Here is a 56,704-nt window from a genome sequence, read left to right as displayed (position 1 = left end):
GGGGATTGTCCAGGAGTTCGGAAAGCTCGGCGTCGGAAAGCCTGGCGGGGATACCGTGACGGTGTGCCATTTCCAGCGGGATGTCGAGGATCTGAGCTGCTTCACGTCGCGTAACCATCGTTTAACGATACGGGATGCGGAGCAGCTCCACGTTCACGACGGCGGGACAACGGTGCCGGGGCCGGGTCTCCACACGCTGTCAGCCGGCGAGCTTCACCCGGCGAGGGCAATGCCCGCGCCGGCCGCGGCGAGCCCGGCCACGAGGTTGACCGTGATGTTCAGGGCGGCGGCCGCGTACCTCACCTCGCTGACGAGACGGATGGTGGCCGTGGTCCAGGAGCTGAAGGTTGTCAGCCCGCCGGCCAGCCCGGTGGCGATCGCCGCATGCCATTCCGCGCCGAGCCCGAGCCTGCCGGTGACGCCCAGGGAAAGGCCGATGATCAGCGACCCGGAGACATTGACCACCAGCGTAGCCCAGGGCCAGTGCCGGCGGTCGCCCGCGCGGTGCGCGAACCACGTATCGATGGAGAACCTGAGCAGGCCTCCCGCAACGCCGAAGATTCCCACCAGCAGCGCTGTCATGATCCGCCTGTCCGGTCGCTCAGGGCCTTGCCCGCTTTCCAGCCCGCGGCGGCCGCACCGAGCCCCAGAACCAGCGAGAGACCGAGATACGTCAGCCAGGTCAGGTGCTGGCCGTAACGTGCCTGCTGGTCAACGGAAAAGACCACCGCCGAGAAAGTCGTGAACGAGCCCAGCAACCCCGGCCCGATCCCGGCCCGCAGCCAGAATGCTGTCCTGGGGCGTGCGATCCACAGGGTGGTGAGCGCGGCAAGGACAAAGCTTCCGCAGACGTTGATGGCTAAAGTGGTCCAGGGGATGGCACCCGCGGGTTCGGGAAAGAGGACGCCCAGGCCATAGCGGAGTTCCGTCCCCACGAGTGCCCCGAGAGCCACGGCCGTCCAGGCCCGCCAGCCGGCGCTTCCAAGGGCCTTCATTCAGGCGGCACGCATTCAGGCGTCCGCCAGCCGGCACCCGGCGTGGAGTGAATCGCTGTAGACCCACAGCGCTGACGACACCTCATCGGCGAGGTCGAATTCGCGGCCGGCGCCGGCGGTGCCGATCCGGACCACCAGTGCGCCGCCGAACGGCTTCCGGCCGAGCACTTCGATGTCCGCATCGAGGTCGATCTCCTGGGCGGAAAGATAGCGCAGGAGTTCGGGGTTGTCGTCGCTGATCCGGGTGATCCGGCCGGTGTGGCCGTCGTCGAGTTCGCTCATCCGGTGGGCGTGCGGCATGTGTACCGTGCCGTCCGCTGCCGGGATGGGGTCGCCGTGCGGGTCGCGCAGGGGATTGCCGAGCTTGCGGGCCATCCGCTCGATAAAGGTATCCGACACTGCGTGTTCCAGGAGTTCGGCTTCGTCGTGGACTTCATCCCAGCTGTAGCCGAGTTCCTGGACGAGGTAGGTCTCGATCAGGCGGTGCCGCCGGACCATGGAGAGCGCGAGCCGGATTCCGTCCGCCGTGAGCGTGATGGCGCTGTATGGCTTGTGGTCAACCAGGCCCTGGTCCTTGAGTTTGCGGACCATCTCCGAGACCGAGGAGTTGGCGACTCCGAGCCGCTGGGCCAGCTGCGAGGACGTGATGGGCTTGTCCTGCCACTCCGTGAAGGAGTAGATGACCTTGACGTAGTCCTCGATGGAGGAGGAGGGCGCGCTGGTCTTCACGAGTCCAAGCCTACCGCTTTGGCTGCGGCACTCATGCTTTGAACGCCCGCCAGGTCTGGGTGAGGTAGGGGAGTCCGATGGTGTCCGCCGGGGAATGGCCCAGGTGCTCGTGGAGGTACCAGTCCAGGTTGTGGCGGACCTTTGCACGCGTACTCTCGCCGGCTGCGAGGTAGTAGCTGCGGGACTTTGCCAGCTCGACGATGTCTCCGGTGGTCACGGGGTCTTCCCAGCGTGTCAGGTGGCTCTCGAGCCCGGCGAACTCCGGCCCGATCGCTGGGCGGAAGTCCGGCTTGTGCACGTCCCCGGCGTGCATGATCCGGGAGAGGCGGTGGACCCAGGGGACGGACGTGTCCAGCTGGTTCCACACCAGTCCCAGCACCCCGCCGGGGCGGAGGATGCGGGACAGCTCGGTGCTTGCCAGGAGCGGATCGCACCAGTGCCAGGCCTGGGCAACAACGACGACGTCGAACGCCGCGTCGGGGAGTCCGGTTGCCTCCGCTGTTCCCTCTGTCGCCGGAACTCCCGGCAGGACGAGCCGCAGCTGGGCAAGCATGTCCGGTGAAGGATCCACTGCGGAGACTGCCAGGCCGCGCTGCACCAGCAACGCGGTGAACTTGCCCGTCCCGGCGCCGATGTCAGCGGCGTCGGATGCGCCTGCTGTGCCGGCCCCGGCTGCGCCCCCGGCGCTGTGGATCAGCCAGTCCGCTGAGTCGACAGGGTAGCTTGGGCGGACACGGTCATAGTGTTCACCGCCGTCCTGGAAGCTCTGGCCGAGCTCGTAGCGGCGCTGGTGGTGCAGTTTGGGGCCTCCCCGTGCCACGTGCAGTCTCCTTCGGGCAGGCTGGAATTCTTACCCCTCGAATTTACCGCACAGACCGCGGCCCGCAGGGCCCCCGGGCCTTAGTCGTCGGTGCAGGGTGCTGCGCCGGCGGTGCCGGGGGTGTTGGGAGCCCACTCGGGGTAGCTGCGGGTGTCGTTGGCCGGCACCCAGCGGCCGGCGTCCACAACGTAGTCCCAGCCCAGGCCAGTGCGGCGGAGTTCCTCGATGCCCGCGAGCAGGCGCTGGGCGTCCTCCAGCCGGGAGCCGACGCCGAAGCTTGCGCGGAGCGAGCCCGAGGGCAGTCCCAGCCGCTTGAGCAGCGGGTGGGCGCAGAAGCGGCCGTCACGCAGGCCCACGCCGTGTTCGGCGGAGAGGTAGGCCGCAACCAGGCCGGCGTCGTAGCCGGCAACGGAGAAGTTGACCACACCGATGGTGTCATTGGTGTCGCTGAAGATCTGGTGCACGGTGACGCCGTCGATCCTCTGCAGCCCTTCCACCAGGAAGGAGCGGATGGCGGTCTCATGGGCGTGCCACAGCTCCTGGTCCAAAGCGCCAATGACCTGGGTGGCGCGGGCAAGCGTGGCAGCCCCGAGCACGTTGGGGGAACCGCCCTCATGCCGTGCCGGTCCCGTGGCCCAGCTGACGGAATCCAGCCGGGCCTCGCGGACGGCTCCGCCGCCTGCCAGGTGGGGAGTCCCGGCGTCGAGCCAGTCCGGCCGGCCCACGAGAACGCCTGACCCGAAAGGCGCGTACAGCTTGTGACCCGAGAAGGCGAGGTAGTCGACGTCGTCCGCCGCGATATCGATGCGGCGGTGCGGGGCCAGCTGAGCCGCGTCCACCACAATCCGTGCGCCGTATTCGTGCGCCAGTGCGGCCAGTTCGCGGATCGGAAGGATCTCGCCGGTGACGTTGGAGGCACCGGTGACGGCCAGCAGGCTGATGTCGCCCTGCCGGAGTTCAATGCGGAGGCTTTCCAGGGTGGCCTTCAGGGTGGGGGCGGCAACCACGCTGCGGTGCGGCACGCCCTGCCAGGGGAGCAGGTTGGCGTGGTGTTCGATGTCGAGGTAGAGCACCTCACCGGTGTGGCGGCCGTCCGCCACCGGCAGGCAGCCCGCCAGCAGGTTCAGGGAGTCGGTGGTGTTCCTGGTGAAAATGACGGAATCGTCCGGCCTGCCACCGACGAAGCCGCGGACGATGTTCCGTGCATTTTCGTACACGGACGTGCTGATCTGCGAGGCGTAGCCGGCGCCGCGGTGCACGCTGGCGTAGTACGGCAGGATCTCGTTGAGGTACGCCGAGACGACGGACAGTGCCGGTGCTGATGCGCCGTAATCCAGGTTCGCGTAGCGGACATGGCCGCCCTGGATCAATGGAGCCTGGATCTCCGCGCCGGTCACGGCCGAGAGGGGGCGCCGGGCGACGCTGAACCGCTCGTCCAGGCGGGTTGTGGCGGGGGCGGTTCCGGGGTTTGCGGGGAACGTGGCAGTAGTCATGGGGACCTCACTGTAAAGGGACCCCTCACTCCGGGGATCCGCGCTTGCCGGGTCCGTTCCGGACCGGCCTGGTCGTCACCCGGGGCACCCCACCGCGAATGGAGGGTTGCCGGCCAGCAAACCGGGGTTTAGCGCTGGCACTCGTGACCTGTTTCGAGATTAGGACATTGACGGCGCCGCGGGAAAGCTGCGGCAATTATTAAGCGGATTGTTACGTGCGCCGGAAGAAGGGCGATGCGGCCGAATAAACGACGGCGGACGCCCCCTTGGGAGGGCGCCCGCCGTCGTTTATTCGGCACTGCGTTCAATCAGCAGCGCCTTGATCAGCCTCACTCATGGCCGCAGCCCGGGGGTGCCGTGCGTGTTAGAGGAGGTCGTCGATGTCCGGGTTCAGCCGTTTGAGGACCTCGGAGTGGAGGATTGAGTTGGTGGCGAGGGCGTTCCCGCCGAAGGGACCGTCCACTCCCTCCAGCGAAGTGAAGCGGCCGCCGGCTTCCGTGACGATGGGCACCAGGGCGGCCATGTCGTAAAGGTTCAGCTCCGGCTCGCAGGCGATGTCCACGGACCCCTCGGCCACCATGCAGTAGGACCAGAAATCGCCGTAGGCCCGGGTCCGCCAGACGTCCTCCGTGAGGCCCAGGAATTCCTCCAGGTTGCCGCGCTCCTTCCAGCCGCTAAGGCTCGAGTAGGAGAGGGAGGCGTCCGAGAGCCTGGACACGTTCGAAACCTTCAGGCGGGTGGCGGCCGCAAGCGACCGTCCCATATAGGCGCCGGCCCCTTTCGCGGCCCACCAGCGCTTTCCCAGCGCCGGCGCGCTGACCAGGCCGACCACCGGCTCGCCTTCATCCACGAGGGCGATCAGGGTGGCCCACACCGGCACACCGCGGACGAAGTTCTTGGTGCCGTCGATCGGATCAATGATCCACCGCCGGGAACCGTGCCCGGAACTGCCGAACTCTTCGCCGAGGACGGCATCCCGCGGGCGGGAACGGGACAGTTGGCCGCGGATGGACTCTTCAGCTGCCTTGTCAGCATCCGTGACCGGAGTCAGGTCCGGTTTGGTTTCAATCTGAAGGTCCAGCGCCTTGAAGCGGCTCATGGTCTGGGAGTCGACAGAGTCGGCCAGGACATGGGCGAGGCGCAGGTCGTCGTTGTAGCTCGAAGCGGGTTGGGTCATGGTTCCAAACTACCGTCTCTGTGGCCGGCCGGGCGGGATGTCAGGTCACTGGCCCCTCCGCCTGCTAGGAAACGATGCCGAGTTCCTTCGCTTCCTGCGCTTCCATCCGGGGATCGGTACCGAGCAACCGGCGCAGGGACGCGAGCCGCGCCGCGCCGGACGGCCCCGCGTGTCCTTCGGCCACCCAGGCGTCCACTCCGCAGTTGACGGCGGACGCATCATGCTTGCAGCCGCGTTCGCAGGAATCCGTGCCGGGTTCGAGGTCGGGGAACGAACGCAGGATCCGGTCCGGATCGACGTGGGCAAGGCCGAACGACCGGATGCCCGGGGTGTCAATGATCCAGCTTCCGGCCGGCGCGTCACTGATCCGGAGGGCCAGTGCCGACGACGATGTGTGCCGTCCGCGCCCCGTGACGGCGTTGACTCCTCCCGTGGCCCGCTCAGCGCCGGTCAGGGCATTGACCATGGTGGACTTCCCCACGCCCGAATGCCCCAGCATGACGGTGACCTTCCCGTCGAGGTGCGCACGGAGCTGCGAGACGGCGTCGCTGTCGAGGCGCGCGGACAGCCCGTCGTCCGAGCGGGCATCGATGCCGGAGGCGGCGGAGTCGGCGGTCCGGCTGATGATGACCGGGAAATCAAGGTGCCGGTAGTTGGACAGGAGTTCGGTGGGATCCTTGACATCCGCTTTGGTGACCAGCAGCAGCGGCTCGATGCCGGCGTCGTAGGCCGCCACCAGGGCGCGGTCGATGAAACCGGTGCGCGGTTCCGGATTGGCGGCGGCGACCACCACCACGAGCTGGTCCGCATTCGCCACGACTGCCCGCTCAATCGGATCCGTGTCATCGGCGCTCCGCCGCAAAAGGGTGCGCCGGTCCTGGATTTTTACGAGCCGGGCAAGGGTGTCCGGTTCTCCGGAAACGTCACCCACCAGGGACACGAAGTCCCCGGCCACCACCGGCGAACGGCGCAGTTCGCGTGCCCGCGCGGCCACCACGATGCGTTCGTTGCCGCTGTCTTCGCCCACCACGGCCGTGTAGCGCCCGCGGTCCACCGTGATGATCCGGCCGGTCACGGCGTCGTCATGGCTGGGCCGGTCCTTGGTCCGGGGACGGGTACCTTTCTTGTTGGGACGGACCCGGATATCGGATTCGTCCCATGTGCCGGTGCTACGCCCCACTGGCCTGTTCCGTCTGCCGGGCCGGCTGTGGTGTCAGCATGCCTTCCCACAGCTGCGGGAAGTCCGGCATCGTCTTGGACGTGGTGCCGATGTCTTCAACTTCGACGCCGGGAACGGCGAGGCCGAGGATGGCCCCGGCGGTGGCCATCCGGTGGTCGGCGTAGCTGTGCACGATGCCGCCGTGGAGCTTCGCTGGCCTGATTATGAGGCCGTCGGCGGTTTCCTCCGCGTCCCCGCCCAGCCGGTTGATTTCCGTGACGAGCGCGGCAAGCCGGTCGGTCTCATGGCCGCGGAGGTGCGCGATTCCGGTCAGCCGTGACGGGGTTGTTGCCAACGCGCACAGGGCGGCCACGGTCGGTGCCAGTTCGCTGGTGTCGGCGAAGTCCGCGCCCTTGATTTCCGGTCCGCCCGTGACGGTGAGTGTCCCGTCGGCCAGCGTGACGGTGGCGCCCATGGCAGCCAGGATGCTGCGCCAAAGGTCGCCGACCTGTGTGGTGGGCGCGGGCCAGTTGGGAATGCGGACGGTACCGCCGGTTGCCAGGGCTGCTGCGAGGAAGGGGCCCGCGTTGGACAGGTCCTGTTCGATGCGCCGGTCGAAGGCCCGGATCGAGCCCGGTGCCACAACCCAATGGTTGGGGACGGAATCGTCCACTGATACGCCGACTTCCCGCAGCACGGCCACTGTCATGTTGATGTGGTCAAGGCTGGGGACCGGCTTGCCCACGTGCTCCAGGTGCAGGCCCTCGGTGAAACGCGCACCCACAAGGAGCAGGGCCGACACAAACTGCGATGAGGCGCTTGCATCAATCACCAGGTGCCCGCCGCGTACTTCGCCGGTGCCGGCCACCGCGAAGGGGAGCGACGACGGCCGGGTACCGTCAGCGGCCCGGACATCGACGCCGAGGGCGGCCAGCGCCTCAATGATGGTGCCCATCGGCCGCTTGCGGGCGTGCGGATCGCCGTCGAAGACTGTGGCGCCGCTGCGGAGCGCGGCCACCGGGGGGACGAAGCGCATCACGGTACCCGCGAGTCCGCAGTCGATGGCGGCGTCCGCCGCCCCGGCGTCCTGTGCGAGGGGGGTTATTTCAAGGTCGGGCCCGAATGAGCCGTCCCCGGGGACTTCCCGGATTCCGGCCCCCAGTTGGCGGAGTGCCTGGATCATCAAGGCCGAATCGCGCGAGTGCAGGGGTGCCCGGAGGCGGGACGGCCCGTCGGCCAGGGCAGCAAGGACCAGGTACCTGTTGGTGAGGGACTTGGAGCCGGGGACGGTGACCGTGGCGTCGACCGGCGCTTCTGCGAACGGTGCGGGCCAGGTGTTGTCCGCAACCGGGGCGGACGGTACTGGGGCGGGGGCGGTGCCTGTCATTCGTACTTATGCTTTCACGGCGTGGTCCACGGCCTTGCGGACTGCTTTATCGGCCTTTTTGAGATTCTTGCTGGTGGTCTTCCGGGCGTCTGCAGCCAGGTGGCTGGCACCCTTGCGGGCGTCGGCTGCCAGGTGCTCGGCCCGCCAAGCCAGGCTCGGCTTGCCCGCGGTATCCACGGACGCAAGCAGCACGCCGCCGGTGAGCGTGACGTTCTTCAGGAGCTGGGTCCGCCGCGCGTCCCGGCCCTCCTTGGTGGTGATGTCGGCGCTGCGCCACTCGACGAAGGCGTTCAGCGCAGAAATGACGGCCAGTACGGAGGCTGCCAGCCGGGCCGACTTGCCCATGGCGAACAGCACGCCCGCGCCCACCTGGGTGCCTCCGATGACGCGTGCCAGTACCTTTTCGTTCGTGGCGAACGGGAGGGAGTCCGCAGCCCGGCGCAGCAGGGGCGAGAGCTGCGTCGCAGTGTCATCCGCGTTCTTTAGCTTGTCCAGGCCGGCAAGAACGAAACTTGAGGCCAGCATGGGCCGGGCGAGAATACGGACTAACGACATGAATTTCCTCCTGGGTGGACGAGCCGCGGAACATCTGCGGGGGAACCGGTTCTAGTCTTGCACTTTTGCGGAATATTTGCCCGCCGGCCGTGGTTGTGAAAGGCAGGTCCCGATGAGTCACGGGCTGTGCTTGGCCACGGCCTAAGGCGCTTGCGGACGCCCGGAGGCCGGGCGTTGAAAGCGTTCGCACGGGCGCCCCACGACGGGCGCCAACAAAAAGGACACAGAGCGGAGTTGGAGCGTTGACATTGGTTAGGGACAGCGTGGAACTCCTTGCGCCACTGGAGTTCTCCGGACGCGGCGATGCGGCCGGCGGGCAACCGCCGGTGGGCTCGGGGCGCGTCACAGTAGACTTGAAGGCAATGAGCACCATTGATCCGGCCGTTGCGGCCATATACGAGGCTGCCGGTAACGACGCCAAGACCAACAGCGGGCGCCCGGCGGATGCCGGGGCCACTGCGGAAGCTGCAGCCAGCCCGGACGGCTTGGCCAGCACGGGCGGCGCGGCAAGCCCGAACGGCGTACGGGCTGCGGAAGCGGAGGTCGACGTCGTGTCTGAGACCTCCGAGGAACGCAGGCTGCGGTTTGAACGCGATGCCATGCAGTATGTCGACCAGCTCTATTCGGCCGCCATGAGGATGGCACGCAATCCCGCCGATGCCGAGGACCTGGTGCAGGAGGCATACACCAAGGCTTTCTCGGCGTTCCATCAGTACAAGCCCGGAACCAACCTCAAGGCGTGGCTCTACCGGATCCTCACAAACACGTACATCAACCTCTACCGCAAGAGGCAGCGTGAGCCGCTGCAGTCGAACTCCGACACCATTGAGGACTGGCAGCTGGCGCGGGCGGAATCGCACACTTCGTCCGGCCTGCGTTCGGCCGAAGCGGAAGCGCTGGACCACCTCCCGGATTCCGATGTGAAGCGGGCGCTGCAGGCGATTCCGGAGGAATTCCGCCTCGCGGTGTACTTCGCCGACGTGGAAGGGTTCGCGTACAAGGAAATTTCAGACATCATGAACACCCCCATCGGCACTGTGATGTCCCGGCTTCACCGCGGCCGCAAGATGCTGCGCGACATGCTTGCGGACTACGCCGCAGAGCGGGGTTTCAAAGCCGCAACCGATTCCGGTGCCGCGGCCGAAAGCACAACACAGGAGAACAGGAAATGAGCGACTGCCAGGGACTGGGCGATTGCGACGACGCCCGGATGCAACGTATTTACGAATACCTGGACGGTGCGTTGACACACAGCGACATCGCCGAGATCAAGGACCACCTGGACGGTTGCCCGGAGTGCCTTGAAGAGTACGATCTCGAGTGCGTCATCCGCAAGGTGGTCAAACGCTCCTGTACGGAAGCAGCCCCGGAGAACCTGAAGAACGCCATCCTGGACCGGATCCACTCGATCCGTCCTGTCGAAGCTTAGCTTCGCCGGGAGCCCGGCGGGAGGGCAGGTGCTCCCCGAATTCACGGCATTCACGGCGAAGGGCCCCGGAAACCATGTGGTTTCCGGGGCCCTTCGCTTTAATGCTCATGTTCCAAACCGTAGCTTAGGTGTTGGGGCGCTTCCCGTGGTTCGCGCCGCCACGCTTACGGTCACGACGTTTACGTGCACGCTTGCTCATAGCTGGCCTCCTTAATCTTGGTACTCAAAAGAGCTGCCCTCAAGTCTCCCACATCACGCGACGGCCCGCGAACCGGGCCCCGCTCAATGACTGCCGGCGTTCAGGGAGTTGCGGATGGCTATTTCGGCCTGGTCCAGGACCGTCCGGATCGTCTCGAGCGTGACCGCGCTGATGGGTGCGGCGCTGGCCTTTACCCGGAGCTCCACACGGAGGTTGTCCCTGAAGGCCTGCACCAGCATTTCCGCCTCTTTGAGCGTGCGGTCGCCTTCGGGAGTGTGCCGCGTACCGCGGTCAGTGAACCCCGCGGAACGGGCAGACGTGCGCGCGGCTTCGGCAGTGGCGGCAAGGTCGGCCCGGAGCCCGCGCATGTTGACGCGGATATCCTCCCGCAGGTTGTCGGCCAGCCGGCGAACGGAGGCGGAAATGTCATTCTCCACGCCGGCCAGTTCGTCCCTGCGCCGGTTGAGCTCCACCAGGCCGGCAGGGGTGATGCGGTAGTTGGTGCGGCGCCCCTCGGCTTCCGTGGCCACGAGCCCTTCTTCCTCCAGCTTGCCGAGGCGCGGATAGATCGTCCCGGCGCTGGGGGAGTAAGTCCCCCCAAAACGCTCGCTGAGCGCTTTGATCAGTTCGTAGCCGTGTTTGGGGCCCGACTCCAGCAGGGAAAGCAGGTAAAGGCGAAGCGCGCCGTGGGCGAAGACCGGAGGCATCTAGGCGTCCGTTTCGGTGTCCGCGGGCGACAGGCTGTGGATGATGGACGTCTTTCCGGAGACGGAGTTGGTTCGAACAATCATCAACTGCGCGTCCGGGCCGGCGATCGTCTGGACCTTGCCGCCCGGATGGACGTACTTCTGGTCGTCGATGACCACGGTGCCGCCGGCGGATTTGGCCACGACGTCCACGCCGACGTCCTGGGGCAGCCGGAGGGTCAGGTCGCCCGATACCGAATTGGCTCCGAAGTCGTGGGTGAACCCGTGGAGGTCGAAGCTCATGTCGCCGCTGACGGTGTTGGCGCGGATGTTGCTGAACCGGCCGGACGCGGTAACTTCACCGGAAACGCTCTTGGCGGTAAGGACGCCGTCGTGGTTCCGGGCGATTACTTCACCGCTGACCGTGTTGACATGGAGTTCGCCGCGGGTGCCGTCCGCCATGACGGATCCGGAGACAGTGTTGAGCTTGGTGTGGCCGCTGATGCCGGAGACGAGGCCGTCCCCGCTGACGGTGCCGGCCTCCACTTCCACGCCGGCAGGCAACGCGATGCTGATGACCACGGAGTTGGTGCTGCTGTTGTTGACTGTGTCCATCAGGTTCTTGAACCAGCCCTGGGCGCCCTGTAGCTGATGGCGGACCTCAAGCCGGCCGTTGACCAGGGTGACCGTCAGCGGATCCCCGTGAATTTCGGACACCTCGATCCGCGTGACATCCTCGGCGTGGGTGACCACATCGAACCGTCCCCGGATGATTCCGAGTTTGAGTGACCTGACGCCGTCGACGTCGATCGTTTGCGGACCGGTGACGGTCCAGGTGTTCTCGTCCACTGCGCCTCCAAGTTGCGATATATCGTGACTATGATCCGACGTTATATCGCGTCTTGCCCAAAAGCAATACGTCGTGCCCAAAAGCAATGCACGGCGGCCGCTAGCGGTAGATCTTTCCGATGAGCGTCCGGGCAATCGTGGTGGCCGGATCCCGGCCATCCGGCGTCGGGGCCAGATTCGTCCAGACGACTAGGGTGACCTGGGCAGCGGGGTCATGGCCGGCGAAGCTGTTGAAGCCGGGCAGTTCACCGGTGTGCCCGAAGAGCTTCCCGAATTTTGCGATCCCCAGCCCGTAGAGCGCGCCCCCGGGGTCGTCGGCCTTGACGGGCTGTGGACTGTCCAGGCGCTGCTTCTGCAGGGCGGGGTCCAGGACCTTTCCGCCGCCGAGTGCCTCCGCCCACGTTGCCAGGTCTTCCGCGGTCGAGATTCCGGACCCGGCGGCCCAGGCCCACGAGGGGTTCATGGCTGTCTGGTCGGTGGGCTGGAGCGTTCCGTCGGCGGCGGACTTTTGCATGTCCTCGGGGAGGGCCGGGTGGTCGAGGGTCAGCACGTTGTTCCCGTACATGTACCCCTGCGGGTGCGGTTCCGGAATGGCGTTGGATGCCGGCTCCGGAAAGACGGATCCGGTCAGTCCGAGCGGGGTGAACAGCCTGTCGCGGAACGCTGCGGTGAGCGGTTTGCCGTCCAGGGCTTCCGCGATCAGGCCGAGCAGCACCGTGTTGGTGTTGGAATAGTGGAAACCCTCGCCGGGAGCGAAATAGGGCGGGTGGCGGAAGGCAACGGCGAGCAGTTCCTCGGGGTCCACGCCTTAGCGGGATCGGCATCGAGGACCTGGTTCACTTCCAGCGCCTCGGTGTAGTTGTAGAGGCCGCTGCGCATCGTCAGCAACTGTTCGATGGTGATGTTGGCGCCGTTGGGCACGTCCGGACGGTAGTCCGCCACCGCGTCTTGGAGCTTGATCTTCCCTTCCTGGACCAGCTGCAGGATCACAGTGGTGGTCCAGGTCTTTGTGATGGAACCGATCCGGACGTGGTCCGCGGCCGTCACGGGGTCGGTTCCGCCGAAGCTTCTCACACCGTACGTGTAGGTGAGGTTCCCGCCGGGGGTGCGCAGCAGCATCACCGCGCCGGGGACGCGCAGTTCCTGGGCGGCATCCCTAAAGGTCTGCTCCAGCGCCGCCTGGTCGAACTCCTGCAGCGCAGCGTCGGACGAGGCGGCGGGGGAGGAGGCTGCGGGGGACGAAGCTGCCGGGGAGGAGACTGCGGACGAGGGGGAGGAAGCAGACGGGGCAGGCGCCGGGCCCGCACTGCAACCTGCCACGGCAAGCATCAGCGCTGCGGCCAGCGCTGCCGGGGCGGGGGAGCCCGTGGGGATCCCGGGAACGTTCATGGACCCACAACCTTATGTCGACGGCGTTATGGGCCCCATTGGGTCACGTTCGGGCGTGAGGTGTCAAGCACCTCCGGATCTACTCCGGGGCGGCGATACCCAGCCACTGGAACCAGCCGCGGTGCAGCACCAGCCAGGCCATCAGCCCGTAGCCGGCCTGTCCCGGCGTTCCGCCGTTGGCTGCCAGATCCTGCCGCCACTGCTCATGGTTGAGCAACGGGGAGAAGGTGTCCACATACAAGTGCTTGCGCCGCGTGGTGACGTCGGCGAAGGCCGTGTTCAGTTCGCCCAGCCGGCGGTTCTGCGAGGGGTCCAGGGACGGCGGCGGACCCACCACAAAGACCTCGATCTTGTTCTGGGACGCGGAGTCCAGGATATTGGCAAGGTTCAGGCGGCTGCGGGCCGTGGAGAGGCCAAACTCGACGTCGCGTCCGCTCAGGCCGATCACAAGCCGGTTTTCGTGGTTGTTGCCGAAGCGGCGGCCCGCCTCATCGAGCCAGCGCGCGGCCAGGCCCTCGGTGCCTTCCTGCGGACAGGGGAGGGGGTAGCACTCAACGGTGATGCCGTCCTGCGGAGTGCGGGCCAGCACACGGCCCAGCCAGCCGAGTGCGCGGGGATCGCCCAGGCCGGCCAACAGTTCATCTCCAACAGCCGCAATCCGCAGCTTCCTGTCTTCCACGACTACCTCTTTACCTCAATATGCAATTGGTTCAGCGTTCCATGGAAAGGGGCTGCCAGCCAACTCCGCGACCGGCGTCGGGCGACACCTGCGTCGGGCAGCGCCACCCCTTCCATTAAGCAGCGCTGCCCGGCCGGAGACGAAAATGTCGAGTTCCGGCCGGGCAGCGTCCAGGCTACTTCCGGGCAAACGCCTGCTTGAGGAGGGTGTCCTGCTCCGCAGCGTGCCGCTTCATGGAACCGGCAGCCGTGGAGGCCGAAGCCGGACGCGAGACCAGGCGCACCCGGCGGTCCAGGGCGTCGGGCAGGTTCAGGCCCATGAACGGCCACGGGCCCTGGTTGGCAGGTTCGTCCTGTGCCCACACCACGTCGGCGTTGGGGTACTTGGCGAGCTCGGCGGCGATTTCAGCGGCGGGCAGCGGGTAAAGCTGCTCGACGCGGACGATCGCCGTCGTCTTGTCGCCGGTCTTCTGCCGCGTGGACAGCAGATCGTAGTACAGGCGGCCGGACACCAGCAGCACACGCTCGACGGCGTCCGCCTGCAGCTGTTCGTGCTCTCCGATGACGGGCTTGAAGGTGCCGGTGGTGAAGTCCTCCACGGAAGACGCTGCGGCCTTCAGGCGGAGCAGCTGCTTCGGCGTGAAGATGATGAGCGGCTTCCGCGGCCGGCTGTATGCCTGGCGGCGCAGCAGGTGGAAGTGGGAGGCCGACGTCGTGGGGTTGGCCACGATCATGTTTTCTTCGGCGCACATCTGCAGGAACCGCTCGATCCGGGCGGATGAGTGGTCCGGGCCCTGGCCTTCATAGCCGTGGGGCAGCATCAGCACCAGCGAGGAGCGCTGGCCCCATTTCTGCTCGGCCGAAGAGATGAACTCGTCGATGATGGTCTGCGCGCCGTTGACGAAGTCACCGAACTGCGCTTCCCACAGCACCAGGGCGTCAGGGCGTTCGACGGAGTAGCCGTATTCGAAGCCCATGGCAGCGTATTCGGACAGCAGGGAGTCGTAGATCCACAGCTTGGCCTGGTCATCGGAGAGGTTGCCCAGGGGCAGCCACTCATTGCCGTTGGCACGGTCGTGGAACACGGCGTGGCGCTGCACGAAGGTGCCGCGGCGGGAGTCCTGGCCGGCGAGCCGGACCGGAACGCCTTCCATGATGAGGGAGCCGAAGGCCGCGATCTCGCCAAAGCCCCAGTCGATGCCGCCTTCGCGGGACATCTGTTCACGCTTCTCAAGCAGCTGCTTGAGCTTGGCGTGGACCGTGAAGCCCTCGGGAATCTCGATGTGGGCCCTGCCGATGCGCGCCAGGGTCTCCGGGGAGATCGCGGTGGACGCCGGCGCGTTGATGCCGGAGTCGGACTGCTGGGCGCTGGGCCGTTCGATATCGGACACGGCGGCGGAATCCGCGGTGATGATCGGGATCGGGGAGGTCTGCGCGGCGTGGGTCTCCGCGAAGACGCGTTCCAGGCGTTCCTGGTAGTCGCGGAGCAGCTGCTCGGCTTCTTCCTCGGTGATGTCGCCGCGGCCGATCAGCGATTCGGTGTACAGCTTGCGTACGGAGCGCTTGGCTTCGATCAGGTTGTACATCAGCGGCTGGGTCATCGAGGGGTCGTCGCCCTCGTTGTGCCCGCGGCGCCGGTAGCAGACCATGTCGATGACAACGTCCTTGTGGAAGCGCTGGCGGAACTCGTAGGCAAGCTGGCCGATGCGGACCACGGCCTCCGGGTCATCGCCGTTCACGTGGAACACCGGAGCCTGGATCATCTTGGCGACGTCAGTGGAGTAGGTGGAGGAACGCGACGACGAGGGTGCCGTGGTGAAGCCCACCTGGTTGTTGACCACCACATGGATGGTTCCGCCGGTGCGGTAGCCGCGCAGCTGGGAGAGGTTGAGCGTTTCCGCCACCACACCCTGGCCTGCGAAGGCGGCGTCGCCGTGCACCATGATGGGGAGCACGGGGAAGGCCTCGCCCTGGTCCAGACGGTCCTGCTTGGCGCGGACGATGCCTTCGAGGACGGAGTCCACTGCCTCGAGGTGCGAGGGGTTGGCGGCGAGGTAGACCTTCGTCTCCTTGCCGTTGTCCGAGGTGAACGTGCCCTCGGTGCCGAGGTGGTACTTGACGTCGCCGGAGCCCTGCACGGAGCGCGGGTCCTGGGTGCCTTCGAATTCGCGGAAGACCTGGGCGTAGGTCTTGCCGGCGATGTTGGTGAGCACGTTCAGGCGGCCGCGGTGGGCCATGCCGATTGCCACTTCGTCGAGATCGTCGTCGGCCGCATCGGAGATGATGGCGTCCAGCAGCGGGATCAGCGATTCGCCGCCCTCCAGCGAGAACCGCTTCTGGCCCACGAACTTGGTCTGCAGGAAGGTTTCGAAGGCTTCCGCGGCGTTGAGCTTGGAAACGATGCGCAGCTGCTCTTCGCGGCTGGGCTTGGAGTACGGGTGCTCCAGCTGGTCCTGGAACCACTTGCGCTCGGCCGGGTCCTGGATGTGCATGTATTCGATGCCGGTGGTGCGGCAGTAGGCGTCACGGAGCACACCGAGGATGTCGCGGAACGCCAGCATGGGCTTGCCGCCGAAGCCGCCGGTGGGCCACTCGCGGTCGAGGTCCCACAGGGTCAGGCCGTAGGTGAGGACGTCCAGGTCCGGGTGCTTCCGCTGGACGTATTCCAGCGGATCGGTGTCCGCCATAAGGTGGCCGCGGACGCGGTAGGAGTGGATCAGCTGCTGGATCCGGGCGACCTTGTTGATTTCGTCGGCCGGGTCCACCTGCAGGTCCGGGCTCCAGCGCACGGGCTCGTACGGGATGCGCAGGGACTCGAAGATCTCGTCGTAGAAGTTCTGTGCACCGAGCAGGAGCTGGTGCACGAGCTTGAGGAACTCGCCGCTGCCGGCACCCTGGATGACGCGGTGGTCATAGGTGGAGGTCAGCGTGAGGACCTTGCTGATGGCGTTGTGCGCGATGATCTTCTCGCTGGCGCCCTGGAACTCGGCCGGGTAATCCAGTGCGCCGACGCCGATGATGGCAGCCTGGCCCTTGGAGAGGCGGGGCACGGAGTGGACGGTGCCGATGCCGCCTGGATTGGTGAGGGAAACCGTGGTGCCGGAGTGGTCATCGGCGGTCAGCTTGCCGTTGCGGGCACGCTTGATCAGGTCTTCGTAGGTGTGCCAGAACTCGGAGAAGTTGAGGGTCTCCGCCTTCTTGATGTTCGGCACCATGAGCAGGCGCGTGCCGTCCGGCTTGGGCATGTCGATGGCGATGCCGAAGTTCACGTGTGCCGGCTGGACCGCGACGGGCTTGCCGTCCACTTCGTCGTAGTAGACGTTCATGGACGGGAACTGGGACAGTGCGCGGATGACGGCATAGCCGATCAGGTGCGTGAAGGAGACCTTGCCGCCGCGGGCCCGGGCCAGGTTGGAGTTGATGACCACGCGGTTGTCGATCAGCAGCTTCGCGGGAATGGCGCGGACGCTGGTTGCGGTGGGAACTTCCAGGCTGGTGACCATGTTGGAAGCGATCGCCTTGGCCGGTCCGCGGAGAACGGAGACAACGTCCTCTTCGGGAGCCGTGGGAGCCTTGACGTTCTTCGGCAGCTGGGCGGGGATGGGCGGAGTGCCTGCGGATTCGGGCTTCTTTGCGCCGTCACGGGCAACAGTGGCGGGTGCTTTCTTCGCCGGGGCTGCGGGAGCCTGGGCGGAAGCGGCCGGGGCGGCAGCGGCCGGTTTGGCGGCTGCCGGCGACGGTGCCGGTGCGGCCGGAGCGGGAGCTACAACGGGAAGTTCGCGGGTTGAGGGATCTGCGGGCGCCGGTGCACCGGAGGTCCCGTTGGAAGACGAGCTGTCACCGGCGTCGAAGGATTCGAACAGGGGCCACCACTTGGCATCTACCGTGTTCTTGTCCTGCTGGTAACGCTCGTACAGTTCGTCAACGAGCCACTCGTTTCCGCCAAATTCCTCTGGTAGACGGTGGCTAGGCTGCTCTGGCACTTGAAATACGCCTCTTCCATGAGTTTGATTTCCCTCTGGTCGCCTTCGGTGCCTCAGCACAACAATCGAACCAGTCTCTGCGTCCTGTGAACCCAGACCTTTGCCAGTCTAGTGACGATCCTTGGTTAACTGCCAATAAGGGTGACCCAAATCATGTAGCGGCGAAACTATTGCGCGAATAAGCTCCTAGACTCGCACTGAGTATCCCTTTCGACGAGGAGTTGCCGTGCGTTTTTTGAGTGAACCGACCACCGACCTGACGTACTCGGACGCCTTCCTGGTGCCCTCGCGTTCGGACGTCACGTCGCGGCTGGATGTGGACCTTGCGGCCGATGACGGCACCGGGTCCTCCATCCCGCTGGTGGTGGCCAACATGACGGCCGTGACGGGAAAGCGCATGGCCGAGACCATGGCCCGGCGCGGCGGGCTGGCCGTCCTGCCGCAGGACGTTCCGCTTGATGTGCTCCGCGACGTCACGGCCTGGATCAAGTCGCGGCATACCGTTTTTGAAACTCCGGTCAGCCTGCTGGCCTCGGAGACGGTCATCGACGCCCTCCACCTGATGGGCAAACGGCCGCACGGTGCAGTGGCGGTAGTGGACGACGCCGGCAGGGTTGCCGGTGTGGTCCGCGCTGCGGACTGCGAGGGGCAGGACCGTTTTGCCTCCCTCGCGTCGGTCATGCGGCAGGCGCTGGTGCTGGACGCCGGCGCGCTCGGCCCGGGGAGCCAGGCCGCGGGCGGGACGGGCACGGGGATCCTTGACGCTTCCCTGCGGAAGGCCTTCGACGCCATGGACGCCGCAGGCACGGACTTCGCCCCGGTCCACGAGGACGGCTCCCTCGCCGGAGTCCTCACCCGCAAGGGTGCGCTTCGTTCCACTATCTACCGGCCCCTCCTGGACGCGGCGGGAAAGCTGAAGGTGGCCGCCGCCGTCGGAATTAACGGTGATGTGGCGGGCCGGGCGGCGGAACTGCTGGCCGCCGGTGTGGACGTCCTCGTCATCGACACCGCCCACGGCCACCAGCAGAAGATGTTCGACGCGCTGGCGGCTGTCCGCGGACTGGACCCGGCCGTACCCATCGTGGCGGGCAATGTCGTGACAGCGGATGCAACCCGGGAACTGATCGGCGCCGGCGCGAACATCGTCAAGGTCGGCGTCGGTCCGGGGGCCATGTGCACCACGCGCATGATGACGGCCGTGGGCCGTCCCCAGCTCTCCGCCGTGCTGGAGTGCGCCGCGGCGGCACGCGCCGCCGGCGGGCGGATCTGGGCCGACGGCGGCGTGCGGTATCCGCGGGACGTTGCCCTGGCGCTGGCGGCCGGAGCAAGCCAGGTCATGATCGGTTCGTGGTTCGCGGGAACCCACGAAAGTCCGGGGGATCTGCAGTCGGACGCAAACGGCCGCCAATATAAGGAGAGCTTCGGCATGGCCTCGGCCAGGGCGGTGCAGAACCGGAACCAGCGCGAGGGCGCTTTTGAAAAGGACCGGAAGGCGCTTTTCGAAGAGGGCATCTCCACGTCACGCATGTACGTGGACCCCGCCCGGCCCGGCGTAGAAGACCTGGTGGACATGATCACCGCAGGGCTCCGCAGTTCCATGAGCTATGCCGGCGCAGCGGACCTCGCCGGATTCCGCGAGCGTGCCGTGGCAGGAATCCAGTCCGCTGCCGGCTACGAGGAGGGCCGGCCTGTTCCGCAAAGCTGGTGAGGGGTGCTCCTGTAGACTGACATTCTTATGGACAGTAAATCTAGGTGCCGGCCTGGGGGCTGTCAGCGGAGCATGAATACCAGCTCCCCGCAGTCCACCCACAGAGCCGGCAAACCCCGTTCACGCGCCCATCATTCTGCAGCAGTCCACGCCGCAGCCTTCCAGGAAACAGGGTCGGCAACGGCCGACCATCCTCCGCCGGGCGGTTTCCCCGGCAGCGCCTCCCTTTCCCCAGCCGCTCCGTGGCCGGCCTCTTCGCCGGAGGCAAACCGCTGATGGAATGGCTACTCCTTATTGCGGGCATCCTGCTCATCCTTGGCACGGGTTTCTTCGTCGCCGTCGAGTTTTCCCTCGTCGCCCTGGACCAGGCGACGGTCCAGCGGGCCGTTGACAGCGGCGACGCAGCGGCCGTGCCGCTGCTCAAATGCCTCAAATCACTGTCCACCCAATTATCCAGCTGCCAGCTCGGGATCACCATGACCACCCTGCTGACCGGCTACGTCATGGAACCGTCCGTCGGAAAGCTGCTGGAAGGTCCGCTGGCCGCGGCGGGTGTTCCGGAAGCCGCGGCTGCTTCCGTTTCGTTGGTGATGGCCATGACCATCGCCACCCTGGGGTCCATGCTGATCGGCGAGCTGGTGCCCAAGAACATGGCCATTGCACTGTCCCTGCCGATTGGCAAGGCCGTGGCCCGTCCGCAGCTGGTCTTTACCGCCGTCTTCAAGCCTGCCATCATCGTGCTGAACGGCTTCTCCAACAGAGTGCTGAACGTCTTCGGACTCGAAGCCAAGGAGGAGATCTCCGGCGCCCGGACCCCGGCCGAACTGGCATCCCTGGTGCGGCGCTCCGCCGCCATGGGGACACTTGACCCGGGAACGGCCAACTTCATCGCCCGGACGCTGAAGTTCTCCGGCCGGACTGCGGCCGACGTGATGACCCCCAGGATCCGGGTGGAGACAATTGCCGCCGGGCAGCCGGTTTCGGACATTGTGGACGCCGCACGGCGGACCGGGTATTCACGCTTCCCGGTCATTGGTGAGTCCGCCGACGACATCCGCGGCCTGGTCCACGTCAAGAAGGCAATCGCCGTCCCTTCGGACCGGCGCGCCAACCTTGAGGCAGGCGCCATCATGACTGACGTCCTGAGGGTTCCCGAAACCATCCACCTGGATGCCCTGCTTGCCGAACTCCGCGAGGGAAACATGCAGTTGGCCGTCGTGCTTGACGAATATGGCGGCACGGCCGGCATCGCCACCCTCGAGGACCTCGTGGAGGAAATCGTCGGGGAGGTCGCGGATGAACACGACAAGGTACGTCCCGGACTGTTGCAGAGTGCATCGGGGGACTGGTACTTCCCCGGGCTCCTGCGCCCGGATGAACTCTCGGAACAGATTCCCGGACTGACGGTGCCTGACGAATCTGCCTACGAAACAGTGGGCGGCTACGTCATGAGCCAGCTCGGCCGGATCGCCGCAGTGGGGGACAAAGTGGACGTCGGCGGGGGCACGTTGAGTGTGACCCGGATGGACGGACGCCGGATCGACCGGATCTGCTTCAAGCCTTCCCCGGTCCGCGGCGAAGAGCACGCGGCCGGCCAGGGAGGCACGGCATGAGCGACTGGGCAGGAATTCTCTGGCTGGTGGTCCTGCTGTTCGGCAACGCTTTCTTTGTGGCGGCCGAGTTCGCGGTCATGTCCGCCCGGCGGAGCCAGATCGAGCCGCTGGCGGAGGCCGGCTCCTTGCGGGCGCAGACGACGCTGCGGGCCATGGAAAACGTGTCCCTCATGCTCGCGTGTGCCCAGCTGGGCATCACGGTCTGCTCCCTGCTGATCCTGCAGGTGGCAGAACCGGCCATCCACCATCTGATGGCGGTTCCCCTTGAAGCCGTCGGCATGCCGATGGAGCTGGCGGACATCGTGGCGTTCACCGTGGCCCTGCTGGTGGTGACCTTCCTCCATGTGACGTTCGGCGAGATGGTGCCCAAGAACATCTCGGTGTCCGTTGCGGACAAGGCAGCCCTGCTGCTGGCGCCGCCGCTGATGTTCATTGCGCGGCTGGTGAACCCGGTGATTGCGGCCCTCAACTGGTCCGCCAACCACATCCTGCGCCTGATGCGGATTGAGCCCAAGGACGAGGTCAACTCCTCGTTCACGCTGGAGGAGGTCCAGTCGATCGTGCAGGAATCCACCCGGCACGGGCTGGTGGACGACGACGCCGGCCTGATCACCGGTGCGCTTGAATTCTCCGAGCACACGGCGTCGGACATCATGGTCCCGCTCGACAAGCTGGTCATGATGAAGTCGCCCACCACGCCGGTGGAGTTCGAAAAGGCCGTCAGCCGCACCGGATTCTCCCGGTTCCCGATGATGGACGAGGACGGCATGCTTTCGGGCTACCTTCACATCAAGGATGTGCTGTCCATTCCGGAGGCGGGATACGAACACCCGATTGCCGAGAGCCGGATCAGGTCCCTGGCGAACCTGGCCATGGATGACGAGATTGAAAAGGCCATGTCCGTGATGCAGCGCACCGGATCACACCTGGCGCGGGTCATCGGACCGGACGGCAACACCCAGGGCGTGCTGTTCCTTGAAGACGTGATCGAGCAGCTCGTGGGCGAGATCCGTGATGCCACCCAGGCGAAGGGCATCCGCCGGCTCGGCCAGCCGGACGGAGAGTAGCCCCGCGCCGGATGCTGTAGCCCTAAATAGGAATCATTCCTATTTAGGGCTACACTCGTCTTGTTGCTAATGCTCCTGATTCTCATGTGGCAAGTTTTCCGATAACCAGATCCGAGGTCCTTCCGTGCGCCGTTCCGCAGCCCTTTCCGCCACCGCCCTTGCCGGCCTGAGCCTGCTGCTTTCAGCCTGCAGTACGACGTCGGCCGGCCCGCAGGCGGATCCCGGCACCGTCGAGGTGGTCACCTCGACGAACGTGTACGGCGACATCGTCAAGGAAATCGGCGGCGACAAAGTGAACGTCAAGGCACTGATCACCAAGGCGAGCCAGGACCCGCATTCCTACGAAGCCACCACCCAGGACAAGCTGGCGGTTTCGAAGGCCCGCCTGGTGGTGGAAAACGGCGGCGGCTACGACGACTTCATGCACAAGCTGGCCGACGACAGCAACCTGGGCCACGAGAACATCATCAGCGCCGTCGAGGTTTCCGGGCTGGCCCCGGAAGAGGAGCCCTCCGCAGCGTCCACGGCCGAGGCCGACGATCACGGACACTCCCACGACGGAGCATTCAACGAACACGTCTGGTACAGCCTGGATGCCATGACAAAGCTGGCCGACGCCGTCGAAGCCAAACTCGCAGCGCTGGAGCCGGCGTCCGCCCCGACCTTCCAGGCCAACGCCGACTCGTTCAAAAAAGAGATCGCGGCGCTGAATGCCCAGGCCGCCGGACTTGCCACGACGGCGGCCAAGGCGCCCGTCGCCGTTACTGAACCGGTACCGCTCTACCTGCTCGAGGCCGCCGGCCTCGTGAACAAGACCCCTGCCGACTACACGGCCGCCATCGAGGAAGGCTCCGATGTGCCGCCCGCGGTCCTCAAGGAAGCCACGGAACTGGCCGGTTCGAAGGACATCAAGTTCCTGGCCTACAACACACAGACGGAAAGCCCGCAGACCCAGGCCCTCAAGAAAGCAGCCGAGGGTGCCGGCGTCCCGGTGCTGGACTTCAGCGAAACCCTTCCCGAGGGCAAGACCTACGTACAGTGGATGAGCAGCAACGTGGACAACATCAAGCAGGCCCTGGGCAAGTAGCCCCCGGGGCGCATTCCGCCCCGGGAAGCCGTGTGCTGAACCATCCACGGACTGGCAGTCCTAAGATGGTGGGGGCGCTTCGCCCCGTATGAATCGAGGATAAAGAACGTTGAAACCGGTAGTGAGCCTCCGTGGAGCCACCCTGAAGTTCGGCAAACGGACACTGTGGGAGGACCTGGACCTCGATATCAATCCCGGCGAGTTCTTTGCCGTCCTCGGCCCGAACGGCAGCGGCAAAACCACGTTCCTGAAGGTCCTGCTGGGACTGCAGGAACTCCATTCCGGGACAGCGGCGCTGGGCGGCCGTCCGGTGGAACGCGGCAGCAACCTGATCGGCTACATTCCGCAGCAGAAATCCTTTGCCCCGGACACGCCCCTTCGTGCCCGGGACCTGGTGGGGCTGGGCGTTGACGGCCACCGCTGGGGACTGCGGCTCGGTGCAGCAAAGGCCAACCGCAGGATCGATGAACTACTGGACCTGGTGGGCGCCGCGGAGTATGCCAACGTTCCGGTGGGCCAGCTCTCCGGCGGCGAACAGCAGCGGCTGAGGGTTGCCCAGTCGCTGGCCGCCGATCCGCAGATATTGCTCTGTGACGAGCCGTTGCTTTCCCTTGACCTTCAGCACCAGCAGGCCGTCAGCGCGCTCATCAACGAGCAGTGCCGCACGCAGGACAGCGCCGTGGTCTTCGTAACGCACGAGATCAATCCGATCATCGATTACGTGGACCGCGTCCTCTACCTTGCCGGCGGACGTTTCCGCGTGGGCAAGCCGGCAGAAGTGATGACTACCGAAGTGCTCTCCGGGCTTTACGGCAGCCGGGTCGAAGTCATCCGTGCCAACGGCCGGATGATCGTGGTGGGGCTCCCGGAGGGGGCCACGCACCACCACGAGGACGCGCATTCGGTGGCAGGAGAGGTGGGCTAAGTGGATTTGGACAGCATCCTGGGCTCCATCTTCAATTTCGATAACTACGGCGAGCTCCTGGCCCTGGTCCAGAACTCCATCTGGGCAGGAGCGCTGCTCGGACTGCTGGGCGGCCTGGTCGGAACCTTCGTGATGAAACGGGACCTCGCGTTCGCCGTCCACGGAATCTCCGAACTGTCGTTCGCCGGTGCCGCCTTCGCGCTGCTGATCGGAGCCGACATCGTCTTCGGATCCCTCATCGGTTCGGTGCTGGCGGCGCTGCTGCTCGGTGTGATGGGGGTCCGGGCCCGGGACAAGAACTCCATCATCGGCGTCATCATGCCCTTCGGCCTGGGCCTGGGCATCCTGTTTCTTTCCCTTTACGAGGGTCGGGCATCCAACAAGTTCGGCCTCCTGACGGGGCAGATCGTATCCGTGGATACAGTTCAGCTGCAGGTCCTGGCCACGGCCGCCCTCGTGGTGATGCTGGCGCTGGTGGCCATCTGGCGCCCGCTCACGTTTGCCAGCGTGGACCCGGAAGTGGCGGAAGCGCGGGGTGTGCCGGTCCGGACACTCGGCATCGGCTTCATGGTGCTGCTGGGCATCAGCGTGGCGTTGTCCATCCAGGTGGTGGGGGCGCTCCTGGTGCTCGCGTTGCTGATCACTCCGGCCGCCGCGGCGCTTCGCGTGACCTCCTCGCCCCGGCTGGTGGTGATGCTCAGCGTGGCCTTCGCGGTGACGGCTACTGTGGGCGGCATCCTGCTTGCCCTCGGCGGGCGGATCCCCATCAGCCCGTACGTGACCACGCTGTCATTCCTGATCTACGTGGTCTGCCGGATCATCGGCGGCGTCCGGGCCGGCCGCGGCCTCAACGGCCGGGTCCTTCCGGCCGGGGCTGAAGCCTCCTAGGCCGGCAGCTCTCGGGCCGCGGCGGCGCCCCGGCGGCTGCCACGGTGCCCCTTAGCCCGCGGCGGATTTCCGGGCCGTGCAGTCCGGGCACAGGCCGAAGATCTCCACGGTGTGGGCTACCTCGGTGTAACCGTGTTCCGCGGCCGTCCGGGCAGCCCATGTTTCCACGGCGGGCGCCTCCACTTCCACGGCCTTGCCGCAGTTGCGGCAGAGCAGGTGATGGTGATGGCCGGTGACGGCGCACCGCCGGTAGACGGCCTCGCCCTCACCGTTGCGCAGGACGTCCACCAGCCCGTCGTCGGCGAGCGACTGCAGGATCCGGTAGGCAGTGGCCAGTGAAACGGAAGTGCCCTGGTTCTGCAGGATCCGGTAGAGCTCCTGGGTGCTGACGAAGTCGTCCAGCTCGTCCAGGGCGGCGCTCACGGCCACTCGCTGCTTGGTGACACGCTGCTCCCGGCCGCCGGCGGGTGCCGGTGCGGATAGCTTTGTGGCGTCGGCCTTGGCGCCGTGGGCCATGGAATAACTCGCTTCCCTCAGGGGTGGTGCAATGTCCAAGATTACCAGCCGGGACCTGTCGGACGGGTGCGCGGGCGGGTTCGTGGACACTGCCGTGCAGGCCGCCCTAGGCTGGCTCCATGAAGTTGACTAAATACACCCACGCCTGTGTCCGGCTCGAGAAGGACGGGCAGGTGCTGGTGCTCGATCCCGGCACGTTCTCCGAAACCGGCGAGGCCCTCCACGCCGCCGGGGCGGTCCTGGTCACCCATGAACACGGCGACCATATTGACGTTCCTGCCGTGGTCTCAGCCCTGCGGGGCAATGACTCGCTCCTGGTCTTTGCCCCCGGGGGAGTAGCCGCCACGTTGCGGGCCGAGGCGCCGTTTGCCGAGTCCCGGATCCGGGACGTCGAGCCCGGTTCAACGTTCACCGCGGCGGGATTCGACATTCAGACGTTCGGCGGACAGCACGCGCTGATCCACCCCCAGATCCCCGTGGTGGCCAACATCGGATACTTGATTGACTCCAACGTGTACCACCCGGGCGACTCGTTTGTGATTCCGGACGGCATCGGGGTCCGGACCCTCCTCGTCCCGGTCCACGCGCCCTGGAACAAAGTCGGCGAGGTGGTGGATTTCGTCATCGGAGTCCGGGCCGCCAAGGCGTTCCCCATCCACGACGCCCTGCTCAATGAGACCGGACTCGGCCTTATCGAAGGTCACGTGAAGCGCCTGGGAGCCAAGTACGGCACCGAGTACAGCCACCTTTCCAGCGGAGACTCGGTGGAGGTTTAGGCCCGCCAGGTTCCGGTTTCGAAGAATTCCCTGATGACTCCCTGGTGCGGCCTGGGATCCAGCCCGCGGGCCTGCAGCCACTCCTCGTTGTAATAGCTGCCGGCGTACCGGTCCCCGGCGTCACACATCAGCGAGACCACGCTGCCGCGCCGGCCCTCCGCGACCATCCCGGCGATCAGCTGCCACACGCCCCAGAGGTTGGTCCCGGTGGACGGGCCCGCGTGCAGCCCGGCCAGCTCCCACAGGTGCCGCATGGCGGCCACTGACGCCGCATCCGGCACCTGGATCATGTGGTCGATGACGGCGGGAACAAAGCTGGGCTCCATGCGCGGCCGGCCGATGCCCTCGATCCGGGAAGGCATGCCGGTGCTGAAGCCGGCGACGCCGTCCCGCCAGCCCGGGTAGAAGGCTGAGTTCTCAGGGTCCACGACGGCGAGCTCCGTGCCGTGGCGGTGATACCGCAGGTAGCGGCCGATGGTGGCGCTGGTGCCGCCGGTGCCTGCGCCCACCACAATCCACCGGGGGACCGGGTGCTCTTCGAGGGCAAGCTGCTCGAAGATGGATTCGGCGATGTTGTTGTTCCCCCGCCAGTCCGTGGCCCGCTCGGCATAGGTGAACTGGTCCATGTAATGGCCGCGTGTGGTCCGGGCGACTTCCTCGGCAGCGGAGTACACCTCCGAGGCGTGTTCCACCAGGAGGCAGGAGCCGCCGAACTGCTCGATCAGGGCAATCTTTTCGGGGCTGGTGGTGCGGGTCATGACGGCGACGAACGGCAGGCCGAGGAGCTGTGCGAAGTAGGCCTCGGAGACCGCCGTGCTGCCGCTGGAAGCCTCCACGATGGTGGTGCCTTCCCGGATCCAGCCGTTGACCAGGCCGAACAGGAACAGTGAGCGCGCCAGCCGGTGCTTCAGGCTCCCGGAGCGGTGCGTGGATTCGTCCTTCAGGTACAGCTGGACTCCCCAGTGCTCCGGCAACGGGACGGAGTAGAGGTGCGTGTCCGCTGATCTGTTGTTTTCGGCGTTGATCCTGCGGACGGCTTCATCCGCCCACGCCCGGTCCTGCTTGCCCGCACGGTTACCCACTGTGTTCACCGATTCAGCCTACCCGGGACCGGCGGCGTCCACGGCTACAGTGGGAACCGGCTACCCGCCCGCGTCTGCGGACCGGGCCGGACGGCCTGTCATCCGAACCAAAGGAGATTTGATGAACCCCCTGATGGACGTGTCCGCGCTGAACCACCGGATGACCTCCGGCAAGCGCACCGTTCTGCTGGATGTGCGCTGGGCGCTGGGCGACCCCCACGGCCGTGAGCATTACCTTGAGGCGCATATTCCCGGTGCCGTCTACGTGGACCTGCCCTCCAGGCTGGCCGGGCCGGCGGACCCCGCCCAGGGACGGCATCCCCTGCCGCCGCTGCAGCAGTTCCAGGAATCGGCCCGGTGCTGGGGTATCCGGGACAACGACGTCGTGGTGGCCTATGACGACACGGGTGCAACTGCCGCCGCGAGGCTATGGTGGATGCTGCGCAACGCCGGGATGCCCAACGTTTTCCTGCTCGACGGCGGCCTGTCCGCCTGGCGCGCGGCCGGATACGCCGTGGAAGGCGGCCTCGAGCAGGCTTCGCTGGGCGACGTCACGCTCACCGACGGTGCGATGCCTGTCATCGATGCGCCCCAGGCCGCACAGTGGCCGGAACGGGGTGTCCTGCTGGACGCGCGGGCGGGCGAACGCTACCGCGGCGAAGTCGAGCCGGTGGATCCGCGGGCAGGGCACATTCCGGGCGCCGTGAGTGCCCCCACGGGGGCGAACATTGGAGCCGACGGACGGTTCCTGCCGCCGGAGGAGCTGCGCGAGCGTTTCACCGCCCTGGGCGTCCGGCCGGATGTGCCCACCGCCGTGTACTGCGGCTCGGGGGTCACGGCGGCACACGAAATCGCTGCCCTCGAAATCGCCGGGTTCCCCGCGGCACTGTATCCGGGCTCGTTCTCGCAGTGGTCCAACGATCCCGCCAACGAGGTGGCCACGGGAGCTGCCCCGTAGGCCTGGCAGGATTGGAACGCCGGATTGGAACGCCGGCCGGGGGCGGGGGTAGCGTCGGAGCATGACTCCCGGACGCCCCGTACCGCCGCCCCTTGCCAAGCCGCTCCCCGGCACTCCGCCGCTCCGGGACGCCAGCCAGACCGCGCCGCCTGCACTCCCGCGGCTGGCCGCAGCCTTTGGGGCCACAGCAAGCGGCAGCGGCCTGGTCCCGCTCACCGTCGCCCGCCGCGCCCCGAAGGACGACGACGTCGAAATCGCCATTGAGTTCTGCGGCCTCTGCCATTCGGACGTGCACGCGACGCGTGGCGAGTGGGGGTCGCCGAAGTACCCGCTGGTGCCCGGCCATGAAATCGTGGGCCGGGTCAGCCGCGTTGGTGCCGCCGTGGACGACTTCGCGCCGGGTGACGTCGTGGGGGTGGGCTGCCTGGTGGACTCCTGCCGCGAATGCGAAAGCTGCCTGGACGGGCTCGAGCAGTACTGCGAAAACGGCATGACCGGAACCTACGGTGCTACGGATGCCCGCAACGGGGACGCGATCACCCAGGGCGGTTACGCCACCTCGGTGGTGGTGGACCGCCGCTACGTGCTGCGGGTTCCCGGAAACCTCGACCCCGCAGCCGTCGCGCCGCTGCTCTGTGCCGGCATCACCACGTATTCCCCGCTGCGGCACTTCGGCCTCGAGGCCGGTGACGTGGTGGGTGTGGTGGGCCTGGGCGGTCTGGGCCACATGGCCGTGAAGCTCGCCAAGGCCATGGGGGCCGGCGTCATAGTGTTCACCACCTCGGAATCGAAGGTCGCCGCTGCGAAGGAGCTCGGTGCCGACGGGGTTGTCCTGTCACGCGACGAGGCGGCCATGGCGGCCGCCGGCCGGACCATCGACGTCATCATCGATACGGTGGCGGCACCGCACGACCTCAACCCCTACTTCCGGACCCTCCGCCGGGACGGCGCGCTGTTCCAGCTGGGCCTGCCCTCCGGACTCATGCCGCCCGTCAATCCGGGGGCGCTGATCCGGCGCCGGATCGCTTACGCGGGTTCGCTGATCGGCGGCATTGCCGAGACCCAGGAGATGCTGGACTTCTGTGCCGAACACAACGTTGTCTCCGACGTTGAGGTGGTGGGTGCCGATCAGCTGAACGAGGCATATGACCGCATGGTGGCCGGAGACGTCAAGTATCGTTTTGTCCTGGACACCAGCACCCTCGGAACCCCTTCGGAAAAGGCAGACGCATGAGCACCGTTTTCACCAAGATCATCAACGGCGAGATCCCCGGACGCTTCGTCTGGCGCGAACCGGACGTGGTGGCGTTCCTGACCATGGGACCGCTCGCCGACGGACACACCCTGGTGGTTCCGACAGAGGAAGTGGACCGCTGGACGGACGCCCCGACCGCGCTGCTGACCCGGGTGATGGAAGTTGCGCAGAAGATCGGCGCCGTCCAGGTGGACGTCTTTGATGCCGCGCGGGCAGGGCTCATCGTGGCCGGCTACGAGGTCAACCACCTCCACGTCCATGTGTGGCCCTCCAACTCCATGGCCGACTACGACTTCGGCTCCGTGGACCAGCACCCCGACCCCGCACAGCTTGACGCCAACGCGGAGAAGCTGCGCGAAGGTCTCCGCCAGGCCGGCCACGGCGATCACGTGCCCGCGGCCTGAGAGCTGCTGCGCCATTCCGGTTTTGATCGGGGCCGGTCCCGGTGTGGTTCCCCGGCGGGGGCTACGCCGGGGCCAGTGCCTTATTCAGGACCGCCCGGATCCGCTTCTCGGAGACGGAATAGGCCGTTCCGAGCTCGACGGCGAAGAGGCTCACCCTCAGCTCCTCGATCATCCAGCGCACCTGCGTTAACTCCGTCCCGGCCCGGCGGCCCGGCAGCAGCGCCGACACGGCGTCGTCGTAGTCGTCTTCCAAGGCCTGCACCGCGGCCATGTGCAAGGCGTCCCGCTGGACATTGCCGGGCAGCTTCTCCAGCCGCTTCTCGATCGCGGCCAGATAGCGCGGCAGCTGACTGAGCTGGGCGTAGCCCGTGCGTGCCACAAAGCCGGGGAAGACGAGCTGTTCGAGCTGGCTCTTAACATCGTTGAGCGCACTGATCAGGGCCAGGCTGGTGGTCCCCTTGAGCTGCTTTTCGATCCGGCGTGTGCTGGCGAGGATGCGCTCGACGACTGCGGTGACAGTGAACACTGTGTCGATGAGCTCGGCCCGGACCTGTTCGTACAGGGCCTTGAAGGACGCCTCGTCCCACGGCAGTTCGGCTGGCGTGAGCTTGTCGATCGCGGCCAGCGCGCAGTCCGCGATCAGGGCCGACACCGAACCGTGCGGATTCTGGCTGAATGTCAGTTTCTCGGTGTTGTTCAGGTGCTCCAGGACATACCGGTCCGGCGCGGGCACCTTCAGCGCGAGCAGGCGGATGACGCCGCCGCGCATGGCCAGCTCCTGTTCGGACGCGGTCTGGAACAGGCGGAGGGCAACCGACGCGCCCTCATCCACCAAGGCCGGGTAACCGGTAACGGTGTGTCCCTTCACCATGCCCTGGACCTGGCGCTGCACGGTTCCGAACGTCCAGTCCGTCAGCCCGGACTTCTCTGCGAAGCCGGGTGCTGCGGCACCGTCCGGGGACGGCGTGAAGCCTCCGGAGTTCTTCGGGGCCTGCGCGGACTGCCCCCGCTGCGCACCCTTCGGGCCTTTGGGGGCCGTCGTCACCGGAGTGGCGCCCAGGGACTCGGCGATCGCCCGCCGCGTGGCCGGGGCAAGCCGTTCCTGCAGTTCTGCCAGGTCCTTGCCCTCATCCAGCGTCTTGCCCTTGGAATCGACCACGCGGAAGCTCACGCGAAGGTGGGACGGCACGGCGGCCCAGTTCCATGAACCCGGCGGGATGACCTGTCCGCGGATCCGCCGCAGGACCAGCTCAAGCGAGGGCTCCAGCTCGTCGGCGGCGGGATCGAAGCCGGCCTCCAGGGCGGCCACGGCCTGCCGGGCGACGTCCGGGGCGGGAACGAAGTTCTTGCGGACCTGTTTCGGCAGCGACTTGATCAGGGCAGTGACCAGCTCCACCCGCTGGCCCGGAATGAGCCAGCGGAAGGCGGCGTCGTCCAGCTGGTTCAGGAAGAGCACCGGCACCTCGGCCGTGACGCCGTCGGAGGGGTTGGGCGGGGAACCGGGCGCGACGGGGTGGAACTCGTAGCTGAGGGGCAGTTCGAAGCCTTTGTGCAGCAAAGTCTTCGGGTAAGCCGAATCGTCAAGGGCCGCGGCGTCCTCGCTAATCAGCAGGGACTTCTCGAAGTCGAGCAGGCCGGCGTCCTGCTGCCGTGCATCCTTCCACCACTTGTCGAAGTGCCGCTCGGAGACAACGTCCTTGCCGATCCGGGCGTCGTAGAACTCGAACAGCGTCTCGTCGTCCACCAGGATGTCCCGGCGCCGCATCCGGGCCTCGAGCTCCTCGACTTCATGGAGCAGTGCCCGGTTGCGGTGGAAGAACTTGTGGTGGGTCTGCCAGTCGCCCTCAACCAGGGCATGGCGGATGAACAGCTCGCGGCAGAGCTCCGGGTCCACCCTGCCGTAGTTGATGCGCCGGCTGGGGATGATGGGCACCCCGTAAAGGGTGACCTTCTCGTGGGCCATCACCGAGCCCATCTTCTTGGACCAGTGCGGCTCGCTGTAGCTGCGCTTGACCAGGTCCGGGGCCACCTGCTCGGCCCAGAGCGGATCGAACTTCGCCGCAACCCTGGCCCACAGCCGGCTCGTTTCCACCAGTTCTGCCGCCATCACGAACGTGGGGGACTTCTTGAACAGCGCCGAGCCCGGGAAGACCGCGAAGCGGCTGCCGCGGGCGCCGGCGTACTCGCGCTTGCGCTCGTCGAGGATGCCGATGTGGCTGAGCAAGCCCGAGAGGAGGCTGATGTGGATGCCCTCGTGGTTGCCTACGGGATCGGCCAGGCGCTTGTTGTCCAGGCTGATGCCCAGCGGGCGGGCGAGCTGGCGGAGCTGGGCGAAGAGGTCCTGCCACTCGCGCACCCGCAGGTAGTTGATGAACTCGGCGCGGCAGAGCCGCCGGAAGGCCGTGGAGGACAGCTCCTGCTGCTTCTCCTGGAGGTAGTTCCAGAGGTTGAGGAAGCCGGTGAAGTCCGAGTTTTCGTCCCGGAAGCGCGCGTGCTTCTCCGCGGCGAGCTGCTGCTTGTCGGTTGGACGCTCGCGCGGGTCCTGGATGGTGAGCGCCGCGGCCAGGATCATGACCTCGCGGACGCAGCCCCGCTTGCCGGACTCGACGATCATCCGGCCGAGCCGCGGGTCCACGGGAAGCTGGGCAAGCTGCTGCCCGACGGCGGTCAGCCCGCCGCCGTTCCTGCCGCCGGCCGATCGCCCGCCCGGGCGTCCGCCGCCGTCGCCGGTCTCCTCCTGCGGACGCGCGGCGCTGAGGGCGCCCAGCTCGCGCAGGAGCGTGACGCCGTCGTTGATGGCGCGCGAATCCGGCGGCTCCACAAACGGGAAGTTCTCCACGTCCTTCGGCCCGCGGGCCACACCCATGGCGGTCATCTGCAGGATGACGGCCGCGAGGTTGGTGCGGAGAATTTCGGGATCCGTGAACTGCGGCCGGGATTCGTAGTCCTCTTCCGAATACAGCCGGATGGCGATGCCGTCGGACACACGGCCGCAGCGCCCGGATCGCTGGTTGGCCGAGGCCTGGGACACTCGTTCGATGGGCAGCCGCTGCACCTTGGTCCGGTGCGAGTACCGGGAGATGCGCGCGGTTCCGGTGTCCACGACGTATTTGATGCCGGGCACCGTGAGCGACGTTTCGGCGACGTTGGTGGCCAGCACGATCCGCCGTTTGCTGCCGGGATGGAAGACCTTGTGCTGCTCCTGCAGGCTCAGCCGGGCGAAGAGCGGCAGCACCTCGGTGCCGGCCAGCCTCCGGTTGGACTGGATGCGGGCGTTGAGGGCTTCGGCGGCGTCGCGGATTTCGCGCTCGCCGGAGAAGAAGATCAGGATGTCGCCCGGGGCTTCGAGGGCCAGTTCGTCGACGGCGTCGCAGACGGCGTCGAGCGGGTCGCGGTCCTCCTCGAGTTCGTCGTCGGAGGCAGCTACTGCTTCGTCGTCATCGCCGGATCCGGCGCCGCCCGCCGGCTGGGACAGCGGCCGGTACCGGATTTCCACAGGGAACGTCCGTCCGGACACCTCGATGATGGGGGAGGGATCCTCCTCGGTGCCGAAGTGCTTGGCGAACCGTTCCGGATCGATGGTGGCGGAGGTGATGATGATCTTCAGGTCGGGGCGCTGCGGCAGGATCCGCTTGAGGTACCCGAGGATGAAGTCGATGTTGAGGCTGCGCTCGTGGGCTTCGTCGATGATGATGGCGTTGTACTTGCGCAGCAGCTTGTCGCGCTGGATTTCGGCCAGCAGGATGCCGTCGGTCATGAGCTTGACCTTGGTGTTGCGGCTGACCTCGCCGGTGAAGCGGACCTGGAAGCCCACTTCCTGGCCGATTTCGACGCCGAGTTCCTCGGCTATGCGCTCGGCCACCGTGCGTGCGGCCAGCCGGCGCGGCTGGGTGTGGCCGATCAGTCCGTTGTCACCCAGGCCCAGTTCCAGGCACATCTTGGGAATCTGGGTGGTCTTGCCGGAGCCGGTCTCGCCGGCAATGATCGTCACCTGGTTGGCCGCGATGGCGGCCATCAGGTCCTCGCGGCGCTCGGAGACCGGCAGCTCGGCGGGGTAGGAAATATGAAAAGTCATGGCTGGACACAGTCTACTGCGGCCGGGGCCGCCCGCTGTGTTCAGTGCCGGCACGTCCCCGGCCGGCTACGTGCCGGCCTCCGGCAGCCTGCCCGGGTAGGCAGCAGCCAGTCCCGAGCGCGAGGTGATCCGCAGCTTGGCGTAGATCCGGGTCAGGTGGTACTGCACGGTCTTGACCGAGACGTAGAGTTCCGCCGCGGCCTCCTTGTTGCTCAGGCCGGAAGCCACGAGGGCAGCCACGGCCTTCTCCTGTTCCGTGAGGTCCTCGGTTCCCTGCACTGTGGCGGCCCCGCCGGAGCTCACGCCGCTGGCCCGCATTTCACGGGAGCAGCGGTCCACATAGGCCTGGGCTCCCAAAACGGCGAACAGCTCACGGGCTTCGGCGAGGACGGCTGCGGCTTCCCGGCGCTTGCCTGCCCGGCGGAATGCCTGGCCGTAGGCGAACTTGACGCGTGCACGCGCGTACGGCATCGGCAATCCGTCCAGCCGGGCGAGGCCGCCCTGGAAGCTGCTGCGGGCGGCCTCCAGGTCTCCTGCGGCGGCCTGGATCCTCCCGCGGACGTAGGCCAGCCGTGCCAGGGTGGAGCGGTGCCCGCGGCTGGCGGCCAGCTCTTCATGCGGAGCGAGGAACGCATCGGCTTCGGCCACCCGGCCCACCATCACCAGGGCATTGGCGTAATGGTCCTGCCACGGCCAGAAACCCGGCTCATCAATGCCCGCGTCCCGCTGCATCCGTAACACCGGCAGCAGCGCGCGGATGACGCCGTCGTAATCGGCCTTTGTTTCAGCGACCTGTGCCCGTGCAAGGCACGACGGCAGCAGCATGGTGGCGTAGCTGTCGGCGGCGGCGGCCCCGCGTTCCAGATGGTGCTCCGCGGCGTCCCAGTTGCCGCGCAAGGCATGGATCTGGGCTCCGCTCCAATGCAGCAGCGGCCGGAGGAGTTCGATCCCGGACTCCTCCTGCAGGCCAACGGCATTGTCGACGGTCTGCAGCGCGTCATCCCAGGCGCCCAGGGCGAAATCCGCCCGGGCCAGCCAGCCCTGCGCCCACAGCGAAATGCGCTGTGATCCGTGGGCGAATTCGGTGGGCACTGCCCCCGCCAGCTCGGCCCGGGCCTCTTCGACCCGGTCCCGGGCAAGGTGCAGCCAGCCCTTGCCCATGTCGGTCCGCTGGCGCTGGGCACCGGCCTCGGGGAACCTGTCCGCGTCCCGGTAACTCTGGTCGGCCTCGGCGTAGCGGCCCATGGCGCCCAGTCCGAGTCCTTCGATGGCCTGCGCCTCCACCGCAGGCGGGCTTGCCGGAGGAGAGTGCCTGCGTGCCCGCTCTGCCCACATCACCAGGTCCTTCCCGTGGAAGCGGGCCAGGGCGTGCAGGACCTGCCGCTGGCAGATGCTGCCGGCCGTGCCGGCACCGGAAGCGGGGTCGACGGCGGTCCAGGCCTTCTGCAGTAGGGCCTCCGCCTGCGCCGGACGGCCGCGCAGGATGGCCAGGTAGCCCCGGACCGCATCGCTGCCTGGGCCGGGGGCGAAGGCCTCCAGGGCGTCGAGCGCCGCGACGGCCCGGGGGAGCTCGCCTGCGCCCACCATGGCATCGACTGCCCTGATCATCAGTGCTTCGCGATCCGCAGGCAGTGGACTGAGCCGTGCTGCCTGGGCGAAGGCGTCAGCCGCCCGGTGCCAGGCACCGGAGGCCGCAAAGCCTTCGGCTGTTGTTCGGAGTTCCGCTGCCAAGGAAGCATCGGGCAGCAGCGCTGCCGCGGCGCGGTGTTTCAGCTGCTGGACCGGTGCGGGCAGGATGCCGGCGGCGGCGGTGTGGAGGGCCGCACGGCGGCCCGGGCCGAGCTGCCCGTACACGGCCGCGCGGAGTACCGGCTGTGGAAAGGCCAGCCAGGTTTCGGCTCCGGTCATGCTCAACCGCAGGAGGCCGGCCGCGTCAGCGGGGTCGAGGGCGGCAACGGCGTCCGTCACTCCGGCCAGCTCCGCTGCCAGGGCGAGCCGTGACCGGATTCCCAGGACGGCTGCCGCCTCCGTCAGCGCAGCAGCCGCCGCCGGAAGGCGGCGCAGGGTGGCCGCCACCGAGGCGACACATTTCTCGGGTGCCGGAAACGTCTCCGGGCTCCCGGACCAGACGGATACCGGGAACTGTTCCAGCAACGGGAGGATCAGCGCCGGGCTGCCGCCCGTGTGTTCCACCAGCATGCGGGCGGCCGACGCCGGGAGGCCGGCTCCGGCGGAGCCGTCCCACATCGCCGCAACCTCGTCCGCGGTCAGCGGCTGGAGGTGGATGGCTGTGGCCCGGTGCAGCTCCGTCAGGGCGGTCAGCCCGGACCGCAGTTCTGTGTATTTTGACTCCTCTCGGCTACGTGTGTTCCCTGTGTTTCCTGTGATTTCGGCGCTTTGGGTGGGCCCGGCATCCGGGTCGAGGCACACGATGGTCAACAGCGGCAGCGGACCTACCCTGCGGAGTGCGTACAGGAGTGCCTGTTGGGAGGGAACGTCCGCCAGATGGAGGTCGTCCACCCACACGATCAGCATTCGGCCGTTGGCGGCCATCCGGTTGAAGGCGGCGAGGAGCATGTCGCCATGGCGCCGTACGCCATCGGCGGGGCGGGCGGAAGGTTCAGCGGTGCCGGCGCCTGCGTCTGGCCCCGGGCCGGTGCCCGTGCCCGTGTCCGGGCCGGTGTATGTGCCCGTATCTGTGCCTGGGCACGGTGCGAGCAGGTGCTCGACCACCCCGAAGTCCCGGTGCGTTTCCCAGAGCGCCCCGGCGGCATTGAGCACAACGGTGCCCTCCCGGGCGGCGTCCGGATGCCCGAGGAAGGCGCGGGCCAGGGCGGTCTTGCCCATGCCTGCGGCGCCGGTAATCACAGCCTGGGCGGGCGCGCCGCAGCGGGCGGACTCGAGCAGGTCCAGCAATTGCCGGCCCTGCCGTGTCCGCCCGCTCGGGAACTGTCCGGCGTCGTTGTCAGGCATGGTTCCTAAGGGTATCGGACCCGGTCACGCTCCCCAGTGCCCCGAACCCTGGGGAACGGATTCCTGGGGAACGGATTCCCGGGGAGCGGAATCCTGGGGAACAGGCACCTGTTGAACATCGGCGCGGCCGCTTCCGCCGTCGACACCGGAGCTTCGGTGCCGGCGGACGAAGACGGTGACCACGCCGCCGGCCAGTGCCACCGCGGCAAAAACGATGAATGCCACGTTGCTGGGTGCTTGGGCGCTGATCAGGAAGCCGCCGACGAGGGGGCCGAAGATGCCGCCGAGCCGGCCGAATCCTGCGCACCAGGCGACGCCGGCACCCCGCGCCGGAGTGGGGTAGTAGTTGGAGACGAATCCGTATACGAGCACCTGGGTGCCCAGGCTCCCCACGCCGGCGAAGGCTACGGCAACCAGCAGGACCGGCAACGGGAAGTCGAAGGTCAGCAGGACCAGGGCGCCGGCGGCGATGACGAACGTGGTGGCGACAATGGCGCGGGGTCCGAACCGGTCGGCCGACCGGGAGGCGACGAGCCCGCCGATGACCGCGCCGGCATTCAGGGCCAGGAGGAAGGTGAGCGAGTACGTTTTTCCGTAGCCGTGCTGTCCCATGATCTCCGGGAGCCAGGTGTTCAGGCCGTAGGTCAGGAGCAGCCCGCAAAAGCTCATGAGACCGAGCAGAATGGTGGGCGTGCGGTAGTTCCCGCTGGCCAGGGCAGCGAATCCGGCCAGCTGGCGGCCGCCCCTGCCGACCGCCGGGGGCGGCGCCACGGTGCCGGCGCCCGCTGCCTTGCCGGTTGCCTGGCCTGTTGCGTTGCCCGTTGCCTTGCCTGTTGCCATGCCTGGGGCCGACCCTGCGGCCGGGCCGCCTGTCGCCGGGTCTTCCAGCGGGATGCCGGTCTTCACGGACAACCGGATGGCGTCCTCCGTGCGTCCCCGGGCCAGGAGCCACCTGGGCGATTCCGGCAGTTTGAAGTACGCCAGCGGGAACAGGATGACCAGGGGGAGGGCGCCGATCATGAACAGGCCCCGCCAGTCGGTGACTCCGCCCAGCATGATGGCGAGGAGCGACGCCAGCAGGCCGCCTGCAGGCACCCCCGAGTAGACGATCGCGTTGTAGAAGTTGCGCTTGCCGGCGGGGGCAAATTCGGCGACGACGGCGCCCGCCGTCGCGACGAGGGCACCGACGCCGATCCCGGTGAGGAACCGGAGGATGCCGAAGGCCGGGACGCTGGCAGCCATGGCGGTGAAGGCCATCCCAAGGGAGAACCAGACGATGTTGATGAGCATCATTTTGCGGCGGCCCAGGAAATCGCCCACCGCGCCGGCGGTGAGGGCTCCCACCATGACGCCCATCAGCGCATAACTGCCGAGCGCACCTGCCTGGGCGGCGTCCAGCGCGCCGAGCTGGGACGGGTCCCTGAGAAGCGACGAGACCACGGTTCCGTAGACCACGAGGTCGTAGCCGTCGAACAGCAGGGCAGCCGCAGCAACGGCTATCACCCAGCGGACGGTTTTCTTGCGGGTTGCATCAGTGGATGCGGATAGAGCGTTCATAGTGGGCTCCAGTGCTTGGGCCGCGTCATTGCGGCCGGGCGGGTTTTAGCCGGGGGTGCTGCAAAAAACGTTGGGCCGAGTCAGCCCAGGTCGCCTCCGGCGACGGCCAGGACACTGCCGGTGATGTACGAGGCTTCGTCCGAGGCCAGGAACACGATGGGGCCGGCCTGTTCGTCAAGGGTGCCGTAACGCTTCATGAGCGAGGAGTCGATGGTCTGCTCCACGATCTGCCGGTACCAGGCCTTTTCCGTCTCGCTCTCGGGCCGGGGTCCGCGGGCCACCTTGCGCGGCGGCGCTTCAGTGCCGCCCGGAGCAGTGGCCACCACGCGGATTCCGTGCGGGGCGGCCTCAAGGGCCAGCGCGGCCGTGATGGCTTTCACGCCGCCCTTGGCCGCGGCATACGGCACGCGGTTGACGCCGCGTGTGGCCACGGAGGCTACGTTCACAATCACGCCGCCCTGCTGGCTGATCATGTGCGGCATAACGGCCCGGCATGTCCACAATGTGGGGAACAGCGAGCGCTGGATTTCCAGGCTGATCTGCTCCGGCTCGTAATGTTCGTACGGCTTGGCCCAGATGGTGCCGCCCACGTTGTTGATCAGGACGTCGATCCGTCCGTGGCGGGCCAGCGCAGCGTCGATGGCGGCGCCGGCCCCGGCGTAGCTTTCCAGGTCCGCAGTGACGGCGGACGCGGAGCCGCCATCCGCCGCGATCTGCCCGGCGGCGTCATGGACGAGGTCGGCGCGGTCCACCAGCACGGTGTCTGCTCCCTCGGCCGCGACGCGTGCTGCGACGGCCCGCCCGATGCCCTGGGCAGCCCCGGTCACCACCACAACCTTTCCGGCGAACCGGCCCGGGCTGATGGCCCGGGGCCTGCCGCCTGCGGGGTTTGCCGGGTTCAAGCGACGGCTCCCGTGAGTGCGGGGGCTGCCGCGGTGCTGCCGACGGCAAAGCGCTCGTAGTAGAAGTTGGCGGGTGTGATCCCCTGGACGTCCCAGTACTTGCGGACGGCGTCCACCATGGCGGGCGGACCGCAGAGGTAGACGTCCACGTCGCCGTCGTTCAGTTGGGCGGCGGTGATGTACTGGGTCACGTACCCCTTGTTGACGGCGGCGCTCGCCGGATCGGCCACGCAGAAGTCGAAACTGAAGTTCTCGATGGCGCCGGCGTACTGCTGGAGCTTGTCCAGCTCCACGAGGTCCTTGTCGAAGGTGACGCCGTAGACGAGGTGTACGGGATAAGCCGGGGCTTCTTCGAGGCCGGTGGCGATCTTTTCCAGCATGGACAGCAGGGGTGCGATTCCGGTGCCGCCGGCCAGCATGAGCACCGGCCGTTTGATGTCGCGCAGGAAGAAGCTGCCCATGGGCCCGGTGAGCGGGATGGTGTCCCCGACCGCGGCGCGCTCCTTGAGGTAGGTGGTCATGGCGCCGTCAGGAGCCGTGCGGATGAGGAAGCGGAGTTCCTCGGCGGAGGGGCCGCTGCTGAATGAGTAAGAGCGGGCTGCCTCTGTGCCGGGCACGGCGAAGTTCATGTACTGTCCGGGGAGGAACTTCAGGTCGCCGCGGTTCTCCACGCTGAGTGTGAGTGCGGCGGTGTTGTCCGCGAACCAGGTCAGGTCCCTGACGGTGCCCTCGAACGCCGTGGCGCCGGCTTTGGCCATCTCGGACGTGCCGGCGATCTGCAGCACAAGGTCCGTCTCCGGGACCATCTGGCAGGGGAGGCAGAAGCCCTTCTCCGCTTCGTCGTCGGTGAGGGCCTCCTCAATGTAATCGCCGCCGTCGTACTTGCCGGATTCGCAGAAAGCCTTGCAGGTGCCGCAGGCGCCGTCGCGGCAGTCGAACGGAATGTTGATGCGGTTCTTGTACGCGGCGTCAGCAACGGTCTCGTATTTGTTCGCGGTCACAAACCGTGTGACGCCATCCTCGAAGCTGAGGGCAATCTGGTAACTCATGGGGGCTCGATTCGTTCGAAAAATCAGATGTGGTAAACGTCCACGATGTGGTGGATGTAGTCGTTCTTGAGGACGACCTTCTTCTTCGTGATCACCGGCTGCGTGCCGGAGTAATCGATCGTGTAGAACGAGGTGCCGAAGTACGGATCGATGTTCTGGTACCGGTAGTAGAGCGTGTGCCAGTTGAACCGGATGTCCACTTGCTCGCCGTGCCAGCCGATGACCTCAACGTTCGTGATGTTGTGGCCCGTCCGCGGTTCGGGGAGGCTGGTTGCGCTGGAACGGTCCGTCTTGATCCGGAACACGCGGTCCTCAAGGCCGCCGCGGTTGGCGTAGTAGATCAGTGAAATTTCGCGCTGGGGGTCGCTGGTGAGCTCGTCGTCGTCGGCCCAGGCGGGCATCCAGAACTCTGCCTCGGGGTGGTAGCAATCAAGCCAGCGGTCAAACTCGCGGTCGTCCAGGAACCGCGCTTCGCGGTACAGGAACGCGCGGATTTCCTCCAGCGTGGCGAGGCCGCCTGCAGCCTCGGAAGCGTCCGGGTTTGCGACGTCGGTGGTCTGGGTCATGGGGTTCTCCTCGGTCTCGTTCCGGTCTAGTTCCGGGTTGCAGCGTCTGCTGCTTCGGCGGCATCGGCGGTTGCCGCCTTGCGCATGGTCTCCACCCAGTAGCCGTGCTGGATCGGATAGAGCCCTTCATCTTCAGTCCGGGCACCGCTGGAGATGGGCTTGAGGCCGATGACCTCTGCGTTGGCGTCCGGGCCCTGGATCTGGTGGGTGACGCCGCGGCTGAGGTCGTTCCAGGGCGCTGCGGTGGCCAGGTAGGTTTTCTGGCAGGAGCGGAATTCCTCAAGGTCATCCGGGGTGGCCATGCCGGAGGCGTTGAAGAAGTCCTCGTACTGGCGGATGCGGCTGGCCCGTGCTTCGTCGCTTTCGCCCTTGGGCGCGATGCAGTAGATAGTCACTTCGGTCTTGTCCACGGAGACGGGGCGGAAGTGCCGGATCTGCGAGCCGAACTGGTCCATCAGGTACACATTCGGGTACAGGCAGAGGTTGCGGGAGATGTTGATCATCCAGTCGGCCTTGGCCTCGCCGTACTTCTCCACGAGCTCGTCGCGGCGGTCGAACAGCGGGCGGTTGCTGGGGTCCAGCCATTCGGTCCACAGCAGCAGGTGGCCGTGGTCGAAGGAGTAGTAGCCGCCCTTCTGTTTGGCCCAGCCGCCGGCATCCATGTTCTTGGTTTCGTTGGCCGACTCGCCGGTGGTGCGGCGTGCGGTGGTGGCGGCGTAGTTCCAGTGCGTGGCGGACACGTGGTAGCCGTCGGCGCCGTTTTCGGCCTGCAGTTTCCAGTTGCCGTCGTACGTATACGTGGATGCGCCGCGCAGCACTTCCAGGCCGTCGGGGGACTGGTCCACGATCATGTCGATGATCTTGGTGGATTCGCCGAGGTGGGCTTCCAGGGGCAGCACGTCCGGGTTGATGCTGCCGAACAGGAAGCCGCGGTAGCTTTCGAACCGGGCCACCTTGGTCAGGTCGTGGGAGCCGTCCTTGTTGAACTGTTCCGGGTACCCGGCGTCGCGGGGATCCTTCACCTTGAGCAGCTTGCCGGTGTTGTTGAAGGTCCACCCGTGGAAGGGGCAGGTAAACGTGGTGCGGTTGTCTGTCTTGCGCCGGCACAGCATGGCGCCGCGGTGGCTGCACGCGTTGATCAGGGCGTTCAGTTCGCCCTGCTTGTCGCGGGAGATGATGATCGGCTGGCGGCCGATGTACGTGGTGAAGTAGTCGCCCACGTTGGGGATCTGGCTGTCGTGGGCCAGATAAACCCAGTTGCCTTCGAAGATGTGCTTCATTTCGAGCTCGAACAGGTCTTCGTCCGTGAAGATGCTCCGCTTGGCGCGGAAGATGCCGTTCTCGTGATCCTCCACAAGGGCCTGGTCGAGGTGGGCTTGGATGCCCGCCAGGGTCTCTGTCATGTTGGCTCCTATCGGTATCGGGCGGCGTTGCCCGGATCGCCGGGCTGCAGTGCCCGGCGGACCGTCGAATGATCGGTCGGTCAAAGGTGAGTGGACCCCACTCTGCCAGCGGGTGGTGCACGTCACACTAGGCATTTGCCTAGGTTTGACTAGGCGGCTATTCAGACTTTCAGCGTCTGAAATTGGCGTAATTGAGTATTTGTTGGATGCCAAATTCGGCCCTACGCTGTTGAAGCAACAACCACCCGGACCGGAAGGCTCCCGTGAAAATCACTGCCATCGAGGCGATCCCGTTCGCCATTCCCTACACGAAGCCCCTGCGCTTCGCCAGCGGCGAGGTGCATACCGCGCTGCACGTCCTGGTCCGGGTCTTCAGCGACGACGGAATCGTGGGTGTGGCCGAGGCGCCGGCCCGCCCGTTCACCTACGGTGAGACGCAGGAATCCATCGTCGCGGCTATCCGTACTCTGTTCGCGCCGTCGATTGTCGGCATGTCCGTCATGGACCGTGAAGCCATTCACGCGGTAATGGACAGGACGGTGGGCAACCCGACCGCGAAGTCAGCCCTGGACATGGCGCTCTGGGATGTGATGGGTAAGACCCTCGGCCAGCCCGTGACAGCCCTGCTGGGCGGTTTTTCGGACAGCATGCGGGTCAGCCACATGCTCGGTTTCGCCGAGCCCGCCAAGATGGTGGCCGAGGCGGAGCGCATGCGCGGGACGTACGGGATCACCACCTTCAAGGTCAAGGTGGGCCGGAAGCCCTTCATGCTCGACGTCGACGTCTGCCGGGCCCTGCGGGAAGGCCTTGGCGGGGACATCGAGCTGTACATCGACGGCAACCGGGGCTGGACGCCGTCGGAGTCCCTCCGGGCACTCAATGCCATGGCGGACCTTGACCTCACGCTTGCCGAGGAGCTGTGTCCCGCCGATGACGTGCTGGGGCGCAAGTGGCTGGTGGAGCATTGCCCCGTGCCGTTCGTGGCGGACGAAAGCGCCACGACGCCGGGCGAAGTTACCCGTGCGCTGCTCTCCGGCGCCGCCAACGCTGTCAGCATCAAGACGGCACGTACGGGCTTTTCGCACTCGCAGCGGGTGCTGTTCCAGTGCGACGGCCTCGGTGTGGAGGTGGTCATGGGCAACCAGATCGACGGCCAGCTCGGCACGCTCTGCACCGTCACGTTCGGGGCTGCCTATAAGTCCACAACGCAGCGCGCGGGGGAGTTGTCCAACTTCCTGGACATGAGTGACGACCTCCTGGCCGTACCGCTGGAAATCGTGGACGGCAGGCTCCTTGCCAGGCAGACTCCCGGGATCGGGATCGAGATCGATCCGGAGAAGCTGGCGAAGTACCGCCTTGACGACCCCCGCTGAACCCAAGAACCCAAACCCACAACCATGGCGCCCGCACCGCAGCCGGCGCCGGATGAAGAAAGTGAGTCAATGATGACAACCGAACTCAGCGAATTTGATGCCAAGGCTGCCGAATCCGGCAGCCTCGCCACCGAGCGCTTCCGCGACAGCGGCAAGACGGCGGCACTCGACGTTCCCCGGGAACGGGTGTCCCTGCTGGCCAACGAGGTCCTGGGCGCCGTTTACGAGACCATCCGCAAACACAAGGTCACCTATGACGAGTTCAACGCCCTGAAGTCCTGGCTGATCAGCGTTGGCGAGGACGGCGAATGGCCGCTGTTCCTGGACGTCTGGGTGGAGCACGTGGTTGAAGAGGTATCCACGGAGGACCGTGAGGGCAACAAGGGAACCATCGAGGGGCCCTACTACGTTCCCGGCTCACCGCAGCTGGCCACTCCGGCAACGCTGCCGATGCGCGAGGACGAGGGCGGCACCCCGCTGCTGTTCCAGGGCCAGGTCCGTGCCGTCGACGGCACGCCCCTGCCCGGAGCCCACGTGGAAATCTGGCACGCGGACGACAACGGCTTCTACTCCCAATACGCTCCCGGCCTGCCCGAGTGGAACCTGCGCGGCACCGTGGTGGCCGATGCCCGCGGCAACTTTGCGCTGAACACCGTCCAGCCCGCGCCCTACCAGATCCCCACCGACGGCGCCTGCGGCAAGCTCATCGCCGCCGCCGGCTGGCACGCCTGGCGCCCGGCGCACCTTCACCTGAAGGTATCCGCCCCCGGCTACCAGCTGCTCACGGCACAGCTCTACTTCGAGGGGGACCAGCACCTGTCCGACGACATCGCCTCGGCGGTCAAGCCGGAACTGGTCCTGAGCCCGGCAGCACGCGACGGCGGCGCCGGCAATGAAGTTACCTACGATTTCGTGTTGGACGCCCAGCGCGCCTGACCGGCAGGAAGCCCGGCTGCCAGGCGGCAGCCGGGCCGACAAACACAACGGGTCCGCCAATACGGGCCCGTGAACAGGAAGGGAAGATCCAGTGCTTTTCGCAGTGCGTATGGACGTCAGCATTCCGCAGGACATGGACGGGCCGGCCAAGGCGGAACTGCTCGCCGCCGAAAGAGAGTATTCGCAGGACCTGCAGCGCAAGGGCGAATGGCGGAGCATCTGGCGCTGCGTGGGTGAATACGCCAACTTCAGCATTTTCGACGTTTCCGGTAACGAGCGGCTGCATGAAATTCTTTGGGGGCTGCCGCTCTTCCCGTACATGACGATGGATATCACGCCGTTGGCGGTGCATCCCTCCGACATAGCCCTCGGCTAAGGGAGGCATCGACGCTAAGAGGGACCCGGCTCATTCCTGGGCCGGGTCCCTTCGTGGTTGCTCAGTAGTTCCGCAGGGTGTAGCTGATGCTCGGAAGGTCAAGCGCAGACCAGTCGCGCTCTGAACGTTCGGGAGGCGTGTGGCCCCGTCCGTCCTTAAGGAGTGCGGCGATGGTCGCCGACAGGATGACGAGCAACAGGACGATGAGTGCAACTCCGATGGTTTCCATGCCTCTATGTTTCTCCGGTTGCCGGCAACAAAACAGTGGCAGAAATGCCCAAAAAGCTATAATTTCTGCCACAATGGAAGCATGCTCAAATCAGTGGCAGTGATCGTTGTTCCCAACTTCTCCATCTTCGAGTTCGGGACCGCATTCGAAGTGTTCGGCATCGACAGGTCGGCCCGGGGAACCGGTGTGCCGGCGTTCGATTTCCGCGTCTGCACGCCGGAGCCGGGCGATGTCCGGCTCAAGTCCGGGCTGTCCATGCACGTCGAGCTGGGGCTGGAGGCGGCCGCCGATGCCGATCTGGTGATCATGGCTCCCTACGGCCACGACCAGGATGTCCCGGAAGAAGTGCTGGATGCACTCCGCGCGGCCCATGCCCGCGGCGCCTGGGTGTTGTCCATCTGTTCCGGCGCCTTCGCCCTGGCGCGTGCCGGCCTGCTCGACGGTCGGCGGTGCACCACGCACTGGCACTATTCCCCGGAACTGGCCAGCCGCTACCCGGCGGCACTGGTGGACGAGAACGTCCTGTACGTCCAGGACGGCCGCATCATTACCAGCGCCGGCACCGCGGCCGGCATCGATGCCTGCCTTCACCTGGTGAGGGTGGAACTCGGTGCCGGCGTGGCGGCCAGCATCGCCCGGGACATGGTGGTCCCGCCCCATCGCGACGGCGGGCAGGCCCAGTTCATCGACCGTCCGATCCCTGCCTGCGGCTCACAGCCCATGGAGGAACTGCTGCAGTGGATGGTCCGGAACCTGGAGCAGGACCACACCGTCAACGAACTTGCCGCGCGGGTGCACATGTCGCCGCGGACGTTCGCGCGCCGCTTCCGGTCCGAAACGGGTGCCACCCCTGCAGCCTGGCTCAACTCCCAGCGCGTGCTGCGGGCGCAGGAACTCCTGGAATCCACCGAACTCAACATTGACGAGATCGCCCGTGAGTCGGGCTTCGGACACTCCGTGCTGCTCCGCCACCACTTCGGCAAAGTGCTGGCCACGAGCCCGCAATCCTACCGGCGGGCGTTCCGCGGACACCTCGAACCTGCCCTTTAGCGCCCTGCGTCCGGGGTGCCGTTCCGGGCGGCTTCGGCAGCGGCCCGGGTATTGTCGACGAGGACCCGCCACGGGCCGGTGAGGGCCTGCTCCGGAAGGGTGGCGCGGTGCTGGCCGGCCTTGATGGAGTACATGAACCTGTCCGGCTGGCCGCCGGCTTCAGCGGAGCGCGGAACGGCATCCCAGGGGCACGCCTCAACGAGCGGCCCCCAGCGGCTCTTGTCCGAGGGGGTGGTGGCCTGGACGCTCCATACCCGCTTGAGCGCAGCAATCCCGCCGCTGCGCTGGACAGTGATCTTCATGGCCTGGTTCCTGTGCTTCCGTTACTGCCTGGCCGCCGGCTGACCCCTCCGGCGGCGTTCCAGTTACAGCTTTACCTTCACAGTTTCCCACGCCTTCCGGACGGCGTCATGTTCCGGTGAAGCAGCACCGAACAGTTCCGCCGCTGACGCGGCGGTGGCCTTGGCGAACCTGGTGAACGTGGCGTTGGCCGGGAGGGAACCGCCGGTGAGCGTGTCATACCAAATGCGGCCCGGGGTCTCCCAGGCGTTGCCGCCAAGAGCCGAGGCCACGAGGTAGAACGCCCGGTTGGGGATGCCGGAGTTGATGTGCACCCCGCCGTTGTCCGCGCTCGTACGGACATAGGAGTCCATCGAGTTCGGCTGGGGGTCCTTGCCCAGCACGTCGTCGTCGTAGGCGGTGCCGGGAGCCTTCAGCGACCGCAGGGCCGCGCCTTGCACCTGGTCCGTGAACAGGCCTTCGCCGATCAGCCAGCTGGCCTCCGCAGCCGTCTGCTCCGCGACATACTGCTCCACGAGTGCGCCGAACACATCCGAGAGCGACTCGTTGATGGCACCGGCCTGGTTCCGGTAGACGAGACCGGCGGAGTGCTGCGTGACGCCGTGCGCCAGTTCGTGGCCGATGACGCTCAGGGAACGGGTGAAGCGCTGGAATATTTCGCCGTCGCCGTCGCCGAACACCATCTGGTGTCCGTCCCAGAAGGCATTGTCGTAGAGCTTGCCGAAGTGGACGGTGGCATCAAGCGGCAGTCCCTGGGCGTCAATCGAATTCCGTCCGAAGGCCTCGGCGTAGAGCCGGTGGGTGTGGCCCAGGCCGTCGTAAGCCTCATCCGCCGACGCGTCTCCCGTAGCGGGTTCCCCCTCCTTGCGCACCAGCTGCCCGGGCAGGGATTCGGAGGTCTTGGCGTCATAGACCGTGCGGTTCGGCGGCCCGGGCTGGAGCTGCCGGACTCCGGACGGAACCGCCGGCAGCGGAAGCGCCCGGGTTGCCTGGATGGTCCTGACATGGAGCAGTGCTTCCTTCGCCGCCCGGGCCACCTTGTTCAGGCGGGGTTCGTCCTGAGCCGCCAGGCGCCGCAGCATGTAGGGCGGAATGATGGAGCAGTACATAAAATGTCCCCTTTACTCGTCGGCGATGGAAACAGCCTACGAGGGGGTGCCGACATTGCGGCGGGACACGCTTTAAGCAGGAAACCCCGCCAGCTGGGCTGGCGGGGTTTGTCTGTGCCCTCGATAGGATTCGAACCTACGACCTTCTGCTCCGGAGGCAGACGCTCTATCCCCTGAGCTACGAGGGCAGTCAGGGTTCCTGCCGTTGCCGGCGGGACGTCCTAGAGCTTAGCAGGAAGGTGGCCCCCAAAGGAAAATCGGGTCCATATCGGCGCTCAGTAGCCCGCGAACGAGTCCGTACGGATGCGCCGCGCACCGGCGCTGCGGGCGGCGGAGCGCAGTGACCGCACGCTGGCGGGCGAGCCGGAAACGAACACGTCGCGCGAGGCAATGTCCGGAACAAGTTCCTTGAGCGCCGCGCCGTCGAGCCGCGCCGGCGGGCGGGAAACCTTGCCGGCGTCCTCCATGAACGGCGGCGGTGCGGAGCCGTCGGAGAGCCTGGCGATAACCCGTGCACCGGACTGCTCCAGGGTGTCAGCGTAAGCGAGTTCCGCCGTCGACTTGGCCAGGTACAGCAGGACGACGTCACGGTTCTTAGCCGCGCCTGCGGAGAGCTGGGCCAGGTAGGGCGTGATGCCGATGCCGGCCGCAACCAGCAGGACCGGCCCGGTCTGGCCGCGGGGCAGGACGAAGTCGCCGCCCACCGCCGTGGCAGTCACCGAGTCCCCGGGCTGCAGTGCGAGCAGGGCGCGCTTGGCGGCGGACACCGGTTCGACTGTGCCCACGCCGATGGTCACGTCCCGGGCATCCGGGGCGCTGGTCAGGCTGAAGACCCGGCGCCAGCCCTTGCCGTCGGAGTTGGCATGCGGCAGGTGCAGTTCCATGTATTGTCCCGGCGCGAACCTGACCGCGCGTTCGGGCCGGAAGCTGAATTCCGTGGTCGTCGGCGTGAGGGGCCGCGATTCCTGGAAGTTCAGGCGGATGCCGCCGCGCTGTCCGGCCAGGAAGGCAATCAGGTTCCCCGCCAGCAGGGCCAGCTCCGGAGAGTTGGCCACGAAGCCCAGGTTGTAGGGGACGGCAAAGACCACGCCGACGACGGCGGCGAGCGCCAGCTGCTGCCAGCGCCGGGGCGGCAGGGTCAGCGGTTCGGTCAGCATAAAGCCCACGAAGAACAGCACGGGGCGCTGCGCCAGGGGCTGCCACAGGGCCTGGCCGGCGGACATGCCGGCCCGGAGCAGCTCACTGGCCACGATGGATACGGAAACCGCCGTGAACACGGCGCCCATGAGCATTTTCCGGGTGCGGTAGAGGACCAGCAGGATGCCCGGGACGATGAGGAAAAGCATGGCGGGGGTGGCCGCCCACCAGGTGGCGATGTTCAGGCCGGTCAGCCCGGCCGCAAATGCCCCGGCGGCGGCCGGGTTGAAGATGTGCCTGCCGCGCCAGGCCAGGGCGTATTTCGAGGCCGATGCCAGGACGCAGGCGATCGCGACGCCGGCAATATCCAGCATTTTGAAACTGGGCCAGAACAGGAAGTACAGGAGCAGGCCGGTGATCAGCGAGGATTCCGAATGCGGCCGAACATGGAACAGGGCGGCGAGCCCGCGGTTGGAGGCGTAGGTGAGTCCCAGGCAGAGCGCCAGATGGGTGAGCATCTCCGGGATGCCGAACGTGAGCCAGCCCAGGACATTAAGCAGCAGGCTGTACGCGGCCAGGACCGCAAGAACCCACAACACCAGGCGGTACATGGTGAAGCGGTTCAGGGACGTGTCCACCCGCTGGATCATCGAACTCATTCGAACAGCACTCCTTCGAAACCTGCTGAGTAGGCGGCACTTCCGTCCGAGAAAACCGTAAGCCAGGAAAATCCAAAATCCTGCTGAAGCGCCTTCCCGGATACGAAGAACAAAGCTGTGGCCAGGGCATCGGCCGTCATGGCGTCCTCGGCCAGCGCCCAGGTGGCCACCACGGTTCTGACCGGCGACCCGGTGGTGCCGTCCAGCACGTGGTGCAGCCCGTCGCCCCACGCCCGGCGGTTCGCTGCCGAGGCGCACAGGGCGCCCGCGCCCAGGCTGATGGTGCCGATGGCCCGGCCGGGATCGTACGGATGCTCCAGTGCCACGGTCACCGGTACCGGTCCGGAATTGAGGAGGTCGCCGCTGGCATCGATGAAGTGTTCGCCGGCGCCCTGGGACCGGAGCTCCGCTGCGAGCAGATCGGCCAGCTGCCCCTTGCCGGCAGCGCCGACGTCCAGCACCACGGGAGCCGTTGTGGTCAGCACGGCATCATCCCAGTCCAGGACGTCGTCCCACCGCGGGGCGGGAACGGGTGTCCCGCGGGACCGGAGCGAATAGTCCGGGCCGTATCCGAGCTGCTCCAGGCTGCCGCCGATCAGCGGCGTCATGGCGCCGTCAGTCAGGCGGTAGAGGCTGCGGTACAGGCGGCCCAGTGCGCCTGCACCGTCCGGCATCCGGAAGCGGCCGGGCTCCCTGGCCGCCTGCGCGACGGTCGAGTCCGCCCTGAAACGGGACCACGCGGCGTCGTACTTCTCCACCACGTCGAGCAGCCGGCGGCGCTGGCTGCCGTCCAGGGTGACCGGCGTTGAAATCTCCCAGCTGGTTCCGATTCCGTCGAAACTGAACGCTGCCCAGCCCGGGTGCGGCACGTTGTCTCCTCTTGACGCGGTATGGGGCGGCTGCTGCGCTGTTGGTACGGGCGCGGCCTACTGGGCCTCGGATTTGATCTTCTCGACGGCCTGGTTGAAGCCGCCGCTGGTGAGGGATGAACCGGCTACTTTCGAAACATTCAGCTCATCCAGGTTCTTGCCCACGATCTGCGCCGCGATACCGCCGGCGAACTCGCCCTGGAACTTGCGGGTGTTGGGGTTGGAAGGATGCTGGGTGATGTTCACGCCGGACACTGTGCCGCCGGACAGCGTCAGCTCAACGCCCACAGTTTCGGTGCCGTTGGGGGAGACGTAGTTTCCGTCGGCGCTGTAGGTGCCGTCCTTGTAGCCGGACGCGGCCGACGACGAGGTGCCGGCTGCCGGGGCGCTGGACGCGGGAGCGGATTGGGCTGCGGGTGCCTGGGCGGACGGCGCGCAACCGGCCACGGTTCCGATCAGGGACATGCCGGCGATGCCGACGAAGACGCTCTTACGTACCGGGAAGCTCATGCGGGGGCTCGTTTCGTAGGGTTGCGGGCAGATGCGTGCCGGGCTGGTACCGGCACCGCAGGGACGGGATCCAGTCGGGCAGTTACAGGATGGACAACGTTGGAATCAGCGTAATGGTTCAGCCTGTGACGAACCCGATTCAATTCTGTGAGCCTTCTTACTCCTGTGCGCCTTCTAGACGGCGTCATGGCACCGCCGGGGATTCCGCGGGTTTTGCGGGCCACCGGTAGGCTAGATGCGTGACTCCCGAAGAACTCTCCCTCGCCATATCCGCCTGCCTGAAAGACGCCGTCGCCGCCGGCGAAATTACGCTTTCCGCATCAGCCGTGCCGGACGAGGTGCGCGTGGAGCGGCCCAAGAACCGGGACCACGGCGACTGGGCCACCAACATTGCCCTCCAGCTGTCCAAGCAGGCCGGTGTTAATCCCCGGGAATTCGCCACCATCCTCAGCACGCGGCTCAAGGGCATTGACGGCGTTTCGGCCGTGGACATCGCCGGTCCGGGCTTCCTGAACATCACGGTGGACGCCGCAGCTGCGGGCACCCTGGCCAAGGCCATCGTCGAAGCGGGCCCGGCGTACGGCACCAACTCGGCGCTCGCCGGCCACGTGGTCAACATGGAATTCGTCTCCGCCAACCCCACCGGGCCGCTGCACATCGGCCACACCCGCTGGGCCGCGCTGGGCGACTCGATCGCCCGCGTCCTCCGGGCCTCCGGCGCGACAGTCACCGCCGAGTACTACATCAACGACGCCGGGTCGCAGATGAACGTCTTCGCCCATTCCGTGCTGTCCCGGCTGCATGGCCGCGGTGTGCCGGAGGGCGGCTACCCCGGCCAGTACATTTCCGATCTCGGCCACCATGTCCTGGCAGACCACCCGGACATCCGGGAACTGACCGACGTCGCGGCGCTGCCGGTCATCCGCAGCGCGGCGTACAAAGCGCAGATGAAGGACATCAAGGACACCCTCGCCGACTTCGGCGTCGCCTTCGACGTGTACTTTTCCGAGCAGGAACTGCACGACGCCGGCGCCATCGAAAGTGCCGTTGCCCGCCTTCGCGAGCAGGGCCACGTGTTCGACGACGGCGGCGCCGTCTGGCTGCGCACCACGGACTTCGGGGACGACAAGGACCGCGTGATGATCCGCGCGAACGGCGAACCGACCTACTTCGCCGCCGACGCCGCCTACTACCTTTCCAAGAAGGACCGCGGCTTCGACCAGAAGATCTACCTGCTGGGAGCGGACCACCACGGCTACATCCACCGGCTCAAGGCCATCGCCGCAGCGGCAGGCGACGACCCCGAGGCCAACATCGAGGTGCTGATCGGCCAGCTCGTGTCTGTGAACGGCGCCAAGCTGTCCAAGCGCGCGGGCAACATCATCGAGCTCAAGGACCTGATTTCCTGGCTGGGCAAGGACGCCGTCCGTTATTCGCTGGCGCGTTTCCCCGCAGACTCCCCGCTCACCCTGGACCCCGATCTCCTGAAGAAGCACAGCAACGAGAACCCGGTGTTCTACGTCCAGTACGCGCATGCCCGCTCCCGCGGCGCCGCCCGCAACGCCGTGGCGGCCGGCGTCGACCGCACCGTTGACGGGAAGGACGTGTTCGACGCGTCCTTGCTGGACCACCCCACGGAGAACGAACTGCTGTCCTACCTGGGCAGCTACCCGTCCATCGTGGCCAAGGCCGCCGAACTGCGCGAACCGCACCGCGTGGCCCGCCACCTGGAGCTCATCGCCGGCGCCTACCACCGCTGGTATGACGCCTGCCGCATGGCGCCGCAGGGCGACGAGCCCATCACCGACGTCAACCGCACCCGGCTGTGGCTCAACGACGCCACCAGCCAGGTGCTGGCCAACGGACTGGAACTGCTTGGCGTTTCGGCGCCGGAACGGATGTGACCCCCATGTCAGCACAGCACGGGAAATCCTCAGATTACGCATCCCCGCTCGCCCCGGAGTGGCTTGCCGTCCCCGCAGACCTCAACAGGCTCCACGAGCCCCTCTGGGCGGCCGGCGTTGCCCGGAACGACGCCGGTGAACTCGCCCTTGACGGCATCCCGGTCAGTGAGCTCCAGCGCCAGTTCGGCACGCCGCTGTTCGTGATGAGCGAGAACGACTTCAGGGCACGTGCCCGGGCTTTTAGTGACGCTTTCAACGACGCCTTCGCGGACATCTGCGGGGGAGTGGATGTCTACTACGCAGGCAAGTCATTCCTGTGCACCGCCGTCGTCCGCTGGGTTGAGGAAGAAGGGCTGCGCCTGGACACCGCCTCCGGCGGGGAACTCGCCGTCGCGGACCGCGCAGGCATCCCGGGCGCCGACGTCGCCCTGCACGGCAACAACAAGTCCGACGCCGAGATCCACCGTGCGCTGGACATGAAGCTGGGCCGGATTGTGGTGGACAGCCTCGCCGAGCTGGAGCGCGTCGCCAAGATCGCGTCCGAACGCGGCGAAACCGCCAGGGTGATGCTGCGGCTCACGCCCGGAGTGCACGCCCACACCCACGAGTTCATTGCCACCGCCCATGAGGACCAGAAGTTCGGCCTGTCCATGGCTGAAGACACCACGGACCAGGCGGGCCTGTCCGCGGCCGAGGAAGCCGTGGCCGCCGCCACGAGCTACCACAGCATTGAACTCCTTGGCCTGCACTGCCACATCGGCTCGCAGATCTTCGAACCGGACGGCTTCGCGCTGGCCGCAGTGAAACTGCTCAAGTTCCTCGCGTCGATGCAGGAGAAATACTCCATCGTCCTGCCCGAACTGGACCTCGGCGGCGGATACGGCATCGCCTACACGCCGGTGGACACACCGCGCCCGGCGGCAGAGATCGCCCAGGCGATGGCCGCCGTCGTGCGTTCCACCTGCGCCGAACTGGGCATCGACTCGCCCCGGATCTCGATTGAACCGGGACGCGCCATCGTAGGCAGCTCCACGTTCACCCTGTACGAGGTGGGAACCCTCAAGACCGTCCGCGTGGACGCTCCGGCAGCCGAAAATGCCGGGAATGCCGGGGAAAACGTTACGTACACGCGCCGCTATGTGTCGGTGGACGGCGGCATGAGCGACAACGCCCGCCCGGTGCTCTACGACGCGGATTATTCGGCGATTGTGGCGTCGCGCACCTCCGGGGCCGCGCCGCAGCTGTCCCGCGTAGTGGGCAAACATTGCGAGAGCGGCGACATAGTTGTTAGAGATGTATATCTGCCCGAGGACGTGGCAGCCGGTGATCTGCTCGCTGTACCGGGGACCGGCGCCTACTGCTGGGCCCTCTCCAGCAACTACAACTATCTGGCCCGGCCGGGCGTTGTCGCTGTGCGCGACGGATCTGCCCGGCTGATTGTCCGCGGGGAAACCGAACAAGATCTGCTGAACCGCGACATGGGAGTCTGAATGACTGAATTGCGAACCCTGAAAGTAGCCCTGCTGGGCTGTGGCAACGTTGGGGCTCAGGTGGCGCGGATTCTGATTGATGACGCCGAATCACTGGCCGCCCGCACCGGAGCCCGACTGGAGCTGACCGGCATCGCCGTTCGCACCATCGATGCGCCGCGAGACGTCGAGCTGCCGCGGGAGCTGTTCACCACGGATGCTGAAACCCTGGTCAAGGACGCCGACCTCGTCATTGAACTGATGGGCGGCATCGAGCCGGCCCGTTCCCTGATCCTCAGCGCCATCCAGAACGGCGCCAGCGTGGTCACCGGCAACAAGGCCCTGCTGGCCCAGGACGGCCCCACGCTGTACGAAGCGGCAGACAAGGCCGGCGTCCAGCTGTCCTATGAAGCCGCCGTGGCCGGCGCCATCCCGATCCTGCGTCCCATCCGTGACAGCCTCTCCGGCGACCGCATCACCCGTGTCCTGGGCATCGTGAACGGCACCACCAACTTCATCCTTGACCAGATGGACACCACCGGTGCGCAGTTCGCCGACGCCCTCGCCGAGGCGCAGCGCCTCGGCTACGCCGAAGCGGACCCCACCGCCGACGTCGGCGGCCTCGACGCCGCCGCCAAGGCGACCATCCTGGCCTCGCTGTCGTTCCACACCCGGTTCGACCTCGAGAACGTCCACTGCGAAGGCATCACCGAAGTCAGTGCCGCGGACATCGCCGCTGCCAAGGACGCCGGGTTCGTCATCAAGCTCCTGGCCATCGCCGAGAAGCTTGTTGCGGCCGACGGCAGCGAAGGCGTTTCCGTCCGCGTGCACCCCACGCTGCTGCCGCGGGAGCACCCGCTGGCCGCCGTCCACGGTGCCTTCAACGCCGTCTTCGTGGAAGCGGAAAACGCCGGCGAACTCATGTTCTACGGCCAGGGCGCCGGCGGCACCCCCACCGCGTCGGCCGTGCTGGGCGACCTCGTCTCCGCGGCCCGACGGATTGTCCTGGGCGGCCCGGCGCAGATCGAGACCACCAACGGCCAGGTGCCGGCCCTGCCCATCGACGCCGTCAACACCAGCTATTACATCGGCCTGGACGTTGCCGACCAGCCCGGCGTTCTGGCCAAGATCGCCCAGCTCTTCGCGGAGCACGGCGTGTCCATCGAGATCATGCGCCAGACCATCCACCGTGACGCCGATTCCAACGTGGAATCTGCCGAACTGCGGATCGTCACCCACCGCGCAACCGAAGCTGCACTGGCAGCGACCGTCCAGGCCGTGAAGGGCCTGGACGTCATCAATTCCGTTACATCCGTACTGCGGGTAGAAGGAGTCTAAGTGGCTCACCAATGGCGCGGTGTCATCCGCGAATACGCTGATCGTTTGCCCGTAACGGAAAGCACCAAGGTCATCACCCTCGGTGAGGGCGGCACGCCGCTTGTCCACGCGCAGAAGCTCTCCGAGCTGACCGGGTCCACTGTGTACCTGAAGGTCGAAGGCATGAACCCCACCGGCTCCTTCAAGGACCGTGGCATGACCATGGCCATGACGGCCGCCGTGGCCTCGGGCGCCAAGGCAGTGGTGTGCGCCTCCACCGGCAACACGTCAGCGTCCGCAGCGGCCTACGCCACGGCAGCCGGCCTCCAGTGCGCCGTCCTGGTGCCGGAGGGCAAGATCTCCATGGGCAAGCTGAGCCAGGCGATCGCCCACGGCGCCACCCTCCTGCAGGTGGACGGGAACTTCGACAACTGCCTGGACATCGCCCGCAAACTGGGGGAGTCCTACCCCGTTTTCCTGGTGAACTCCGTCAACCCGGCCCGGATCCAGGGGCAGAAGACCGGTGCCTTCGAAGTGGTGGATGCGCTCGGCGACGCCCCGGACATCCACGTCCTCCCGGTAGGCAATGCCGGTAACATCACCGCGTACTGGAAGGGCTACAAGGAGTACTCCGCCCCGTTCGAGTCCGAAACCGCCGGCACGCTGCCCGCCGTGTCCACCAGGACCCCGCAGATGTGGGGATTCCAGGCGGCCGGCGCTGCACCGTTCGTCGCAGGCCACCCCATCACGGAGCCGGACACCATCGCCACGGCAATCCGGATCGGAAACCCCGCCTCCTGGGACGGTGCCATCGCAGCCCGTGACGAGTCCGGCGGATTCATCGACGCCGTGACGGACGATGAGATCCTCGCCGCGCACCGCTGGCTTTCCGCCAAGGAAGGCGTCTTCGTGGAACCCGGTTCCGCCGCAGGCGTCGCCGGCCTGATCAAGAAGCATGCCGCGGGGCAGGTTCCCACCGGCAAGACCATCGTGATCACCGTGACCGGCCATGGCCTGAAGGACCCGCAGTGGGCGCTGCGCACCGAAGACGGCAGCGACGTCCAGCCCGTCAAGGTGTCCAACGACGTGGTCACCGTGGCCGCCGAACTTGGCCTGGAAGAAAAATAGCCTTGG

General features: G+C 66.8%; 53 protein-coding genes, 1 tRNA gene and 1 riboswitch (2 of these 55 only partly in view). Of the genes, 21 read left to right on the top strand and 33 right to left on the bottom strand.

Translation table 11 applies throughout. The annotated features are described in order from the left end of the window. The 10 genes from BS38_RS0106980 to BS38_RS0106935 form a co-directional block, all read right to left on the bottom strand. On the bottom strand, positions 1–118 hold the start of the coding sequence (locus tag BS38_RS0106980; protein WP_028270148.1) for a hypothetical protein. The gene continues 254 nt to the left of window position 1, outside the view; 118 of the gene's 372 nt are visible here — the first part of the coding sequence; it begins with the start codon at positions 116–118; its stop codon lies off the left edge, out of view. Between the two features lie 95 nt (positions 119–213). Beyond that, positions 214–582, bottom strand: a complete 369-nt coding sequence (locus BS38_RS0106975; protein ID WP_028270147.1) for a fluoride efflux transporter FluC — start codon at positions 580–582, stop codon at positions 214–216. Then, entirely contained in the window at positions 579–995 is a 417-nt protein-coding gene (locus BS38_RS0106970; RefSeq protein WP_028270146.1) for a fluoride efflux transporter FluC, read from the bottom strand. Before BS38_RS0106970 ends, BS38_RS0106975 begins: the two co-directional genes overlap by 4 nt. Positions 996–1,010: 15 nt before the next feature. Then, complete coding sequence (locus tag BS38_RS0106965; protein WP_028270145.1) at positions 1,011–1,724, bottom strand: metal-dependent transcriptional regulator; 714 nt, start codon at positions 1,722–1,724, stop codon at positions 1,011–1,013. A 31-nt stretch (positions 1,725–1,755) separates the two neighbouring features. Further along, positions 1,756–2,544 (bottom strand): class I SAM-dependent methyltransferase, encoded by a 789-nt coding sequence (locus BS38_RS0106960; protein WP_028270144.1) that lies wholly within the window; start codon positions 2,542–2,544, stop codon positions 1,756–1,758. 80 nt (positions 2,545–2,624) lie between these two features. Further along, entirely contained in the window at positions 2,625–4,037 is a 1,413-nt protein-coding gene (locus tag BS38_RS0106955) for an aminotransferase class V-fold PLP-dependent enzyme (protein WP_028270143.1), read from the bottom strand. A gap of 35 nt (positions 4,038–4,072) precedes the next feature. Then, positions 4,073–4,186: riboswitch (SAM riboswitch) on the bottom strand. A gap of 215 nt (positions 4,187–4,401) precedes the next feature. Continuing rightward, positions 4,402–5,214, bottom strand: a complete 813-nt coding sequence (hisN, locus tag BS38_RS0106950; protein WP_028270142.1) for a histidinol-phosphatase — start codon at positions 5,212–5,214, stop codon at positions 4,402–4,404. A 64-nt stretch (positions 5,215–5,278) separates the two neighbouring features. Further along, entirely contained in the window at positions 5,279–6,394 is a 1,116-nt protein-coding gene (gene rsgA / locus BS38_RS0106945; protein ID WP_028270141.1) for a ribosome small subunit-dependent GTPase A, read from the bottom strand. Continuing rightward, positions 6,384–7,760 (bottom strand): 3-phosphoshikimate 1-carboxyvinyltransferase, encoded by a 1,377-nt coding sequence (aroA, locus tag BS38_RS0106940; protein ID WP_028270140.1) that lies wholly within the window; start codon positions 7,758–7,760, stop codon positions 6,384–6,386. The genes rsgA and aroA overlap by 11 nt, the downstream gene beginning before the upstream one ends. 6 nt (positions 7,761–7,766) lie before the next feature. Continuing rightward, a complete protein-coding gene (locus tag BS38_RS0106935) occupies positions 7,767–8,315 on the bottom strand; it encodes a DoxX family protein (protein WP_028270139.1) in 549 nt (182 codons plus the stop codon). Positions 8,316–8,677: 362 nt separating this feature from the next. Here BS38_RS0106935 and BS38_RS0106930 point away from each other — a divergent pair, with 362 nt between their 5' ends. Next, positions 8,678–9,487 (top strand): sigma-70 family RNA polymerase sigma factor, encoded by an 810-nt coding sequence (locus BS38_RS0106930; protein ID WP_156037076.1) that lies wholly within the window; start codon positions 8,678–8,680, stop codon positions 9,485–9,487. Next, entirely contained in the window at positions 9,484–9,744 is a 261-nt protein-coding gene (rsrA, locus tag BS38_RS0106925) for a mycothiol system anti-sigma-R factor (protein WP_028270137.1), read from the top strand. The genes BS38_RS0106930 and rsrA overlap by 4 nt, the downstream gene beginning before the upstream one ends. Positions 9,745–9,868: 124 nt before the next feature. Here rsrA and BS38_RS27940 read toward each other — a convergent pair whose 3' ends face one another. The 7 genes from BS38_RS27940 to BS38_RS0106900 all read right to left on the bottom strand — a co-directional run bounded on the left by BS38_RS27940 (position 9,869) and on the right by BS38_RS0106900 (position 17,528). Next, a complete protein-coding gene (locus tag BS38_RS27940) occupies positions 9,869–9,943 on the bottom strand; it encodes a 50S ribosomal protein bL37 (RefSeq protein WP_369299106.1) in 75 nt (24 codons plus the stop codon). A gap of 83 nt (positions 9,944–10,026) precedes the next feature. Next, positions 10,027–10,650, bottom strand: coding sequence for a PadR family transcriptional regulator (locus tag BS38_RS0106920; RefSeq protein ID WP_028270136.1), 624 nt, complete (start codon positions 10,648–10,650; stop codon positions 10,027–10,029). Beyond that, complete coding sequence (locus BS38_RS0106915) at positions 10,651–11,478, bottom strand: DUF4097 family beta strand repeat-containing protein (RefSeq protein WP_028270135.1); 828 nt, start codon at positions 11,476–11,478, stop codon at positions 10,651–10,653. Positions 11,479–11,578: 100 nt separating this feature from the next. Continuing rightward, complete coding sequence (locus BS38_RS24575; protein ID WP_269319491.1) at positions 11,579–12,283, bottom strand: serine hydrolase domain-containing protein; 705 nt, start codon at positions 12,281–12,283, stop codon at positions 11,579–11,581. Then, the gene (locus tag BS38_RS27810; protein WP_269319490.1) at positions 12,178–12,867 is read right to left on the bottom strand and encodes a serine hydrolase domain-containing protein; all 690 of its coding nucleotides are present in this window, start codon (positions 12,865–12,867) and stop codon (positions 12,178–12,180) included. The genes BS38_RS24575 and BS38_RS27810 overlap by 106 nt, the downstream gene beginning before the upstream one ends. A 79-nt stretch (positions 12,868–12,946) precedes the next feature. Beyond that, on the bottom strand, positions 12,947–13,546 hold the full coding sequence (locus BS38_RS0106905) for a GDSL-type esterase/lipase family protein (RefSeq protein ID WP_028270134.1): 600 nt from the start codon (positions 13,544–13,546) through the stop codon (positions 12,947–12,949). Between the two features lie 175 nt (positions 13,547–13,721). Further along, positions 13,722–17,528: a multifunctional oxoglutarate decarboxylase/oxoglutarate dehydrogenase thiamine pyrophosphate-binding subunit/dihydrolipoyllysine-residue succinyltransferase subunit gene (locus tag BS38_RS0106900; protein ID WP_028270133.1), complete on the bottom strand. Its 3,807-nt coding sequence runs from the start codon at positions 17,526–17,528 to the stop codon at positions 13,722–13,724. Between the two features lie 226 nt (positions 17,529–17,754). On the opposite strand from BS38_RS0106900, the gene BS38_RS0106895 reads away from it, so the two are divergent. From BS38_RS0106895 to BS38_RS0106870, 6 genes are all read left to right on the top strand, one after another. Then, complete coding sequence (locus BS38_RS0106895) at positions 17,755–19,236, top strand: GuaB1 family IMP dehydrogenase-related protein (protein ID WP_028270132.1); 1,482 nt, start codon at positions 17,755–17,757, stop codon at positions 19,234–19,236. A 275-nt stretch (positions 19,237–19,511) separates the two neighbouring features. Continuing rightward, positions 19,512–20,849: a hemolysin family protein gene (locus tag BS38_RS0106890; protein WP_028270131.1), complete on the top strand. Its 1,338-nt coding sequence runs from the start codon at positions 19,512–19,514 to the stop codon at positions 20,847–20,849. Next, the gene (locus tag BS38_RS0106885) at positions 20,846–21,916 is read left to right on the top strand and encodes a hemolysin family protein (RefSeq protein WP_028270130.1); all 1,071 of its coding nucleotides are present in this window, start codon (positions 20,846–20,848) and stop codon (positions 21,914–21,916) included. Before BS38_RS0106890 ends, BS38_RS0106885 begins: the two co-directional genes overlap by 4 nt. Positions 21,917–22,040: 124 nt before the next feature. Further along, entirely contained in the window at positions 22,041–23,003 is a 963-nt protein-coding gene (locus tag BS38_RS0106880; RefSeq protein WP_028270129.1) for a metal ABC transporter solute-binding protein, Zn/Mn family, read from the top strand. Positions 23,004–23,124: 121 nt separating this feature from the next. Next, positions 23,125–23,928, top strand: coding sequence for a metal ABC transporter ATP-binding protein (locus BS38_RS0106875; protein ID WP_028270128.1), 804 nt, complete (start codon positions 23,125–23,127; stop codon positions 23,926–23,928). Continuing rightward, the gene (locus tag BS38_RS0106870; RefSeq protein WP_028270127.1) at positions 23,929–24,816 is read left to right on the top strand and encodes a metal ABC transporter permease; all 888 of its coding nucleotides are present in this window, start codon (positions 23,929–23,931) and stop codon (positions 24,814–24,816) included. 51 nt (positions 24,817–24,867) lie between these two features. Here BS38_RS0106870 and BS38_RS0106865 read toward each other — a convergent pair whose 3' ends face one another. After that, on the bottom strand, positions 24,868–25,332 hold the full coding sequence (locus BS38_RS0106865; RefSeq protein ID WP_028270126.1) for a Fur family transcriptional regulator: 465 nt from the start codon (positions 25,330–25,332) through the stop codon (positions 24,868–24,870). A 119-nt stretch (positions 25,333–25,451) separates the two neighbouring features. Here BS38_RS0106865 and BS38_RS0106855 point away from each other — a divergent pair, with 119 nt between their 5' ends. After that, positions 25,452–26,108: an MBL fold metallo-hydrolase gene (locus BS38_RS0106855; protein ID WP_028270125.1), complete on the top strand. Its 657-nt coding sequence runs from the start codon at positions 25,452–25,454 to the stop codon at positions 26,106–26,108. Here BS38_RS0106855 and BS38_RS0106850 read toward each other — a convergent pair. Further along, a complete protein-coding gene (locus BS38_RS0106850; RefSeq protein WP_028270124.1) occupies positions 26,105–27,199 on the bottom strand; it encodes a PLP-dependent cysteine synthase family protein in 1,095 nt (364 codons plus the stop codon). The genes BS38_RS0106855 and BS38_RS0106850 overlap by 4 nt on opposite strands. Before the next feature lie 112 nt (positions 27,200–27,311). On the opposite strand from BS38_RS0106850, the gene BS38_RS0106845 reads away from it, so the two are divergent. From BS38_RS0106845 to BS38_RS0106835, 3 genes are all read left to right on the top strand, one after another. Further along, positions 27,312–28,148 carry a sulfurtransferase gene (locus tag BS38_RS0106845; protein WP_028270123.1) on the top strand — a complete coding sequence of 279 codons (837 nt, stop codon included), beginning with the start codon at positions 27,312–27,314 and terminating at the stop codon, positions 28,146–28,148. A gap of 61 nt (positions 28,149–28,209) precedes the next feature. Continuing rightward, on the top strand, positions 28,210–29,382 hold the full coding sequence (locus BS38_RS0106840; protein WP_028270122.1) for an NAD(P)-dependent alcohol dehydrogenase: 1,173 nt from the start codon (positions 28,210–28,212) through the stop codon (positions 29,380–29,382). Beyond that, positions 29,379–29,807 carry an HIT family protein gene (locus BS38_RS0106835; RefSeq protein WP_028270121.1) on the top strand — a complete coding sequence of 143 codons (429 nt, stop codon included), beginning with the start codon at positions 29,379–29,381 and terminating at the stop codon, positions 29,805–29,807. The genes BS38_RS0106840 and BS38_RS0106835 overlap by 4 nt, the downstream gene beginning before the upstream one ends. A gap of 61 nt (positions 29,808–29,868) precedes the next feature. Here the strand turns inward: BS38_RS0106835 and hrpA are convergent, their stop codons facing one another. From hrpA to benA, 7 genes are all read right to left on the bottom strand, one after another. Beyond that, complete coding sequence (gene hrpA / locus BS38_RS0106830; protein ID WP_028270120.1) at positions 29,869–33,882, bottom strand: ATP-dependent RNA helicase HrpA; 4,014 nt, start codon at positions 33,880–33,882, stop codon at positions 29,869–29,871. A 66-nt stretch (positions 33,883–33,948) separates the two neighbouring features. After that, positions 33,949–36,855: a helix-turn-helix transcriptional regulator gene (locus BS38_RS0106825; protein ID WP_028270119.1), complete on the bottom strand. Its 2,907-nt coding sequence runs from the start codon at positions 36,853–36,855 to the stop codon at positions 33,949–33,951. A 24-nt stretch (positions 36,856–36,879) separates the two neighbouring features. Next, on the bottom strand, positions 36,880–38,412 hold the full coding sequence (locus tag BS38_RS24570) for an MFS transporter (RefSeq protein WP_081818838.1): 1,533 nt from the start codon (positions 38,410–38,412) through the stop codon (positions 36,880–36,882). Between the two features lie 80 nt (positions 38,413–38,492). Further along, complete coding sequence (locus BS38_RS0106815) at positions 38,493–39,314, bottom strand: 1,6-dihydroxycyclohexa-2,4-diene-1-carboxylate dehydrogenase (protein ID WP_197024911.1); 822 nt, start codon at positions 39,312–39,314, stop codon at positions 38,493–38,495. Further along, positions 39,311–40,363, bottom strand: coding sequence for a benzoate 1,2-dioxygenase electron transfer component BenC (gene benC, locus BS38_RS24565; protein WP_043437947.1), 1,053 nt, complete (start codon positions 40,361–40,363; stop codon positions 39,311–39,313). Before benC ends, BS38_RS0106815 begins: the two co-directional genes overlap by 4 nt. Positions 40,364–40,386: 23 nt before the next feature. Continuing rightward, a complete protein-coding gene (benB, locus tag BS38_RS0106805) occupies positions 40,387–40,929 on the bottom strand; it encodes a benzoate 1,2-dioxygenase small subunit (RefSeq protein ID WP_051628768.1) in 543 nt (180 codons plus the stop codon). Between the two features lie 26 nt (positions 40,930–40,955). Next, positions 40,956–42,332, bottom strand: a complete 1,377-nt coding sequence (benA, locus tag BS38_RS0106795; protein ID WP_028270117.1) for a benzoate 1,2-dioxygenase large subunit — start codon at positions 42,330–42,332, stop codon at positions 40,956–40,958. Between the two features lie 263 nt (positions 42,333–42,595). On the opposite strand from benA, the gene BS38_RS0106790 reads away from it, so the two are divergent. The 3 genes from BS38_RS0106790 to catC all read left to right on the top strand — a co-directional run bounded on the left by BS38_RS0106790 (position 42,596) and on the right by catC (position 45,017). Beyond that, positions 42,596–43,705: a mandelate racemase/muconate lactonizing enzyme family protein gene (locus BS38_RS0106790; protein WP_028270116.1), complete on the top strand. Its 1,110-nt coding sequence runs from the start codon at positions 42,596–42,598 to the stop codon at positions 43,703–43,705. Between the two features lie 72 nt (positions 43,706–43,777). Next, positions 43,778–44,641, top strand: coding sequence for a catechol 1,2-dioxygenase (gene catA / locus BS38_RS0106785; RefSeq protein ID WP_028270115.1), 864 nt, complete (start codon positions 43,778–43,780; stop codon positions 44,639–44,641). Positions 44,642–44,732: 91 nt separating this feature from the next. Continuing rightward, complete coding sequence (gene catC / locus BS38_RS0106780) at positions 44,733–45,017, top strand: muconolactone Delta-isomerase (RefSeq protein ID WP_028270114.1); 285 nt, start codon at positions 44,733–44,735, stop codon at positions 45,015–45,017. Positions 45,018–45,078: 61 nt separating this feature from the next. On the opposite strand, the gene BS38_RS27365 is transcribed toward catC, so the two are convergent. Then, complete coding sequence (locus tag BS38_RS27365; RefSeq protein WP_197024910.1) at positions 45,079–45,246, bottom strand: hypothetical protein; 168 nt, start codon at positions 45,244–45,246, stop codon at positions 45,079–45,081. Between the two features lie 81 nt (positions 45,247–45,327). Between BS38_RS27365 and BS38_RS0106770 the strand changes: the two genes are divergently transcribed. After that, on the top strand, positions 45,328–46,296 hold the full coding sequence (locus BS38_RS0106770) for a GlxA family transcriptional regulator (protein WP_028270113.1): 969 nt from the start codon (positions 45,328–45,330) through the stop codon (positions 46,294–46,296). On the opposite strand, the gene BS38_RS0106765 is transcribed toward BS38_RS0106770, so the two are convergent. The 6 genes from BS38_RS0106765 to BS38_RS0106740 form a co-directional block, all read right to left on the bottom strand. Beyond that, complete coding sequence (locus BS38_RS0106765; RefSeq protein WP_028270112.1) at positions 46,293–46,598, bottom strand: protealysin inhibitor emfourin; 306 nt, start codon at positions 46,596–46,598, stop codon at positions 46,293–46,295. The two genes, BS38_RS0106770 and BS38_RS0106765, sit on opposite strands and share 4 nt — an antisense overlap. Before the next feature lie 63 nt (positions 46,599–46,661). Further along, the gene (locus BS38_RS0106760; protein ID WP_028270111.1) at positions 46,662–47,705 is read right to left on the bottom strand and encodes a M4 family metallopeptidase; all 1,044 of its coding nucleotides are present in this window, start codon (positions 47,703–47,705) and stop codon (positions 46,662–46,664) included. 115 nt (positions 47,706–47,820) lie between these two features. Beyond that, positions 47,821–47,893, bottom strand: a tRNA-Arg gene (locus BS38_RS0106755). An 87-nt stretch (positions 47,894–47,980) separates the two neighbouring features. Then, positions 47,981–49,492 carry an FAD-dependent oxidoreductase gene (locus BS38_RS0106750; protein ID WP_156037080.1) on the bottom strand — a complete coding sequence of 504 codons (1,512 nt, stop codon included), beginning with the start codon at positions 49,490–49,492 and terminating at the stop codon, positions 47,981–47,983. 5 nt (positions 49,493–49,497) lie between these two features. Beyond that, complete coding sequence (locus BS38_RS0106745; protein WP_028270109.1) at positions 49,498–50,370, bottom strand: FAD:protein FMN transferase; 873 nt, start codon at positions 50,368–50,370, stop codon at positions 49,498–49,500. Positions 50,371–50,427: 57 nt separating this feature from the next. After that, positions 50,428–50,880, bottom strand: a complete 453-nt coding sequence (locus BS38_RS0106740; protein WP_028270108.1) for an FMN-binding protein — start codon at positions 50,878–50,880, stop codon at positions 50,428–50,430. Positions 50,881–51,119: 239 nt separating this feature from the next. Here BS38_RS0106740 and argS point away from each other — a divergent pair, with 239 nt between their 5' ends. The 5 genes in view from argS to thrB are tightly spaced (at most 5 nt apart) and all read left to right on the top strand, a layout consistent with a single transcriptional unit that may run on beyond the window. Continuing rightward, on the top strand, positions 51,120–52,784 hold the full coding sequence (gene argS / locus BS38_RS0106735) for an arginine--tRNA ligase (protein WP_028270107.1): 1,665 nt from the start codon (positions 51,120–51,122) through the stop codon (positions 52,782–52,784). A gap of 5 nt (positions 52,785–52,789) precedes the next feature. After that, on the top strand, positions 52,790–54,274 hold the full coding sequence (gene lysA, locus BS38_RS0106730; RefSeq protein ID WP_028270106.1) for a diaminopimelate decarboxylase: 1,485 nt from the start codon (positions 52,790–52,792) through the stop codon (positions 54,272–54,274). Beyond that, on the top strand, positions 54,275–55,591 hold the full coding sequence (locus tag BS38_RS0106725) for a homoserine dehydrogenase (protein ID WP_028270105.1): 1,317 nt from the start codon (positions 54,275–54,277) through the stop codon (positions 55,589–55,591). Further along, positions 55,592–56,698: a threonine synthase gene (gene thrC / locus BS38_RS0106720; RefSeq protein WP_028270104.1), complete on the top strand. Its 1,107-nt coding sequence runs from the start codon at positions 55,592–55,594 to the stop codon at positions 56,696–56,698. It begins immediately after the preceding gene. 2 nt (positions 56,699–56,700) lie between these two features. Then, positions 56,701–56,704: the start of a homoserine kinase gene (gene thrB, locus BS38_RS0106715; protein ID WP_231511109.1), read on the top strand. The gene runs 983 nt beyond the window's last position; the window shows 4 of its 987 coding nt (coding positions 1–4); it begins with the start codon at positions 56,701–56,703; its stop codon lies beyond the right edge, outside the window.

This window comes from Arthrobacter sp. UNC362MFTsu5.1 (assembly GCF_000685965.1).
GTDB lineage: Bacteria > Actinomycetota > Actinomycetes > Actinomycetales > Micrococcaceae > Arthrobacter.
The sequence above is the reverse complement of the archived record's forward strand: the minus strand, read 5'-3'. Positions and strand labels throughout refer to the sequence as shown.

Excerpts from the sequence above, each read along its gene's own strand:
- catA (WP_028270115.1), top strand. The coding sequence starts at position 43,778 with ATGACAACCGAACTCAGCGAATTTGATGCCAAGGCTGCCGAATCCGGC.
- BS38_RS27810 (WP_269319490.1), bottom strand. The coding sequence starts at position 12,867 with ATGAACGTTCCCGGGATCCCCACGGGCTCCCCCGCCCCGGCAGCGCTG.
- BS38_RS0106750 (WP_156037080.1), bottom strand. The coding sequence starts at position 49,492 with ATGATCCAGCGGGTGGACACGTCCCTGAACCGCTTCACCATGTACCGC.
- hrpA (WP_028270120.1), bottom strand. The coding sequence starts at position 33,882 with ATGACTTTTCATATTTCCTACCCCGCCGAGCTGCCGGTCTCCGAGCGC.
- BS38_RS0106970 (WP_028270146.1), bottom strand. The coding sequence starts at position 995 with ATGAAGGCCCTTGGAAGCGCCGGCTGGCGGGCCTGGACGGCCGTGGCT.
- BS38_RS0106845 (WP_028270123.1), top strand. The coding sequence starts at position 27,312 with ATGAACCCCCTGATGGACGTGTCCGCGCTGAACCACCGGATGACCTCC.
- BS38_RS24570 (WP_081818838.1), bottom strand. The coding sequence starts at position 38,412 with ATGAACGCTCTATCCGCATCCACTGATGCAACCCGCAAGAAAACCGTC.
- BS38_RS0106955 (WP_028270143.1), bottom strand. The coding sequence starts at position 4,037 with ATGACTACTGCCACGTTCCCCGCAAACCCCGGAACCGCCCCCGCCACA.
- BS38_RS0106865 (WP_028270126.1), bottom strand. The coding sequence starts at position 25,332 with ATGGCCCACGGCGCCAAGGCCGACGCCACAAAGCTATCCGCACCGGCA.
- BS38_RS0106855 (WP_028270125.1), top strand. The coding sequence starts at position 25,452 with ATGAAGTTGACTAAATACACCCACGCCTGTGTCCGGCTCGAGAAGGAC.
- BS38_RS27365 (WP_197024910.1), bottom strand. The coding sequence starts at position 45,246 with ATGGAAACCATCGGAGTTGCACTCATCGTCCTGTTGCTCGTCATCCTG.
- BS38_RS0106975 (WP_028270147.1), bottom strand. The coding sequence starts at position 582 with ATGACAGCGCTGCTGGTGGGAATCTTCGGCGTTGCGGGAGGCCTGCTC.
- benB (WP_051628768.1), bottom strand. The coding sequence starts at position 40,929 with ATGACCCAGACCACCGACGTCGCAAACCCGGACGCTTCCGAGGCTGCA.
- hisN (WP_028270142.1), bottom strand. The coding sequence starts at position 5,214 with ATGACCCAACCCGCTTCGAGCTACAACGACGACCTGCGCCTCGCCCAT.
- BS38_RS0106835 (WP_028270121.1), top strand. The coding sequence starts at position 29,379 with ATGAGCACCGTTTTCACCAAGATCATCAACGGCGAGATCCCCGGACGC.
- BS38_RS0106770 (WP_028270113.1), top strand. The coding sequence starts at position 45,328 with ATGCTCAAATCAGTGGCAGTGATCGTTGTTCCCAACTTCTCCATCTTC.
- BS38_RS0106920 (WP_028270136.1), bottom strand. The coding sequence starts at position 10,650 with ATGCCTCCGGTCTTCGCCCACGGCGCGCTTCGCCTTTACCTGCTTTCC.
- BS38_RS0106840 (WP_028270122.1), top strand. The coding sequence starts at position 28,210 with ATGACTCCCGGACGCCCCGTACCGCCGCCCCTTGCCAAGCCGCTCCCC.
- BS38_RS0106740 (WP_028270108.1), bottom strand. The coding sequence starts at position 50,880 with ATGAGCTTCCCGGTACGTAAGAGCGTCTTCGTCGGCATCGCCGGCATG.
- benA (WP_028270117.1), bottom strand. The coding sequence starts at position 42,332 with ATGACAGAGACCCTGGCGGGCATCCAAGCCCACCTCGACCAGGCCCTT.
- BS38_RS0106890 (WP_028270131.1), top strand. The coding sequence starts at position 19,512 with ATGGAATGGCTACTCCTTATTGCGGGCATCCTGCTCATCCTTGGCACG.
- BS38_RS0106765 (WP_028270112.1), bottom strand. The coding sequence starts at position 46,598 with ATGAAGATCACTGTCCAGCGCAGCGGCGGGATTGCTGCGCTCAAGCGG.
- BS38_RS0106760 (WP_028270111.1), bottom strand. The coding sequence starts at position 47,705 with ATGTACTGCTCCATCATTCCGCCCTACATGCTGCGGCGCCTGGCGGCT.
- BS38_RS0106725 (WP_028270105.1), top strand. The coding sequence starts at position 54,275 with ATGACTGAATTGCGAACCCTGAAAGTAGCCCTGCTGGGCTGTGGCAAC.
- lysA (WP_028270106.1), top strand. The coding sequence starts at position 52,790 with ATGTCAGCACAGCACGGGAAATCCTCAGATTACGCATCCCCGCTCGCC.
- benC (WP_043437947.1), bottom strand. The coding sequence starts at position 40,363 with ATGAGTTACCAGATTGCCCTCAGCTTCGAGGATGGCGTCACACGGTTT.
- BS38_RS0106825 (WP_028270119.1), bottom strand. The coding sequence starts at position 36,855 with ATGCCTGACAACGACGCCGGACAGTTCCCGAGCGGGCGGACACGGCAG.
- BS38_RS0106885 (WP_028270130.1), top strand. The coding sequence starts at position 20,846 with ATGAGCGACTGGGCAGGAATTCTCTGGCTGGTGGTCCTGCTGTTCGGC.
- rsrA (WP_028270137.1), top strand. The coding sequence starts at position 9,484 with ATGAGCGACTGCCAGGGACTGGGCGATTGCGACGACGCCCGGATGCAA.
- BS38_RS0106935 (WP_028270139.1), bottom strand. The coding sequence starts at position 8,315 with ATGTCGTTAGTCCGTATTCTCGCCCGGCCCATGCTGGCCTCAAGTTTC.
- aroA (WP_028270140.1), bottom strand. The coding sequence starts at position 7,760 with ATGACAGGCACCGCCCCCGCCCCAGTACCGTCCGCCCCGGTTGCGGAC.
- BS38_RS0106930 (WP_156037076.1), top strand. The coding sequence starts at position 8,678 with ATGAGCACCATTGATCCGGCCGTTGCGGCCATATACGAGGCTGCCGGT.